Raw genomic sequence first — 57,671 nt, forward strand, 5'->3', positions numbered from 1 at the left:
GTGCGATACTCACCTATATTGGAGAGCCTCCTCATGGCGACTCCTATCATAGCCTAAGTATTAATGGTAAAAAGTTCCCAGGCTATGTTTGGGGTTGCCTGTTTGCATTTTCATCTGATTCTAGGTTTTTAGTTTGTAGCTGGATGGAAAAGCTCATTGAGCGAAAAACTGTAGTTATAGACTGCATAGAAGAAAAGTACTTTATTCTCCCTACTTACATCTACATGTTTTCAGTTGAGTGGCCCTGTAGTGGTCAACTAAAATTGGCCATGGTTTTAGAGTTTTCCCAATATAATCGTTCTGATTCATTGGGAGTTAGACCACCGTTATACTGATGTGGCCTGAGTTGGCAGTAATATCCGATAATGTAGCGGGTGATCTCTTGTTGAGCCTCAGCGAAGCTACGATAACCCACAGTTGGCACCCATTCCGTCTTCAGACTTCTAAAGAAGCGCTCTATCGGCGCATTATCCCAACAGTTTCCTCGGCGAGATAAACTCTGTTTTATTTGAAAGCGCCACAGTAATTGACGGTATTTACGGCTAGTATAATGACTGCCTTGATCGCTATGGAACATGACACCTTTTGGCTTTCCGCGAGATTCATAGGCCATAGACAGCGCTTTACCTGTCAACCGACTATCAGGCGACAAAGACATTGACCAACCGATCACTTTGCGGGCAAAAAGATCGATAACGACCGCTAAATACATCCACCGATTACCAGTCCAAATATACGTAACATCGCCAGCCCAGACTTCATTTGGAGCCGTAACAGCAAATTGACGACTTAAGTGATTTGGAACGTCAATATGTTCTTGTGAAGCCTTTCTGTAACGATGCTTTGGTTCTTGGCAGCTTACTAAACCAAGAGTTCTCATTAGCTTTGTTGCTCGGTATCGGCTCAGCTTTACACCCTGATTTGTGACTATATCTGCAATGGTTCTCGCTCCCGCAGAGCCATTGCTTGCGGCGTGAGCCTCGCTAATCAAGCTGCGCAGTTTTATTGTTTCCGCATTAATTAACGCTGGGCGTTTAAGCCAGTAGTGATAACTACTTCGATGAACATTGAAGACTTCGCATAATATTTTTACGCTGTGGCTCTGCTTGAGTTTCTTGATTATCAAGAATTGTTCAGTGAGTCCGACATCAAGAGAGCCGTGGCTTTTTTTAGTATTTCATTATGCTCTTCAAGGCGAGCCAGCTTCTTTTTCAATTCCCGAATTTCTATTTGCTCAGGGGTCATAGGTGAAGCTTTAGGTGTTTTCCCTTGGCGTTCTTCTCTAAGCTGGCGAACCCATTTATCCATCGTGGACTTGCCCACATTCATGGCTTGGGCTGCTTCCGTCACTGAGTAATTTTGGTCTAAGACTAGCTGCGCTGCTTCTAACTTAAACTCTGCGCTAAATAGCCGTCTTGTACGTTTTGTCATAATGTCACCTGTTAACTTATGAGGTGATGATATCACCTCTAACTAAGTGACCAAATTCACTATGCCACTACACCCCATGTGTCGGGAGTGGGAAGTCAATGGGATAGCTTAGGCTATACGTTCACAGGGGATGAGAGCTGGCTGAACTACTGAAACCTAACAAGGCCATCAAACATCGCCCCCTTCGGGGGCTGGACTCGCAAAACACGCTCGCCGTTTATGGCAAGCGTTAGGTTTAAGGTTGTTCATGGAAATCAAAGAGTTTAGTGCCTGTAATCTCGAATCGTTGAGAAAGCTCTATTTGGACTCTAGACGAGATAGTTTCCCATGGCTCAAGTCGGATAGTTTTCGGCTAGAAGACTTCGATCGCGATAGCCAAGGTGAACGAATTTGGTTGTCTGAGGTTTTAGGTAATATTGCCGGCTTCATTTCCATTTGGGAACCTGACAATTTTATCCATCGTCTCTACATTGCAACCGAATATCAGGGTCAAGGTATTGGAAGTACGCTACTTAACGGCGCAAAAACGCAATATGGCAACTTAAGCCTTAAGTGCATGGTTCAAAACCAGAAAGCACTCAGCTTTTATATGTCACAAGGTTTTGAAATTGTGTCGCAGGTGGATGATGAATTGGGTAGTTACTACTACATGAGCTTCGGCGCACAAACCTAACAAACGCTTCAAGAGGGACTGTCAACGCATGGCGTTTCTAGTCCCACTGCGCCGCGGTGGTTATGGCTGTCGTGTTTGAGTTTAGTGGTAGTGCGTTGCCAGCCCCTTAAGCGGGCGTTAGGCAATATTTCGTGAGCTTCAGAAGGAAATCAATGTCAGAACATTCAGCAATCGTGACTTGGAAACGTAAAGATTCCGAAGCTTTCACTGATAATCAGTACAGTCGTGCTCATATTTGGGAGTTCGATGGTGGTTCAAAGATATTAGCTTCAGCATCGCCTCATGTTGTACCACTTCCCTTGTCTGTTGAAGCTCATGTAGATCCGGAAGAGGCATTTGTTGCGGCATTATCAAGCTGTCATATGTTGGTCTTCCTATCTATTGCAGCAAAGCAAAGATATCTTGTTGAAAGTTATACAGACAATGCCATTGGTATTTTAGGGAAGAATAGCAAAGGTAAAACCTCAGTAACTAAGGTTGTACTGCGACCTCAAGTTATCTTTTCTGGCGCTCCCAAGCCCACGTTACAGCAACTTGAGAAGATGCATCATTTGGCGCATGAAAATTGTTTCATTGCTAATTCGGTGGAAACGGAAGTCGTAACGGAAATTATTGCCTAACAAACGCCTCAAGAGGGACTGTCAACGCGTGGCGTTTCCAGTCCCATTGAGCCGCGGTGGTTTCGGTTGTTGTGTTTGAGTTTGGTTGTTATGCGTTGTCAGCCCCTTAGGCGGGCATTAACTGGCAAAATGGAAATGCCAAAAGCATCTGAGCAAAAGGAGTTTGCAAATGTTTCGTTGTGGGCAATGCCGTCATTTCGAAAGAGCTAAAAATAATCTCAAGGATCTTTGTGGTGCTTGGGAACAACCTACGACTGCAACGCGTGAAGCTTGTGGATTTTTCATGCTCAGAAAACCAGCCCGAGATGTGAAAACACCAAACGAAGAGTAGAGTAATCTTCTTTGTTTTGGTTAAAAGTGCAGTGAAAATCATAAGCACTGGCCAGTTAACAAACGCCTCAAGCGGGACTGTCAACGCGCGGCGTTTCCAGTCCCATTGAGCCGCGGTGGTTTCGGTTGTTGTGTTTGAGTTTAGTGGTAATGCGTTGCCAGCCCCTTAGGCGGGCGTTAGCTCTCTTTCAAAGTTCATCGTGGAGTCCAAAAAACTAAGCTGGATTTGAAATTTTTTTAGCGATATTTCAGGAGATAGTATGAGCACAAGGTTTTGTGAAAAGTGTGGGAAGAACACTGAACATAAAGAAGTGATGAAGCAAAAGCCATCAAAGTACGGTAAGTCCAAAAGAGAGCAGTTCAAAGCATTTCTAGATGGATTTTTTAGTAGTTCGGCAGCCTCTTTACCTGGTGGCATTTCGTTAGAATTAACAGATAGATATGTTGTTTGTGCTATTTGTGGCAGCGCAACTTTAGAAAATCATGGTGAACAATTTCAGTAACTTATTCGCTAAGCAGAGAGCTAACAAACGCCTCAAGAGGGACTGTCAACGCGCGGCGTTTCCAGTCCCAATAGGCTGCGGTGGTTACGGCTGTTGTGTTTGAGTTTAGTGTTATGCGTTGCCAGCCCCTTAGGCGGGCGTTAGTTTCTATCTAGAAAAAATCATCAGAAGCTCAAGCTCAATGGTCTGAAAAATCAGCCTTTAGTGTTCAAGTTGCATAATTAGGCTTTTGAGTTTTTCTTGATGCTGCTTTGGTAGAACGCGTTAAAAGTTCAGCAATTTCAAGGTCGCTGAAAACCAATAAGCCTCGATGCTTCAACGTTGTTGGATGCCCAACACTGGAAGTTTGGTTTTACAAAAGCGGTATCATCGCTGTACCTGCGTTTTCTTTTTCGTGGATTTTTATCGCGACCAACTTAACCTTGATCGCTTTGAGTTTTGGCAGCTCACTTCACAGCTTTTGGCGTTGGACGTGTGTTTGCTCGATGCATTTGCATAAAATAACTTTCAAGAACATGTGTTTAAAAAATTATTGCTAAACAATAGGCTACGAAACTAACAAACGCCTCAAGAGGGACTGTCAACGCGTGGCGTTTCCAGTCCCATTGAGCCGCGGTGGTTACGGTTGTTGTGATTGAGTTTAGTGGTAATGCGTTGCCAGCCCCTTAGGCGGGCGTTAGGTTTTTAATTCAATTTCGCTGTATTATATTCTATAAATCGATTCGGAGGTTTATATGAAATTTATCGCTATATTGTTCACTATATTATCATTGGTGGGTTGTAACAGTTGCTATAAAACAAGAGAAGCAGCGTGGGCTGCTTGTAACTCTAAATACAATGATAAATGCTATTTTTTGGGTAAAGACTACCAAGTTTGTAGTGATGGCAGCGAGCAGCACTATGATAGCGACAGAAGACGCTCTTTGAACGATACCTATTGCGAATCGGGTGAATGCGATCCAGACTATGATATTTAAGGCTTATTAATGAGAGTTATTTACAAATTTATATCCACGCTCTAATTTATAATATTTATAAATCAAGTGGTTATTGGGTATGTTTTAATGGTTATTACTAATAGGCTACATTTCCCAAAGTGCTAATTTATCGATTGCAATGTTTTTATTGTGCTTTTAATAATTCTTCGTCTGCTAAAGCTAAACGAGCTGACGAATTTATGAATTAAAAATATAAAGGCAAGTTTACTATACATAGAAATAAATATTGCTTATTAACGACATACAAAAAACATTAAAACGCGTATAAAAAGTGGACGTATTAAGAAGAACAGGTATTAATATGAAACATATAAGCAAGATCTGAGTATTCAGGACCTGAGTTCAATGTTTGGACGTCAAACTGGTGGAATAGGGGCACGTCTGCGGAAATTAGGTCTAATGGCATAAACTTAGTATCAAGTTTGAAGTGCAACGATCAGCGATAATATCCAACAAAACATTCCTCCGGAGTTTGAAAGCCAAGACGAGCTCTGGGTCTGTTGTTAAGTTTGTGGGCAATCGCGTTGCACTTTGCTTGAGTAAGTGTCGCCATCGAGGTGCCTTTGTGGAGATATTGTCGGATAAGGCCGTTGGTATTTTCATTGGTTCCTCGTTCCCAAGAGTGGTGTGGGTTAGCAAAATAAAATCGAGTATCGGTGGCGGCTTCAATAAGCTCATATTGGTTAAACTCAGTGCCATTATCGGCGGTAATGGTGGTAAACAGGCCATCAAATCGACTCATAAGCTGAATGGTTCGCTGGTTAAGTGATGCGGTTATTCGGTCGTCCATTTGCCCAATCAGGGTGTAGCCGGTCATGCGCTCAACGAGTGTCACGATGCAGTGTTTAGAGCCTTTCCCCATAACCGTATCAATTTCCCAGTGTCCACGCGTTTTACGTGTTTCGACACTTTTGGGTCGTTCTGAGATATGTCGTTTATTGGCGAGCCTTCCGCGACTATCGTAGGCAGCGTAACGCTTGCGCCGCTGTTTGGTTGATTGTCGGAGGTGCTTCCAAAGCGTGCCTCCATTGGCTTTATCTCGCCAGATGTACTGGTAAATGGACTCATGGCTAATGGTCGGCTGTTTATATCGTTTCATTCTTCCGACCACTTGAGCAGGACTCCAGTCTTTTTTAATAAAGTGCACGACTTGGTTATATTGCTGCTGAGTAATACGCTGATTGCGCCTAGATTTACTGCGCCTTGTCCGAGTGCGTTGGTCGGCTTTGAAAGCGCGGTATGCTCCATCGTAAGCACAACGGTTGCGAGCAATTTCGCGAGAAATCGTACTCTTATGTCGCCCAGTGAGTTTGGCGATATGGGTATAGCTTAGACCTTGCTTTTTATAAGCAGCGATTGTATATCTCTCACCCTCGGTGAGCTGTTTATAAGTCATTCTTTTTCACTTCTTGGCGGGAGGAAAAATAGGGATTATGACGGCTCACCGTTTTATTTTTTAGTGTTGCACTTAGTATATGAATCCAAGACACCTAACAAACGCCTCAAGAGGGACTGCCAACGCGCGGCGTTTCCAGTCCCAATGAGCCGAAGTGGTTACGGTTGTTGTGTTTAAGTTTTGTGGTAATGCGTTGCCAGCCCCTTAGGCGGGCGTTAGGTGTGTAGTATTCACAGTTTTGCTTTATTTTTGTTGATGCATTTCCCTTGATTATGTATAAGTCGTTTTGAAAATAACCTTTAACACCATGATTACATTAGTTTTTGCCAACCTTTAATAACATGGAGAATAAAGGTGGAAAAAAGTAACGAGAAAGTACAGTTGCTAGTAAATGCTATTCGGTTTCGTAAACCCTACACGGCTAATGATTTTCAAGTAACAGCATCTGAGCTGAAAGTGAAAAAAGAGAGTTATCACTTAAGTAAAATCAAGAGTATTGAACTGAAGCGTCTTGGCTTCAAAGATAACGTGGTTAAAGTGACAACATACGCCATTTTACTGTCAGCAGCGACTTGGGCTTTTGTACCTGAGTTTGGTTTTTTTGCGCTCATAATTGCTCTGATTTTGGCTTTGGTTTCGATGAGAAAGTATGAGTTGAAAGTAGAGTTTAAAGGTACAGATGAAACGGGTGATTACTGGGTATCAATAGCTCGTTGTTGGACGGAAGATGAATTTCATATTCTAGAGAATATTTATACTGAACTGAAAAGCAGAATCTAGCACAGAGGCTCGTCAATTTTGGCGAGCTTTTGAGTTTATGGTCCCGCACCTAACAAACGCCTCAAGAGGGACTGTCAACGCGTGGCGTTTCCAGTCCCATTGAGTCGCGGTGGTTACGGTTGCTGTGTTTGAGTTTGGTTGTTATGCGTTGTCAGCCCCTTAGGCGGGCGTTATGTTCACAAGATGGATAGTAAAAATGGATGAGAAAGTACTAATAGCTTTTGGTGTTTTGGGCGGTGTTTCACTCCTCAGTTTTGTGTTGTTCTATATAAATAAAAACGCACAGTTTAAGAGGAAATACTATCCATTATTCTCTGTCGTAACGGGTGCTTTATTTTTGTTCATTGTATATTTGCAGGGCTTTGTTAATCATCAATTCTGGATGGTAATTGTTCCCATTGTTTCTCTAATAACTTTTATGAACATACGTGGTGCTAAGTTTTGCGATAACTGTGGGAAATCAAACTTTGGGCAATCATTAAAAGATAGAAAAATCGAATGCCCCAGATGTGGGCATACTATTTGAGTAATGTGAACATAACAAGGCGTTTAAGGCGGATTCACAACGCTTGGCGATTTCAGTTCCAGTCAGGTTAAGTGTTGGTTTAAGTTTGATGGTTAGCGTTGTTCACCACTTAACGCGGCGTTAACTTACCAGAACGCCATTTTCTTTACTAAATCAATGGTATATGTATTATTGGTGTCGAACAGATATCGTAGGAAACGCTAATGATTGAAATGTTGATTGAAAATAAAGAATGGCTTTTCTCGGGAGCAGGAATGGCATTGATTGCAGCTATAGGTTCAAGGGTATTTAAGTCACACCCTGCACCTACCGAAACCAAGATTATAGTTGCGACTCAAGCAAATCAAGATGCGAAGAGCGATACTGAAATTGATTCAGAAGTAAGTCGAATTGCTATGCGTTTTGTAAAAACGTTAGACTTAATGAATGAAGGCAGGGAGTATTCAAAATACACAATTGCTCAGTTAGCTCAAGTAATGAAACTACATAAGGTTAGTGAGTTAGAAGGCGTCTTTCGAGGAAAAGAAGAACCAACATTTGAGTTTGTAGATCATTTTGCGAATACATTCGGAGTAAATAGAGATTGGCTTTTAGAGGGTAAAAATAGCCCATTTAGCAACAATGACCAGACTATGAGTGAGCCTCATTGGTATTTAGATGAAATTAAACAAACCAAACCTCTGCGTGTATTCTTTGTCCGAGAAGATAGCAGTAAAGCTCGTGCGTTTTTACTACTCAAAATTGATGATTTTAAATACAAAATATTACATCGGACCTGGCATATAAGTGATGAAGTAGGGGCTGGTGGCAGACGCCAACTTGTTAGCTTTTATGAATTGATAAAATCATTGCGTGATAAGCAACGTTATAGCTCTAGATGCGGAGGTTTAACGTTAAGCTGTGATGACTTTAGCTGCTTACTATCCGGTGAAAAATATCCAGGTACTTTTGTAGGCATTGGCTACAGAGAAGATCCTTGGTGGGATGATTTTACCGACATTCATCACCGATACCCGATTGCGGAAAACTATGAGTCATGGCATGGGCGAAGCTTTATCAAAGCACAAAATATTGTTCGTGAAAAACTCGCTGAAGAGTAACTTAGTATCAAGTTTGAAGTGCAACGATCAGCGATAATATCCAACAAAACATTCCTCCGGAGTTTGAAAGCCCAGACGAGCTCTGGGTCTGTTGTTAAGTTTGTGCGCAATCGCATTGCACTTTGCTTGAGTAAGTGTCGCCATCGAGGTGCCTTTGGGCAGATATTGTCGGATAAGTCCGTTGGTATTTTCATTGGTTCCTCGCTCCCAAGAGTGGTGTGGGTTAGCAAAATAAAATCGAGTATCGGTGGCGGCTTCAATAAGCTCATATTGGTTAAACTCAGTGCGATTATCGGCGGTTATGCCGTGATTGTACGTCTCTCACTGTTTTATTTTTAATATTGCACTTAGTATATGAATCTAAGCGTTCTTGCTGACCACTATTTACCCAAATCGTTATGGTAGATGTCTGCCAATTTATCGCTATCTGGAGTCTGTATGCTGAGTAAAGAGAAGACAGGACTTATTCTGGTTGATATTCAAGGCAAGCTTGCTCGCACTGTAGTTGAGAGTAATGAACTGATCGAGCAGTGTCAGAAGCTAATTCAAGGTGTACAAGCGTTGGGGATGCCAATCCTCTGGTTAGAACAGAATCCGGATAAATTAGGGGATACGGTGGAGGAAATACGCAAACATCTTCCTAATCTCAACCGTATTATCAAATACACGTTTGATGCTAGCCAAGAACCCCAGTTTATTCATGCAATTCAGGCTACTGGGCGCACTTCTTGGCTGGTAGCGGGAATTGAAGCCCATATCTGTGTTTATCAAACCATTAGCCATTTGAAGCGGCTAGGCTACGACATGCATTTAGTGATTGACTGCATTTCATCTCGACTCAAAGCGAATAAATCGTTAGCGATAGATAAACTGGCGAAGCAAGGCGTGCCGATGACAGGGGTTGAGATGTGTCTTTATGAACTGGTGCAAGATTGTCGAGCTCCCGAATTCAAAACGATCTTGAACCTCATCAAATAATCAGCACCCCCTCCCCAAATTATAATCCTGCTAGGCAAGCAACGTTCTAGTGGAATATGTTAACTGATGACAAGCTCGCCATTTTCATCGATGTATAGATGAGCTTGGCTGTTTTCAATGAGCTCGACTGCGCTGATTGGGGTGACAGGAAACAGCTCTCCTTTAGCATGAAACACAGGCTCGTCCCAAAAACTGTCCTTATAGCTACCAGCTTGATCAAATTGAATGAGAACTTTCATGGCATCTTCCTAAATAAGACAAGGTGAGTACACTAACAATAGGAAAGTTTGGCATGTTGCGTAAGTGTTAAAATTAACAAGTTAAGGTTGCTGATTTGCAAGTGACGAATGACTAATGATGGGCTAGTCATTTCAATGTATTGATTTAAAAATTTTTTCATCTCCCATTTGGCGCTGGGCAATACAGTGGTTGCGTCAGTGGTGGTGGGGGCTGAGGGATGTTTTCAGAGCTACGAAGCCGTTTCATCAATAAAGAGATATCGAGTCAAAGTTAAAAAACATCTGTTGATTCATTGTGTTATCAAAGGAAAAATGTGTAGTTTTAAAGATATTGAACTTTGATATCCAGCATTCTCTGACGCAGGAAGAAATATGTCCGCCACACATCAACGCAAACTACTCTCCGTCATCACCGCTCTAGGCTGTTTATCTTTTGCGGTGAATGCCGCCGTTGAATCCCTTCCTGTTGTGGGAAGTGTCTATAACTCTGCCCACGTTTTTAAGCACCAAATTACGAACTCGGTGGGTTATTCGACGATTGTAACGCGTGATACTGCGCTCTTTACTATTGCGGGTGTCACGTTAGATAGCTACATCTTGGCTCTTCCACTAGATGTTAAAACCAAAACTCGGGTGATTGCACAAATCTCTGACCCATCTTATGCAATTCCGCTTGGCTATTTTCTCTATCAGTATTACGACCGTTATAGCGGAATGTCGGCAGAGGATGAATTTAAGCAATATGTATCGAAAGTGTATGACCATCAAACGTTGAAAGGTTTTGAACACAGTCTATTTGCACTTGATAAACCGCTTAGTACACAGCAAAACCAGCATAGTAAAGACCAAGCTCATCAAGAAGGGATTAAAGTGGATAGTCAATTCATTGCGACTATGGTGCGCTTATATGATGCATTGGTGCAGATTGGTGAGTGGCGCGATCTGAAACAACTGCCTGCACAATATCAATACTTATCGGATACACCAGCTGACCAAGCATTAGTTACGAAAATTCAGCCTCAGGTGATGGATATTTTGCGCCAAACGGCCAATGTGATGGACGAGGGTGAAATGAAAAACGCGCTGTTAAGCGTGTTAGAAGACGCTAAACCGGAAAATGCCGAGAAAGTGAATAATAAAGCACAGGCGATCACCGTTAGCTTGATTGATTTTGTGCGTCTGAACGTTTTAAAGGGTTATCGTCAGTTTCTCTATCAAAAAGAGCGTACAGAGCGTTTACAAGAGTGGCTTACCAAACAGTTGAGTGATGACCCTCAACAAGTGATCGCATTCTTGCAATCGCAACAGCAACGTCGTTTGGCTGTTCAAATTACGGTGGATGGCTTGCAACAGGGACTATTAGAAGGCTTGGTGGATCCGAAAAAGCCATTCATTCAAGTCGCTTACCAACAACATCTTGATGCGGTTAAACGTAATCATTCATCGCATTTTGCAAAACCAGAGCATGAACAGCAGGTCAGATTCATGCATTTACTCTCTGAGCAGCCTTACCATGATCCTCACTACTTGCCATTTTTCAAACAGCTCTATCAGAACTATCGATCGAGTATTGTGCAGGTTGGCATTTCTTCAACACCAACGATCAGTGTAAGGAATCTTCCGATTATAAAAACCGGTGCGAAAGTCTCTGGGTTGGGGGGAACTGGTATCCCCAATTTTCATTTTGTGGATCGTAAAGAAGATCGCGCTTACTACTTTTTTGGTAACGACGCTTTGCAGTTAGATCGCTTAGTGAATGAACGTGGTGTAAAGACGATGTTTGATCGCCTCGATTATTTAAAAACACTGAACTGTAATGCTCAATATGATTGGAATGCTCATGTTACCTACGATGGATTAGTGAACTTAGGGGCGGGAGAAACATTACGGGATTTTGGAGAAAAACGTTGTTTACGAGAGCTCAACGAACGAGCGGATGTCGAACAACGTTTGACCACATTAAGATTGTATCTCATTGAGCAAATCTCGGCGTACCAAAATACGCCCAAGTGGGCATTGATAACACGTTTCACCTTAAAGCAACGCATTGAACAGCAATTAGAAAAATATGCCAAGCTGGACATTGATGGGATGCCAGATTACACCTTGATTTATAACCCTTGGCCCGATCATTTTGCGCATTTTACGGGGCCATTCAGTGATGAAGTGATCATGCCAACCGGTGAATTAAACCGATTGGACTACTGGCTCAGAGCAACGGAGGACGCGTATCAGAAAGCGGGGGTTTACGATCGCACCTTGTGGGGTATGGCGGGTGATCACGGTTTGTCGCCAGTCTACGGCTCATTAAATCCAGAAAAACAGATTTTTGCGCCATTACAAGAGCAGCTTGGGATTTCGATTGTGGTCGAGAAGATCTCTTCCGATGAAGGCGAAGGCCCTAAGCTGACGAATGCATTAAATGCACCGAGTTATCAAGCCGTGGATGTGGTGGTGGCTTCCACTGCAGGGGGCAATTTCATGTTGGACTTTTTTAATGCTACGGCGGGGTGGGCAACACAACCTGTCTATAAAGAGTTGATTCAATGGCAACCTAAAGGCAGTGATAAAGTCATTGATATCGTCAATGAAAGCCTTATCCGTTTAGGCGAAACGTTGGATTACTTGGTGGTAAGAGAAGGCGCTTGCACCCTCGAAGATTGCACAGTACGCGTGATCGGTATGCGCGAGGGGAAACGCGTGGATGAACTCATCCGCCAATCAGGCAACAAACGTTTCTATTCTGCTGTGCAAGGTAAACCACAATTACTCCAATTGCAGCAACTTAACCCATATTTACCCACTCCGAATGCGATGGAACTGGATGAATTTGCCCGCTTGATGGATAAGTGCTTTTACCGCGCGAAAGAGAGTGATGTCGCTAGCTGGTGTGATGAGTCAGAGTGGCGCATGCTGACGAGTTTTACGCCTCGTCCTGATTCTGTAAATCAATTAGCGGCAATTTATGAAGAAGAACGCGCAGGTACTATTAATCTCTTTCCGCGTGAAGGCTTAGGTTATAACACCAAAGTACCTGGCCGACATGCAGGGGAAAGTTACCTAGAAAAAGATGCCTTTTTAGGTTTCTGGGGAAAACCGGTAGGGCGCAATGCTATCACCCTGCAATCAGAGCAAAACGGATCTTTAGCCCCGACGTTGTATGAATACCTTACCGGGGAGCGTGTTGTTGTGGGCAACAATGGTTGGGGTTATCCCTCGTTACTGAATAAACTCGACATTCAGTAACGTCAATAACTGAGGAAAACACATTATTGAGTCGGTTGATCCTCACGGCTCAATAATTCCTGCTTATTTCGGTGTTGTTGCTGTAACCAACACGTTGGAGTGCAGCCAAACTGACGTTCGAATACACGACACCACCGCTTTAGCCCACTTCTGTTGCCCTGCAAGAAATAATTGCTGTGCTACTAGTAAACGTGATGAAAACCTGCTGCACAGACATTCTCTTTTCCTACATGAGAAATGCTGCCGAGAATATACACAAGGTAGAGCTCTACACTGAAAGCTCGCCATTGAAAAATGAGAGTTTAATCCGTATCTAAGACGTTAAATATCGGTATGTTTGCTCGGTTTAAACCTACATATTTCACAGTAACTCAATAGTAGCAATCCCTCTGATAACGCTTTCCTAAGTTCAGTAACTCAAATCACAAAAATCGCTATTTTCAAGGTTTCTTTCGGGTTTGGGATCTTCACCAATAAGATCGCATTGATCTTGTTCATTGGTCAGTTTTTATTGATCTAAATCAATACTCCGGCTTGATGCATTTCGTTAAATACGCCACAACATATAGTGTCAGTCGCAGAATAATTAGCCCTATATAGTGTATTTGTGGATAACTCTGTGGGTATGCTGGGTAAGGAGAAAAGGTGAAACCTATCGTAATCAAACGTGATGGCTCAAAAGCGCCATTCAACAGGGATCGTATTCAAGCTGCTGTGGAAAGTGCTGCCGAGCACGCAGATCAAGACATCGCCATTTATGCATTGAATGTTGCGTTAGCGGTTGAGTTAAAGTTGCGAGATTACGAAGAGGTACACATTGCCGAAATCCAGACGCTAGTCGAAAACGAGCTCATGCAAGGTCCCTATAAAGCATTGGCCCGCTCATACATCGAATATCGCCATGACCGTGATGTTGCGCGTGAGAAACAGAGCAAACTGACTCGAGAAATTGAAGGTTTGATCCAAGAAAGTAATGCGGATTTGCTCAATGAAAACGCCAACAAAGATGGCAAAGTGATCCCAACTCAGCGTGATTTACTGGCGGGTATTGTGGCTAAGCATTACGCGAAAACCCGTATTCTTCCTCGTGATGTTGTTCAAGCACACGAAGAGGGCGATATACATTACCACGATCTGGATTACGCACCATTTTTCCCAATGTTTAACTGCATGCTGATTGATCTTAAAGGCATGCTGACTCATGGTTTTAAAATGGGTAATGCAGAAATTGACACTCCTAAATCAATTTCGACTGCAACTGCCGTAACCGCACAAATCATTGCACAAGTTGCAAGCCACATTTATGGCGGCACCACGATCAACCGAATTGATGAAGTGTTGGCTCCTTATGTGACGGCAAGCTATGAAAAGCACCTAGAGATTGCTCGCGAATGGGAAATCAGTAACCCAGAAGCATTTGCTAAAGCGCGTACCGAGAAAGAGTGCTATGACGCTTTCCAATCTCTTGAGTATGAAGTCAACACCTTGCATACCGCGAATGGGCAGACGCCGTTCGTCACGTTTGGTTTTGGTTTGGGAACTTGCTGGGAATCTCGTTTGATCCAGCAGTCAATCCTGAAAAATCGGATTGCGGGTCTGGGGAAAAATCGCAAAACGGCCGTATTCCCTAAACTGGTGTTTGCAATTAAGGATGGCCTAAACCATAAAGCCGAAGATCCCAATTACGACATTAAGCAACTGGCATTAGAGTGCGCGTCTAAGCGTATGTACCCTGATATTCTCAACTACGACAAAGTGGTAGAAATTACAGGTTCATTCAAAACCCCAATGGGATGTCGCTCTTTCCTCAATCCTTATGAGGAACACGGTGAGCTGATCCATGAGGGGCGTAATAACCTTGGTGTTGTAAGCCTAAACTTGCCACGCATCGCCCTAAAAGCCAAAGGGGATGTTAAGAAATTCTACGCACTGCTTGATGAAAAATTGAAGCTGGCTCGTCGTGCGCTGGATACTCGTATCAATCGTTTAGAAAACGTGAAAGCTCGCGTTGCACCTATTCTTTACATGGAAGGTGCCTGTGGTGTGCGTTTGAAAGCCAATGATTCAATTGCCGATATTTTCAAGCATGGTCGTGCCTCAATTTCACTGGGTTACATCGGTGTGCATGAAACCATTATTGCGCTGTTTGGCCAGAAAACGCATGTTTATGATGATATTCAGCTGCGTGAAGAAGCGGTTAATATTATTCAACATCTACGCAATACCGTGGAGCAATGGAAGAAAGAAACCGGTTATGCATTCAGCTTGTATGGTACGCCGAGTGAAAACTTGTGTAGCCGCTTCTGCCGTATCGATGCCAAACAATTTGGTGTGGTAGAAGGGGTAACCGATAAAGGTTACTACACCAACAGCTTCCACTTAGATGTTCAGAAAAAGGTCAACCCATACGACAAGATTGATTTCGAGATGCCGTATCCGGAAATTTCGAGTGGGGGTTTCATCTGTTATGGTGAATTCCCGAATATGCAACGTAACGTGGAAGCGCTGGAAAACGTGTGGGATTACAGCTATCACCGCGTGCCATATTACGGAACGAATACTCCAATTGATGAGTGTTATGAGTGTGGCTTTGCGGGCGAGTTTGACTGTACGAGTAAAGGGTTTGTTTGCCCACGTTGTGGTAACCATGAGCCGACTAAAGTTTCTGTAACCCGTCGTGTGTGTGGCTATTTAGGCAGCCCAGATGCGCGCCCGTTTAACGTCGGTAAACAAGAAGAAGTGAAACGTCGGGTAAAACACCTATAACCTTATGAATTATCATCAATATTACCCCATTGATGTTGTCAACGGACCGGGGACACGCTGTACGCTGTTTGTCTCCGGTTGCGAGCATCAATGCAAAGGGTGCTATAACCAAAGCACTTGGTCACTCACCTCTGGGCATCTTTACACTCAAGAGTTGGAAGATCAGATTATTGCGGATTTGAATGACACGCGGATCAAACGGCGCGGTTTATCTCTTTCAGGGGGTGATCCCCTTCATCCCGCGAATGTTGATACCGTGCTGCGTTTGGTTCGTCGAGTGAAAGAGGAATGTCCTGGTAAAGATATCTGGTTATGGACTGGTTATCGACTGGACGATTTTAATGACGCACAACAAGCGTTGCTGCCTTATCTTGATGTATTGGTGGATGGCAAATTTGAACAAGCCCTCGCGGATCCGATGCTGGAGTGGCGGGGCAGTGCTAATCAAGTGATCCATCGCTTCACGGTGTAATGTTGTTGTTCTCAGCGCTGTATGTAACGCCGTTGCGCTGAGAACAAAAAATCCCTTTCGGTTTTTATCTATCTGGTTTACTTTGTGGGTTGTTACCTGAATTTCAAAGGGTTGTGACTTTCATGTTTACTCATTTACCAGCACCAGTTTTAGATCCAATTCTTTCTCTCTCCGTTGCCTTTCGTAATGATCCTCGTCCACAAAAAGTGGATCTAGGAATAGGCGTTTATAAAAACAGTTTGGGCGAAACCCCGATCATGCGCGCGGTAGCATTGGCGCAAGAAAAGGTGGTTGCGACTCAGAAAACCAAATCGTACGTTGGTCTTGCCGGATGCGAAGAATTTAATCAGAGCATGTTGCAACTGGTACTTGGCTCAACGCTGGATACCGAGCGCACGATTGCGATCCAAACGCCAGGAGCCAGTGGTGCACTGCGTATGTTAGGCGATTTAATGCGTGTGGCGCAGCCGGAAACGACCGTTTGGATCACGGATCCTAGCTATGTAAACCACAAGCCCGTGATGGAAGCCGCTGGTCTGAAAGTGCGTTACTACCGCTATTTCAGCCGTGAAACCAAAATGGTGGATACCGAACAGATGTTAGCGGATCTGGCACAAGCCGGTCCAAAAGATGTGGTTTTACTGCATGGTTGTTGTCATAACCCTACGGGAGCGGACATTGACTTTTCTGCATGGCAAGCAATCACAGATTTAGCACAGAAAAATGGCTTTATTCCCTTTGTCGACATTGCTTATCAAGGTTTTGGTGATGGTTTAGAACAAGATGCGCAAGGCTTACGTTATATGGCTGAGCGCATGGAAGAAATGTTAATTACGACCTCTTGTTCTAAGAACTTTGGATTGTACCGAGAACGAACCGGTGCGGCCATTGTGCTTGGTAAAAGCTTGCAAGATGTCACCAACGCACGGGGTAAAATGCTTACTTTGGCGCGCTCTACGTATACGATGCCACCAGATCACGGTGCCGCATTAGTGAAGACAGTGCTAAGAGATGAGCAGTTGACCGCGATCTGGAAGCAAGAGCTGAACGAAATGCAGCAACGTTTGTTAACTCTGCGCAAAGATTTGTGTAATGAGTTGAGAAATCAACACAATACGCGACAATTAGACTTCATTGAAAGCCACAGGGGGATGTTTACGGTGTTAGGCTTCTCAGCTGAGCAGATGGGGCGTTTACGTGAAGAGTTTGCCATTTACGGTGTGGCAGATGGTCGTATTAATATCGCTGGATTGACCGAGAAAGACATCCCGTATGTGGCGAATGCAATTATCCAGGTGTCATAAAGAAGATGGCAAAATCATACCCAATCAGGAAGGGTGGTATTTGATTAGGTGAAAGTATGAATCATCCACTGAAATTGTTAGTGTCTTTAATGTTAAGTAGCGGGTTGGTGGCGTGTGCCACCACTCCTTTACCCGCAGAGCCCGAGAAAAATGCCACACCACCTGTAACTCCGGTGGTTGAAGCTCCAAAAGCCGTTGTTGATGAAAATGCACCCTTGGTAGAAACATTACCTCGCCTAGAACCGGCACATTCATTTGAGTCGGAAGTCAAAGATGACTTCTCTATGGTGAAACACACATCTGACGGCAAGATCGTGTTAGGGGATAAAGAGTGGGTTTACCTCCCTGGGTTGAAAGAGAGTTTCAAAGCACGTATCGATACTGGGGCAACCACGTCATCGATCAGTGCGGTAGACATCGTCGCTTTTGAACGCAGTGGTCAAGACTGGGTGAAGTTTCGTATCGAGCACGACAATGTGCGTAGTGAAGAAATCAGTTTACCGGTTGAACGTTGGGTGAGAATTCGTCAATCCAGTGCTGAGAAGCCGCAACGTCGAGCTGTGGTAATGGCATGGATCCAAATTGGTGATCTTAAAGAATATACTGAGTTTACTTTGACGGATCGTACCCATTTAACTTACCCACTTTTGCTGGGTCGTAGTTTCTTCAAAGATGTGGCGGTGGTAGATGTTTCTCGCCACTATATTCAAGAGAAGTTCCCACAAAACAAATGATTAAATGAAAAAAAGCCAGTGTTTAACCACTGGCTTTTTTATCTCATTGAGATTTTAAGCGGTCACTGGCTTAGCCTGTGCCGATTTTTTTACCATTGCATATCCGAAACCGGTGATCGCAGTACCGACCGCAATGGCCACTAAGTAGAGCAATACTGGGCTAATCGCATTTGGGATCAGCAGCACGAACAGACCACCGTGTGGAGCCATCAGTTTCGCGCCAAACAGCATAGAAAGCGCACCCGTCACCGCACCACCAGCCATACAAGCTGGAATCACACGCATTGGGTCTTTCGCTGCAAACGGAATTGCCCCTTCAGAAATAAAGCATAAACCTAATACAAAAGATGCTTTACCCGCTTCACGTTCACCTGCTTCAAACTTGTCTTTGGCGATGAATGTAGCAAGCCCCATCCCGAGCGCAGGAACCATACCCGCTGCCATGATTGCTGCCATTGGCGCATACGTTTGTGATGCCAGCAGACCTACACCGAAAGTGTACGCGGCTTTGTTGACGGGGCCACCTAAGTCGAAACACATCATCGCACCAAGCACAATACCAAGTAGAACTGCGTTGGCTGAACCCATGTTGTTTAAGAACGTGGTCATCGCTGCCATGATGCTCGACATCGGTCCACCCACCACATAAATCATCACTAAGCCTGTGAATAAGCTAGCAATAAATGGGATGATCAGGATCGGTTTGAGCGCAGCCATGGATTGCGGGAGCTGCACTTTGTCTGCAATAAATTTGGCGCTATAACCGGCAAGGAAACCGGCTACTATGCCGCCAAGAAAGCCTGCACCGGTTGAACTTGCTAGCATACCGCCAATCAAGCCTGGGGCTAATCCGGGACGGTCAGCGATCGAGAATGCAATGTAACCCGCTAAAACAGGGATCATTAAGGCAAAGGCGGAGCCGCCACCAATTTGCATTAATGCCGCTGCCAATGTGCCTTCTTGTTTAAATGCTTCAATACCGAACACGAAAGAGAGCGCAATGATCAAGCCCCCTGCAACCACTACCGGCAGCATATGTGATACGCCAGTCATCAGGTGTTTGTATACACCTTTTTTCTCTGCAGATTGTTCGTTCGCATTGGCGCCGGTTGTGCTTGAGAACGTTTTGGCTTGAGCAAACGCGTTAGTTAACTCTTGAGCGGTCTTCTTCAATGCCAAGCCAGTGCTCGTTTTATAAAGAGGTTTGCCGTGGAAACGTTCCAGAGGCACATCAATATCCGCAGCGATGATCACAAGATCTGCATCGGCAATGTCTTGCGTCGTCAATTGGTTTTTAGCACCCACCGAACCGCGTGTTTCTACTTTGATCTGGTGTCCTTGTCGTACAGCTTCCGCTTCTAGTGCTTCTGCTGCCATAAAGGTGTGAGCAACACCAGTAGGGCAAGCCGTAATAGCGACAATTTTTTTCGCGGCAACAGGCGCTGTGGTGGGGGTATCACAGCGTGTTGCTTGGGCGGAACTCAGTTTGGTAGCTTGTGCTGCAGCTTGAGTTAGATAAGCCACAGGATCAGAGGTACAGGCCGAAATGGTGCTTTGATACACTTTTTTGCCCACAAAGCGTTGTGTATCTATTGAACTGTTTGTGGCCAGAACCACCAAGTCTGCAGCGCGGATTTCGTCTGCGGTCAAGGAGTGACCCGTGATCACTGTAGAGTGGCATTCAATCATTGCCTCCCAACCAAGGGTTTTAGAGGCTTGTTGCAGTAAACCTGCCGCAATTATGCTGTTAGCAACGCCACTTGGGCATGCGGTTACGATGGCTATTTTCATATTCATGACCTTCTGTCCTTAGGCACTCATCGTAGGATGGAGTGCGGATACTTGAATTTGTTGTTGTAGAGTATTGAGTTGTTCTTTATCGCTGATGCCTACACCCACTTGCGTCACCGCAAGAGCCGATAGGGCCGTGGCGAAACGGAGTAAATCATCCTTCTCCATATGTTGCATATGACCCCAGCATAGACCAGCAACCAGCGTATCGCCTGCACCAACAGTGCTCACTACTTGCATCTTGGGTGGTTTAGCATGCAGCCATTCATTTTCATTGAGCCACATCACACCATTAGCTCCCATAGAGATGACGATGTTTTCAATCTCTTTTTGTGCGAGTTGAGATGCTGCTTGTTGGCATTCCTTTAACGTAGTCAGTTCTTTACCACACCATTGGGAAAGTTCTTCATCGTTAGGCTTGATAAGCCAAGGCTTCGCTTCAAGACCTGCCATGAGCGCCTCACGGCTACTATCAAAGAGCACTTTTTTATTCATACTGCGAAGTTGGCTAATCCAACCGGCACAGTGCTGCGGCGAAATGCCCTTAGGTAGGCTGCCTGCCAGTACGAAATAATCATGATCTTGTGCTAGGCGCAGTAATGTGGCTTCAAAAGCATCAATATCGGCTTGAGTGACAGTAATGCCCGGGAAATTGATATCGCTGACTGCACCATTGTGTTCAACCAATTTGACATTGATACGAGTCGCACCGTCGATGCGGATAAACTCATCATGAACACCGAGCTGATCAAACAACTGACAAAACAGCTCTTGGTTATCACGGCCAAGAAAACCGGTGACGGTGACGTCTGCACCTAACTCGCTGAGAACTTTGGCGACATTGACGCCTTTACCCGCGGCATGCAGTGAACTGTGCTCAACAAGGCTGACCGATCCGACATTGAGCTGATCCATGCTACCGGTTAAATCCAAAGCAGGGTTCAGTGTGATGGTGACAACTTTATTCGTCATGATGCCTCCTTAACCTTCACCTAAGCCTGCATTGATCGCCGCGCCAATCGCTTGCAGTGCAGCCTCTGCATCTGGCCCTTCCGCCGTAAATTGCAGTTGATGATTGTGTTTCACCCCAAGCGCAATCACTTTCATTAGGCTTTTCGCGTTGACGACTTGTCCATCACCATCGAGGTTAGAGACGCGAATGTTAGATTCAAATTTCTTCGCTTCCGCGACAAGCATCGCCCCGGGTCGAGCATGCAAACCATGGGTATTTTTAATCCGAAACGTTGCGTTGTGTCCGGTGGTGATGACCGGCTCGGCAACGGTTTCATTCTGTTCAGTAAACAGGCTAATCAACTGATTGACATCGGCTTGCAACAATGAAGCTTGTTTTTGTTGGAATACGAGTTCGGTAATTTTGGCCAGGAAAGGTTGATGTACATCGTTGCAAACGGAAAACGCAATTAAGGCTTTAACTGGTTGCTCATTATATTCACAATGGTTCGCAGTGGTCACAATCGACATACCTGTACGTTTGACAGCGCGATCACTGGCGAGTAACCAAAGACCATGACCCAAATGCGTTGGCGATTTCGTGACTAGATCAGCTACAAATTCACTTTCTGCACAGCCAGTATTTCTTAATAATCCACCCGCTACCGCACTCATCTGTACCATATCGCTGGCAGGGAACTGCAATTGAATCAATGAGGCATCAAAGTCTGGGTTGAGTTGGGCTTCACCTTTGATCACCGCGATGATTTGCTGGGCAGTTTTAGCTTGCTGTAGCGCTTGTTCAACACCATCGGCAGATAACACCTTAGTCAGTTGTTTGAGAATACCTAAGTGTTCGTCTGACTTGGCGGCAATACCAATGGCCACGTATACGCGGTTACCTTCTCCCCAATCTAATCCATCAGGGAAGTGCATCGCAGTGACGCCAGTTTGCTTTACTAACTCGCGGGTATCGGTGGTTCCATGTGGAATGGCAATTCCGTTACCGAGATACGTAGAGTGTTGCGCTTCGCGATTGAGCATACCTTGCGCATAGCCTTCAGCGACTAAACCTTTACTGGTTAGGGCATGAGCGAGTCCTTGAATCGCAGCTTGCTTATTCGCAAAGTGTTGCTGCAATTGAATATCTTGTGAAGTGAGTTCCAACATACTTAACCTCTTTTGGCCTTGTGGGCTGCCTACTAGGGCGGGATAACCTCGGTTGCATTTACCGGTTAGTCAGGCTTAATCGTCTGTATAGGTCATCCATTGTGTTTTGGTAAACCAAAAGCTGAATCGGTTCAGCTTTTGGGGCAAAAAAATTCAGCAAAGCCTCGAATTATCACGATCTTGCTGCTTTATCTTTCACTATCTACACCAACTAAAAATGTAGACTGTGAGTTAAGGGTACTTTTGCTGAATCCTTTCAGCTTTAATACTGAATCGATTCAGCGTATAATTCAACTCCAAGCAAGGATCAAAAATCGCGTTCTATGATCGGACGCACATAAAATGAGTAACCACTATGACACTGGATGAAATCGCAAAATTGGCGGGCGTTTCGAAAACTACGGCCAGTTATGTGATCAATGGCAAAGCGCAAAAGTATCGGATCAGTGAGAAAACCCAGCAAAAAGTGATGGCGGTGGTCGAGCAGTATAATTTTCGTCCCGATCATGCCGCCTCGGCGTTACGTGCCGGTAACAGCCGGTCTTTTGGTTTGATCATTCCTGATCTGGAAAACACCAGTTATGCACGCTTGGCAAAACTGCTGGAACAAAACTCGCGACAGGCGGGGTATCAAATTTTGATTGCCTGTTCAGACGATGATCCTGAGATTGAAATGGCGGCGGCTGAGGCATTAGTCTCAAGACGAATTGATGCTTTATTTGTAGCCAGCGGTATTCCTAACGCGAGTGAGTTTTATCTCAAATTACAACAATCGGGTACACCAGTGATCGCGATTGACCGTGCACTGGATGATGAGTTTTTCTCTTGTGTGATCAGCGAAGATTTTGGCGCTGCCTTTGAATTAACCCGTTCATTATTAAGCCATGACGTTAAGAGTGTTGGCTTGGTTGGAGCTTTACCTGAACTGAGCGTTTCCCGTGAGCGGGAGCAGGGTTTTACGATGGCGGCAAACGAGCGCAGCTTGTCCGTTATCCTCGGTTACGGCGAACACTTTAATCGTGAAGAAGGCCGTAAAGTCTTTGCACGCTGGGTGGAAAGCAACCAATTACCGGATGCGGTTGTGGCAACTTCATATACCTTGTTAGAAGGCATTTTGGATGTTCTGCTTGAACAACCAGAGCTGATGCAAAAAGTGCGTTTAGCCACTTTTGGTGATAATCGCCTACTCGATTTTTTACCGATGCGAGTCAATTCGCTGCCTCAACAGTTTGAATTGATCGCTGATAGTGCGCTGGCATTGGCGCTTAATGCTTCAGCCAAACGTTATCAAACGGGGATTGAACTGATCCCGCGTCAGCTAAAAGTGCGCTCTTAAATCCGCGCTATTGCGCCGTGGTGGAGTATGGTGCAAAGCCTTGCTCCAAACCCTGGTGAGATAGCATAAAAAAGACTGATTTATCGCAACTTATCGCGGTACAACATCGAAATTGCGCAAAATAAAGGTATGATATGCGCCAGTTTTCGTTTTCCCCTCAGGCAAGGCATGAAGTTTCTGCATACCTCAGATTGGCATCTCGGTCGCCAATTTCATCAAGTCTCACTATTGGATGATCAACGAGCGGTACTCGACCAATTGATCACCTATTTACGTAATAACCCCGTGGATGCCGTGATTGTGGCGGGGGATATTTATGATCGCTCCGTCCCTCCGACAGCGGCTATTGACTTGCTTGATGATGTCGTACGCGTGATTTGTGGGGAATTGAATACGCCATTATTGATGATCCCAGGTAACCACGATGGTGCAAAACGTTTAGGCTTTGCTGCCAGCCAGATGAAAAAATCGGGTTTGCACATTTTTGCTGATTTTGAGCAGCTGATGCAGCCTTTAGTGCTGCACTCAGAGCAAGCGGGTGAAGTGGCATTCTGGGGAATGCCTTACCATGATCCAGAATTAGTACGTCACCACTTTCACAATGACATCAATAGCCATGACACTGCACATCAGTTCTTGTGTGAAAACATTCTCGCGCAAACGCAACCTTCCCAAAGAAATGTATTAATCAGCCATTGCTTTGTTGATGGCGCAATGGAATCTGAGTCTGAACGCCCTTTATCGATTGGAGGCTCAGACCGTGTTGATCATCGCCATTTCTTGCCTTTTGATTATGTTGCGCTTGGGCATTTACATCAGCCACAAATGAAAGGGGCTGAGCACATTCGCTATTCAGGCTCTCTCATGAAATACAGTTTCGGTGAGCAGCACCAAAGCAAAGGCGCAACGTTGGTCGAATTAGATCAGCAAGGTTTTGTGCGTGCCACCTCCGTACCGCTGCAAGCGCCTCATCAAATGCGCATTATTGAAGGTGAACTCGAAGCGATTATAACCAGTGGCGCAACGGATCCTCAGCCAGAGGACTATTTGCTGGTTCGTCTGTTGGATAAGCACGCGATTTTAGATCCGATGGAGAAACTGCGTCAGGTCTATCCGAATGTGCTGCATATCGAAAAGCCGGGCATGTTGGTTGGCATTGACCAAGAAATGGGGAAAGCACGTTTGGCTCGGGGGGAATTGGATATGTTTCGTGATTTCTTTTTAGAAGCGCATCGTGAACCGTTAACTGAGCAGCAAGAAAAAGTGGTGCTTGAGGTGATCCAACGTCTAAAAACGGAGGGCGTGTAATATGCGTCCGTTAAAATTGACTCTACAAGCCTTTGGCCCTTTTGCTGGTAGAGAGGTAATTGATTTTACTGAACTTGGCGACGCGCCTCTGTTTTTAATTAATGGCGCAACCGGAGCGGGTAAAAGCTCGATTTTGGATGCTATTTGTTATGCCCTATATGGTGAAACAACGGGTAGTGAGCGTACTGGCGACCAGATGCGCTGTGATTTTGCTGATCCTGAGTGTTTAACGGAAGTTGTTTTTGAATTTGAACTTGCTGGTCGGGAGTACCAAATCACCCGTCAACCGGATCAAGAAATCCCGAAAAAACGTGGCGAAGGCATGACCAAAAAAGCCCATTCGGCGATGTTGGTGGCATTGAAAAAGGGTGAACAGGAACTGCTTGCGAATAAGCCTAGCCCCGTTGCGAAAGCGGTGGTTGAATTAATTGGCTTGGATGTAAAACAGTTTCGACAAGTGATGGTCTTGCCACAGGGCAAGTTTCGTGAACTGTTGACGGCAAACTCGAAAGAACGTGAGCAGATTTTTGGTCAACTGTTTCAAACTCAGCTCTACAGTCAAATTGAACGGGCATTATTTGAACGCGCTTCTGGGATCCGCAAAGAAAAGGAAGAATTTGATCAGCAAATCAAAGGGACTTTGAATGTTGTTGGGTTAGCCAATGAGGAGCAGTTGCAGACGGAGTTAGCTCACGTCACACCTCTACTTGGTCAAGCGCAACAAGAGCTAAAGAATAAACAGCTTGGATTGGATCAAGCTAAAGCCCAGTACCAAACGGCTTTGGAAATTGATCAGCAATTTGCTCGCCAGCAACAGCTGGTGGTTGAGCTTACTCTACATCAACAACAGGCGACACAGATTGATGCTCTGCGCCAGCAGCGGCAACAAGCCCAAAAAGCCGCGCATTTAGCCCCTGCACATCAGCAGTGGCAACAAACACAGCATGCTTTCCTTCAAGCAGAACAACGGGTTGAACAGCAAAAGTGGCAACTTGAACGCATCGAGATCCTGCAGCGCCAAGCTCAGGAAGCTAGCCAACAAGCGACGTTAGCCTGTGAAATCCTCCCCAAACTGAATGAACAATGTATTCAGTGGCAACAGGCTGAACAAAAGCTGCTCACGCAGGAAGCGGTACTGCAACGGGCCGTGAAATCGGAACGTGAACTGCAACTGACAACACAAAATGTACTGAACTTGCAGAATGCGACCGAACGGCTTAGCCAAGAGATAAAAGCCAAGCGTGGACAATGGGAGCAACAACAACGCCAGCTCACACATTTAGAGACCCAAAAGGCGCAACTTAACCACCTTATGTTGCACATTCAGGGACGAGAGCGTGAACAACGCTTGTTAGCAGAATTAAAAAGTGTTCAGCAAGAGCAGCAACATCTCGATCAAGCGCATCATCAAGCCCAAATTTATGTTGAGCAAGTTAAACATACCGCAGATGCATTGGAGTTAGCGTGGCATACCCAACGTGCGGCGGAATTGGCTCAAGCATTGCAGCCGGATCACCCTTGCCCAGTTTGTGGCAGTATTGAACATCCACATAAAGCACAGTTTTATGGTGACGTTGTCACCAAAGTCCAGGTTGAACAAGCTCGACAACAGCAGCAACAGGCTACCGAACGCTTACAAGTTGCACTGAATGTTTGTCAGCAACAGCGTTTCAAAGCACAGCAATTAGAGCAGACTATTGCAACTTTAGCGGATGAGTTGAAGGAGCAAAATGCGGCAGATTTTGTGACATTGCAGCAACAGCGGCAAGTACTACGCAGTGAAGTCGAGGTTTTGCAGCAGCTTAAACCCGAACAATTGCAACGCGAAATTGAAGAGGTAGAGCAGCGTTTAATCGAAGCAACCGCGGCGTTGGCAAAGCAAACTGAAACGAAGCAGCACGTTTGGCAGGCTTTAGCGCAAGCTCAAGCGGAACTGGCGAGTCTACGCCAAGATATTCCGGAAGCAATGTCGGATCTCAATACATTGCGTAACGCTATAGAACAAGTGCAGTTGCAAATGACTGGCTTACAAAAAAGTGAGCAGGAGGCTCGTGAGCAATGGGTGCAAACGCAAAAACAATTGGCAAGTGCTCAGGCCTCCTATCAAGCTGCGCAGGAGCAATATGCCCAATGTGATCAGCAAGCTCAGCAAGCGACACAGGATTGGCAGCAAGGTTTGCTCAAATATGGATTTTCCGATGAGCAACACTATTTATCCGCACGATTGAATGATGACACGCTCACTCATATTGAAAAACAAATTACTCAATATGAAGAACGCGGTGCAATGTTAAATGGTGAGCTGCAAGCGTTATCTCGTAAATTAAAAGCTAAAGAACCTCCGGTGCTTGAACCCTTGTTGCTTGGGGTGCGGGAGCATGAAGAATATGTAGCGCAAGCTTTGCAACAAATGACGCAACACCAATCGCGGTTAGATGGTTTACAACGAGTCGCGAAACAGCTTGCTGAGCTATACCAGAAAAACCGTCTGCTAGAAGATGAATATCAAGTAGTGGGGACGCTCAGTGATATTGCTAACGGTAAAACGGGCGCTAAAGTGAGCCTGCACCGTTTTGTGTTAGGGGTGTTATTGGATGATGTTTTACTGCAAGCCTCACAACGGTTACTCAAAATGAGCCGAGGCCGTTATTTGCTCAAGCGCAAAGAAGAAAGAGCCAAAGGCAATGTAGGGTCTGGCTTAGATCTGATGGTTGAAGACAGCTATAGCGGTAAATGGCGTGATGTGGCGACGTTGTCGGGCGGTGAATCATTCATGGCGGCACTCGCATTAGCGCTTGGGTTGTCCGATATTGTGCAGTCATACAGTGGAGGCATTCGTCTTGATACGTTATTCATTGATGAAGGTTTTGGGAGTTTGGATCCAGAGTCTTTGGATCTGGCAGTTCAAACATTAATCGATCTTCAGCAAGGTGGTCGTACGATCGGCATCATTTCCCATGTCAGTGAGTTAAAAGAGCAGATCGGGTTGCGGCTAGATGTATTGGCTACGCGTGTAGGCAGTACACTACAGATAGTGACATAAGATAAGAAAACCAAGGGCTATGATGATTATCACTGACCTAGCACGAGAGAATAGGTAAATTAGGTGCATATTAATGAATAGCGAGAGAACGCAACGGTAGTGACGGCGAGCATGGATGTGATAAAGAAAGTTTACCAGTACGCGGAACCCAATCTGTCTTTAGTCGGATGGATGGGGATGCTTGGCTTTCCAGCCTACTATTTCATTTGGGAATACTGGTTTCCACAAGTCTATGAAAACTTAGGTTTGCGTTGTGCTGCAGCGGTACTGTTTTCTGGGTTGGCGTTTCGTGGGTCATTCCCTAAAAAATGGCAGCGCTACATGCCGCACTATTTTTTGTTGACTATAGGCTTCTGCTTACCTTTTTTCTTTTGTTTCATGATGTTGATGAACGATTGGTCAACGATTTGGGCCATGTCATTCATGGCATCAATATTTCTGCATATCTTACTCGTGCATGATACAAAAGTGATGGCACTACAAGCCATCTTCTCTGTGTTGATGGCATACCTTGCTGTGTATGGTTTTACGGATTTTCGTCCCTCTACCTTGATTGAGTGGCCGTATATTCCGGTTTTCTTGTTTACTTATGTTTTTGGCAATCTGTGTTTCTTTCGTAACCAGATTTCTCACGAAACCAAAGTATCGATTGCTAAAACCTTTGGTGCAGGGATTGCTCATGAGATGCGTAATCCACTCAGTGCACTAAAAACGTCTATCGATGTTATTCGTACCATGATCCCAAAGCCACAAGCCGCGGCGCAATCTGCATACCCACTGGATGCGCAAGAGCTGGATCTATTACACCAGATTTTGAATGAAGCGGATGAGGTTATTTACTCTGGTAATAACACCATTGATTTATTGCTGACATCGATCGACGAAAACCGAGTCTCTACCGCGAGTTTTAAAAAATACCCTGCAGCAGACGTCATCGAAAAAGCCTTGAAAACGTTCCCGTATAAAAATGTGGCGGATCAGCATGCTGTTCAGCTTGAAGTTATCCAACCGTTTGATTTTTTTGGTAGTGATACGCTATTGAGCTATGCATTATTTAACTTATTGAAAAATGCCTTTTATTACCAGAAAGAACAATTTTCTGTGCGAATTCAGATTGAGCAAAGCGACGAATGTAACCTGATTAAAGTCCGCGATAACGGTGTCGGGATCGCGTCTGAGATGTTGGAAGATATTTTCCGTGATTTTTATACTTTCGGTAAAAACGGTAGTTATGGGCTTGGCTTGCCATTTTGTCGGAAAGTCATGACCGCTTTTGGCGGCAGTATTCGTTGTTTTTCACAGCAAGGTGAATGGACAGAGTTTGTACTGGCGTTCCCTCGTTATGATTCTGATGTGGTACAAGACATTAAATCGGATTTATTAAAGTCTAAGTCTTTGATTTATATTGGCTCAAATCAAGCAATTGTTCGAGAGCTCAATCAATTAGCACTAGAAGATGAGTTTAAATTCACGGCTATTTCTGCTGTACAGGCAGTGAAACGCCAAGATTACGAATTTGAGTTTGATCTGATTTTGCTGGATTTGGATGAGGCAACAGCGCAAGGAGAATTACTTCCTAAGTTGGAAGGCACACTAAGTTTTGCAGAAGGCTGCATTGGCTATGTATATGATCCGGCTAAAGAGTATGCAGTCAATATCAACCGATACTTACATATTCAACCGATCAGTATCCATGCTGTGCTTCGTAAACCCCGAAGCATCATCGATCGTTTATTGTTTGAACAAGATTCATTGTTGATGAATCGTAACGCGATTCCTGTGCAGAAAAGTCGCCATGAGCGGCGAATTCTGGTGGTGGATGATAATCAATCCATCCGCACTTTTACGTCGATCCTACTTGAGCAACAAGGATACGAAGTGATACAAGCGAATGATGGCAGCGAAGTCCTTACTCATATGGATGAACACGCGATTGATCTGGTGTTGATGGATATCGAAATGCCGAATGTCGGGGGGCTAGAGGCAACCCACTTAATTCGCAGTTCTGATCGCGCTTATAAAAACGTCCCTATCATAGGTTATACCGGTGATAACAGCCCTAAGACGCTAGCGTTGATACAGACGTCGGGGATGAATGATTTTATTGTTAAACCCGCAGATCGTGATGTATTACTCAATAAAGTTGCAGCTTGGGTCTAAAAAGTGGGAGTTAACCTCCCACTTTAAAACGAAATAGGATTTTTATTCCCTATCGAAAGTAGAAATCACCACATTTCACTGCATCAGAACAAACTTCAATTATTTTTGAAATCTCTTCTTCAGTCACATCACTATTGAGCGATAAGCGAATAATGTTCTTGTTTTTTGAGGTTGCAGGACGACAAAATACAGAACCAAAAACGCCATTATTTTCTAAAAAATCACGAACCTTTTCCGTATTTCTCTCATCACCGGTTTCCAAGCCAATAATCTGACTTTCACTACGAATCGTTATTCCTAATTGGGTTAATCCAATCCGTAATTTTCTTGCCATACGTTCTAAGTGCTCCCGTTTATTATCGGCACATTGAATAATCTCTAATGTAGTTTCTAATCCAGCAGCTTCATAGGGCAGTAACGTTGAGCTGAAGATGGCTGGATAACTAATAAAAGGAACGCATCGATTGACTTCATTATTACACCAGATGGCTCCAGCGCGATAAGCAAACGTTTTTGCTAGGCTGGCAGTCATAAAATGGACATGTGAGGTGAGATTCAATTCAGCTAATAATCCTGCACCTTTAGGTCCATGCGTGCCTAGTGAGTGGGACTCATCCACCACTAAAGCGCAACCAAACTCCTGACTAATTTTTACCAACTCAGTTAATGGAGCAATAGTCCCAATGGTGCTGTAAATCGAATCGACCACGATGATTCCAGGCCCATGACGTTGAATCAGCATGCGCAAGTGGTCACAGTTGTTGTGCATAAAAGGGTGCGCTTGCGCATTGGCGTAGCGTATTCCTTCCCATAATGACATGTGAGCAAAGAAATCGATGTAGACATTCGTATTGGGTTGGCAGATGGTCTGCAGTAAACCCACATTCGCGTTCCAACCTGACTGAGATAATAAACACTCATCAAACCCCGTGAACTTGGCTAAGCGTTTTTCAAGCAGTGGTTTGTCATAATCATTTTGTAAAAATGATGCTGACATAAATAAACTTTGTTGTTCTTCCAGTAATGATTTAGCTAAGCGAGCTTTAATCAATGGGTGATTCGCTAATGCTAAATAATCATTACTTTGCAAAATAATGTCATCATTGCTGGCATGTTTACCTAATACGAGGTGTTTACCATTTTTGTTTATATCAAAATAATTTTCAATATAGTGATTAATCTTATCCTGAATAAAATCAGGAAGTTGTGGTCTGTTCATCGCAATATGTCCTAATTCTTAATAATTTAACGCCAGCTGACGAGTGATATATTGCGTGATTAAAAAAGTCTGTCATCTAGGAAAAATCAAAATTATTAGCGACCTAGAATAATTGATAATTCTCGATGGTGAGTGGAGGAAAAATCATTAGGGGTAGGGACTCTACCCCGAAGAATATTCTGATATTAAAAATAATTTAAGTTTTAGCTGAGTTATTTTTAAATAGTTCAGGCCAATACATTTTGATGTATCCCCAAGAAACCCAAGCAACCAAAATAGTCGCAATGCTGATCTCTAAGAAGCCAAAATAATGTAACCAATACCACTGGGGATGATCGGTGGCGAAAAACTCCGTTAAACGTTGCATGGCAACTGCACTGATCACCGATGGAAAAGTGACTGCTGCGATGGAAGGCTGAAATTGCAGACGCAGTAAACGCAGATAACAGAGGTAGATAAGTAAGGTCATGGTAATGGCAATGCCCGCTAAAGCCCCTGTCAGAATCGGGTCAGGCTGTGCAAAATTGACTAGATAAGTGGCTAAGGTCAGGTTAATAGGCGCAGCCATAATCGCCAGTGTAGGGCGCGCTCTTTTCGGTAAGGTTCCGGCAAAGACCAAGCGGTATAAGACAACCGGCAGCATGACGAAATAGATAGCGATACAGACGTTAACCATGGTTTCCGAAAACAGGGTGTGACCAAATTGGGTGCCTGCAAGTGAGCTGCTGATGACACCGACCGGATACAAAAACCAGCTAGGTACAATGTTTGCAAGCTTGAATTGACGCAACTGAAAATAGAAGAACAGCGTCATCATAGTTAAATGCAGTAATAAGGCTGCTGCCCATATCGGATAAGCAATGAAAGGAGAGAGGATGGCCAGATAGTCACATAAAATCAGTAATGCCATGCTCATTGGGGCCATTAGGCTGCCTGAAACTGGGTGTTGGAGGTCTGCAATAAAAGTACGCCAATTAAGGTATTTTAGTAGAACGGGAAGGAGTAATAAGGTTCCGCTAAAGGCCAAGTAAGGACGGATAATGATTCCAATGGTGGGGTAATAAAGCACCCAAGCGTGGCCTAATCCAATCATGCCTAATGCCAGTGCCGCTTGTGAGGGAGGCACGTTGTGTACTTGAGTAAACCTATACCAGTTCAATGATGGCTCCTTGGTTGAACATCCTAATCGGTATTAATAAAAAGCCGCTCGATTTCGCGAGCGGCTATTATCTGGTTTCATTATCCGTTAGGCAAACTGACTTTTATGAAGTGGTATTTTGCTGAGGGAGATCTTGTTGCTGTAATTTTTGGTTTTTCAGAGTGCGATGTAATAGCTGGCTATAGATGGGTTGGCCACCCAGTAACTGGGCAAAAATCACCGCACCTAAGCTGGTAATGATCAGTGGAAGAATAAGGTGGTAATTATTGGTCATTTCAATAACCAATAAAATCCCCGTAATTGGTGCTCGCACCGTGGCGGCGAAAAGAGCCCCCATACCAGCGATAGCAAACATGCCAGGTTCGATGTTGAGTTCTGGAAACCATGCTTGGGCAATGAGTCCAAAGGCATAACCAAAGAGAGTGCCTAGGGCGAGCATGGGAGCAAAGATACCGCCAGGCGCTCCAGAACCAAAACAGAGCAGGGTGGTAAAAATTCGCCCGGCGAACAGCAGTAACAGAATGCCCGCGCCATAACCGCCATTAGTGATGGTTGGAATTAGGCTGATACCGCCTCCCGTCAGTTCAGGTAAATAGAGCAATAAGAGACCAAAACAGCCACCAATCATTGAGCCTGTTAGTAAATAGCGTTTACGATCATTGCGATGAAATTTGACGAACAAGTCCTGAGCTAAGGTGATCAGATAGTTAAACAATACCCCGAAGACGCCAAACAGAGCACCAAGTAACAAGAAAAGGCCAAGGGTGGATAATCCAGGGGCATCGTATTGTGGCATGCTGATCACGGCCGCTTGACCGTTAACGAGTCGAAATACGATATTAGCGGCCACGGCAGAGATGATCACCGCACGCACGGAGATCAAGGTATAGCGAAATTGTGGTCGCATCTCTTCGATCACAAACATAATGCCGGCAAGAGGGGCGTTAAATGCGGCAGCAAGACCTCCTGCCGCACCCGCAGCCAGCAATGAGTGGCGCGTATCTTCGTTTTTTACTCGGAAAATATCGGAGATCATCCGCCCAACGGCACCGCCCATTTGTACTGTAGGACCTTCGCGACCAAGCACCATCCCTGAGCCCAACGCACCCATCCCACCAAAAAACTTCACGGGCAATACTCGCCACCAACGAACAGGTCGCATACCATCCATCGCCCCTTCAATTTCTGGAATGCCGGAACCTGCGGCTTCAGGGGCGAATCGATGAACTAGGAAGTAACCAATAAAAGCCAGAAATGCACTAATCAAAAATGCAGCCAGCCAGAGTGGTAAAAAACTGCCGATTTCACTTTTTAACCAGTCAGTTCGAGTCTCTGACACTAAATGGACGGCATGTTCAAAGTAGGTACCGACTAAGCCAGCCAAAATGCCAACGAGTAAAGAGAGAAAGAGCACTGACAGGGGTGTTTTATCTTTAGAGAGAAATTGATTGATGGCATCTTTGGGCACTTTTGCCATCAAACTGATCTTAAACGTCTCTCTGGTCGACATGCTAATAACACCTACGAATATGTTTGAAGGGAAGGAACGCGGGAATTATACGCCGCATGAGGTTCAACTATAGCGATAAAGTTGAAATATTGATTTCCATATATGGTTGATTTAACGGATTATTCTAAAAAAATTGAGATCCATGCCAAATATTGAGTAAGTTGTCTTGTAAATCCAGCATTATGTACCATAGTTAAAGCGTAAGGTTAGTGAGAACATTTCTGATGGAGGATATGGAACCTTACAGACAATTTGGATGGAATCAAAACGTTCATATCAGTACCTCGGTAAAGAGACGCTTGCAAACATAGTCAAGCGAATTCGCAAAAACTCACGATTGAGTCTACGAGGAAAAAGGCGCGCTTTACAGTGCGCCTTTTGCATTTCTGCTATTCATCCAATTTGGAACTGTTTCTTTAAAAGCTTTTGGATATACTGCGGCCAAAAGGAGAATCAGCATGATCAATCGAGTTCCGACCAATATTATTACGGGTTTTCTGGGCGTTGGAAAAACCACCGCGATTTTGCACCTGCTAGCCACGAAACCTGCGCATGAAAAATGGGCTGTGCTCGTTAATGAGTTCGGTGAGATTGGCATTGATGGTGCCATCATGAGCGAGCAGGGTGCGATGATCAAAGAAGTACCGGGTGGATGTCTGTGCTGCACGGCTGGGGTTCCAATGTCCGTTGGTATTAACGCCTTGTTGCGTCAAAAGCCAGATCGTTTAATCATCGAACCAACAGGATTAGGGCATCCCAAGCAAGTGGTCGCCACGTTAATTTCTGAGCAGTATCTGCCTTATGTGGATTTAAAAGCCACGATTGCGTTGATGGATCCACGCCACTTGAGCATGGATAAATATCGCAGTCACCAAAATTTCAACGACCAACTGGCGAGCGCGGATATTGTTTTGGGGAACAAAGTCGATCAGTGCAGCAGTAGTGACATTGATGCCTTTAATGATTGGGTTACGGATCAAACGCCGGCCAAAACCTTTAGTCAGCTCATCAAGCAAGGGCAATTCCCTATAGAGTTACTGGATATGCCGCGTTTAGTTGGCCATGCATCCACTCATATTGATTCCCATCATCACCACCATGCTGCCGATGAGCCGCAATTTAAGCTTGCACCACAACAGCCATTTTTGCGCAAAGAAAATCGCGGACAAGGCTATTTTAGTTGCGGTTGGCTGTTTGGCGCCGAGTTTCAGTTCAACTTCGATCTGTTGTTTCAACTGCTGAATGATTTAACTGCCGAGCGAGTGAAAGGGGTGCTGAATACCGATCGCGGTTGTTACGCTTTCAACGTGGCGAATGGTGTGGTTTCTGTGACTGAAATGAGCTTAGAAGGTTTTGAATCACGCTTAGAAGTGATTGATTCACAACTGATGCCTTGGAGCGAGTTAGAAAGCATACTGCTCAAGATTGCAGGTATTCCACAGGCGTAAATCACAGGCCTTTCTTTGCGAAAAAGATTTACGAAAAAGATTTGTGAAAAAGGCGAGTCATACTCGCCTTTCTGTTATGCGCGGAATGATTAACGCTTGTTACGCAGATAACGCTTACGGCGCTCTTCTTTACGTTTGGCTTTCTCTTCGGCTTTCAGCGCTTCATCAATTTCAACTTGTTGTAACTCTTCGGTGATCATTTCTGGGCGCTCCAAGGTGATTTGTCCAAGTACACCTTGACGCAGCTCATGCAGTAGGATTTCAGAGGCTTTATGCAGATCCACTCGCGCACCCGCACGTAGCGCGCCACGCTTACGACCGATCTCTTCCATCAATTCAACATCGGTTTCTGGAAGTTCATCGATTTGGTAACGCTCTTTCAATCTTTCTGGGTAGTGCTTAGCCAGATACTCGACGGTGTAAAACGCCACTTCATCGTATTCCATCGCGGTATCTTTCACCGCGCCAGTGGCCGCCAAACGAAAACCGCTATGAGGGTTTTCCACTTTTGGCCACAAAATTCCCGGAGTATCAGAGAGCACAATTCCGTTTTGTAGATTGATCCGCTGTTGACGACGAGTCACAGCGGGTTGGTTTCCGGTTTGAGCAATTGCGCGACCCGCTAACGTATTGATAATGGTTGATTTCCCTACGTTTGGAATGCCCATGATCATGGTGCGAATGTTTTTGCCGATCTCTTCACGCTGTGGAGCGAGCTTGCGGCACAGTTCGAGGATCTTGTGCACTTCCTGCGGATTGGATGTGGTGATCGCCATCGCTTTCACCCCTTTTTCTTGCTCAAGATGAGCAATCCACAGCTCGGTTAACTCAGGATCCGCAAGATCACGCTTATTCAGTACCTTCACACAAGGTTTTTCACCACGGATATGCGAAATAAGCGGGTTTTCGCTACTGAAAGGAATACGCGCATCAAGCACTTCGATAATCACATCGACTTGCGGAATCGCTTCTTCGATTTCCTTGCGTGCTTTGTGCATGTGCCCCGGAAACCATTGGATTGAGTTGTTAACCATTTGAAAAATTAGCCTTTTAATACAGTCTTAAATGAGTTGAGAGATAAGAATGATGCTTAACATGGAGTCAGCAGGAGCCACCTCGCTCTCAACTCCGTGACGCTATGGTCATTGGAATGCACCAATGCTAACACTTTACGCCGGATGCGGGAATCGTCATCAGCCCGACGCATGGATTACACCAGTGGATGAGGGCGTGGGAACGGGTATTTCTATATATTTTCTTTATACCCGACTGGCGCTTTTATACACCTTCTTTAAATCGGGCTAGTTAGTATGCTGGAAGTTGTGATTTAGGAAGCACCGCGGTGCTTAAGAACCATGAAACCTGCAAAACAAACGACAGCCAGCTTGGCTTTTCTGGCAATGGGTATCGTCTATGGCGATATCGGAACCAGTCCTCTTTACGCTTTTAAAGAAGTGTTCTTCAGTCACCATCCACTCGCGATTAACCCTGACAATGTGTTGGGGATTTTATCTTTGGTGTTTTGGGCATTTGTCCTGATCGTTTCCATTAAATATCTTCTGCTGGTGACACGCGCCGATCAAAATGGTGAAGGCGGTATTCTGACTTTATCCGCCATTGCTCAACAAAATGCCCCCAAACGTTGGCAGAGGATTGCCATGTTACTCGGAATTTTGGCGACGGGCTTTTTCTTTGGTGAAGCGGTGATAACGCCTGCCATGTCAGTACTTTCTGCGGTAGAAGGGATTGCGGTGGCGCAACCGGACTTAGCTCCTTATGTACTGCCCATTGCCATGATGATTATTGTGGCGCTGTTTGCGGTTCAAGCGATGGGAACTGAGCGTATCGGGCGCTTTTTCGCGCCAGTGATGTTGCTGTGGTTTTTGGTGCTGGCTTTACTCGGTGCCCATGCAATTTGGCACGCGCCCCAAGTATTACGTGCACTTAACCCAGCGTATGCGGTGCATTTTGTCTTGCTTCATGGGCAACACACCCTGTTTATTTTGGGCTTAGTCGTGCTTTCAGTGACTGGGGTTGAAGCACTGTACGCCGATATGGGGCACTTTGGGATTAAGCCGATCCGCATTGCGTGGTTTGCACTGGTGATGCCCAGTTTGCTGCTCAACTATTTTGGGCAAGGGGCGTATCTGCTTACCCTGTCTGAGCCCACAGGTTCTACTTTCTTTAGCCTGGCGCCTAAAGCTTGGTTGTGGCCTTTGATCTTGCTGGCGACGTTTGCCACTGTTATTGCTTCGCAAGCGGTCATCTCTGGGATCTTTTCGTTAGCGAGACAGGCCATCAACTATGGCTATTTGCCGCCGATGAAAATTGCGCATACTTCAGAGCATTCACAAGGGCAGATTTATGTGCCCGCGGCGAACATGTTGTTGTTTGTGGCCGTGATTTTTGTGATGTTGCGTTTTCGCTCATCCGCCAACTTAGCGGCCGCCTACGGTATTGCGGTCACGGCGATCATGATGATCTCTTCGCTACTGTTGGTTTTGGTTGCGCGTTATCAATGGCAGTGGAGATGGTCGCGAGTCGTCACGATTGGGATCGTGTTTATTGGCATGGATAGTTTGTTGTTAGCGTCGACCTCAACCAAATTGATGGAGGGTGGTTGGCTGCCTCTGCTTTTAGGATGTGCGGTGTTTATCGTCATGTATATTTGGCAGCAGCAGCGCCAACGTTTGCTGGAAATTGCCGGTAACGAGCTCTCGGTTTCGGCGATGATTCAGTCATTGGAGGAAGAGTCTTTCCAACGCGCCGCAGGAACCGCCGTTTATCTGTCTCGCTCGTTGAATCATGTGCCGCGCTCGCTGCTGCACAATATCAAATACAACAAGACCTTACATGAAAGAAATGTATTGATGACCTTTCAATATGAGGCGGTGCCAAGGGTTCACCCATGTCGCAGAGCTGAGATAGAGCAGGTCTCGGCCAGTTTTTGGCAAGTAGTGATCCATACCGGTTATCAAGAGGAGCCAGATATGGCGCAAGTGATGCATTGCTGCGGTCTAAAAGGCTTGTATTTGCATCCCAATGAAACGCTCTTTTTGCTCTCTTCAGAGCGATTGAAAGTACAAAAACTGGGGATGTGGCATGACCTGAAAGTCTGGTTCTTTATTCAGATGAGCAAACATGCGCTGAGAACGTCGGAAAGATTGAATATTCCTCCCGATCGCCTAATTGAGATGGGTGTGTACCGAGAGATGTAAGGCTCGCACGAAAAAACCGTTCAAGATTGAACGGTTTTTTTAGCTCTGAGGTTTAGCCTTTACAAGGCTCCCCTAGTTTTTCGCTAGGGGAGCGAGGCTAATCTTGTTGCGCGACGCCCGCATACAGCGGCCATGCGCCAGATTTCACCACCTCTTTTGTAACTTGCGCACTGTGTGCCAAATCGTAATGGTGCTCGATGCAGGGCGAATAGGCGACAACCAATGACGGACCAGAATGTTCACCTGCAGCTTGCAGTGCTTTAATGGTCTGATTGATGTTGGCACCCAAGGCTATTCTCGCTACAAACGCACCGGGCAGATCTTGGTAAAGTTTAACCAGATCTTTGGCTGGACTTGGATTGGGTAAACTGCACAATTTCGCGGTTTGTCCTTGCGGGGTGGACTTGGATTTTTGTCCACCAGTGTTGGAGTAACACTGCGTATCCAGAACCAGAATATTGATGTTACGTCCGCTGCGCATCACATGATCGAGTCCGCCAAAGCCGATGTCATAAGCCCAGCCGTCACCTCCTATCATCCACACCATTTTTTCGCTTAAATAATCGGCCAGCAGTTGCTCTTCCGAGTGAGCAGGAAGTCGCTGCTTCAGCTCACCAATCTGCGATCTTAGATCGGGAAGCGGAGATTGCGGGGTATGTCCGCCTAGCAAACGCTGCGCACGCGATTGTAAGGCTTCCAGTGCCATATTCATGCCCAAGCCAAATTCGGCATTATCCTCAAATAGGCTGTTGGCCCAAGCTGGGCCTCGTCCATCACTATCCTGACTGTAAGGCGTCGTGGGTAGATTGCCGCCAAAAATTGAGGAGCAGCCTGTCGCGTTCGCAATCATCAATCGATCGCCGAATAACTGAGTCAAAATACGGATATAAGGCGTTTCTCCGCATCCTGCACAGGCATTCGGGTATTCAAAATAGGGCTCAACGTGCTGCAATGTTTTGACATCAATTCGCTGCTGCTGATAGGCCGACTGCTTCGGCAAGGCTTGGAAATGAGTGAATCTTTGTTGTTCTGACTGATAACTGAGGTTCTTCTCAACCATATTCAATGCCTTACGTTCTGGCTCTCGTCGATCTTTTGCTGGGCAAACCTGAGTGCATAACTGGCAGCCAGTACAGTCATCCGGCGACACTTGCAGTACATAATGCGCATCGGGTTGCTGCCTTGAGCGATAAGGCAGGCTTTTTAACTCACTCAAGGTGGGATGGGTTTCACTCACAATGCGGGCACGAATCGCCGAATGAGGGCAAATCGCGACGCAGTAACCGCATTGAGTGCAAAGATCGGTTTCCCAAACCGGCAGCTGTTCAGCAAGATTGCGCTTTTCTAACTGCGAAGTATTGGTAGGCCATACTCCATCGGCCGGATAAGCCGAGACAGGTAGCGCATCGCCTTTCCCCGCCAGCAACTGTTCAACCAAGCTCGCGCCCCAAATCTTCGGCTGGCTCTGGATGGCCTCCGTTGTTTCACTTGGGATCGCAAATGGCATCTCACACACCGACTGATATGCTTGGTTTAGGCATTGCAGGCTTTGTGTCAGTTGCTGGGCTGAACGGTGTTTGAGCTGTTCGGTTAGACTCGCTTCCAGTGGGGGCAATAACGCCTGTTCGGTATGCTGGCTTAATAATCGAGCCGCCGCGGCTTGCATTACAATACTGGTTTTATTGCCGAGTTGATGGCGCTCAACCAAGCCATCGGCATCTATGGTGGCCACTTGAACCGATAAGGCCTGCAGGCGACTTTGCAACGCGGGTGGTAAAGCGGCCCACAGCGCTTGCCCCGTCAGTGCGGTGTTGAGCAACAGATAGCCATTGGCGATCAGCTTGCTGGCAATATCACGCTCATGGAGAAGTTTCAGATTGCTGAGCGAAACCAACCAAGCGTGACGAACCGGATAGGGAGCAGTGATCGGTTGCTGACTGAAGCGGATATGTGTCGTGGTGACATTGGCAGATTTTTTGGAGTCGTATTCAAACTGACCCTGTACATGCCAGTTTTGGCCTAGGGTTTTAATCAGATTTTTTCCCGCACTGACACTCCCATCGCCGCCATAGCCATACATCAGAACACTTTGATAGGGCTTATCTCTCGTCGCTGAAATCGTTTTCGGTAGAGTAAGTTGGCTTACGTCATCTTCAATACCCACCACAAACTCGTGCATTTGCTCCTGCTCGGGAGCTTGCATCATAGTGAAAATCGCTTCGACATCTTCTGGGAAAAACGCTTTTCCTGATAACCCATAGCGACCGCGAGAGAGTCGGATCGAGTTTGCCATTTGGGTATACAAGGCACTTAAAACGTCAAGATAAAGCGGTTCGCCGTGACTGCCCGGCTCTTTGGTGCGATCCAATACGCTGATATGAGTCACCGTGGCTGGAAGCGCATCCCGTAAGGCTTGGCTTGGAAAAGGGCGATATAGTCGGATCTGAATAACGCCAATCCGCTCACCTTGTTGAACGCCGGCAAGGACGACTTGTTTGATGGTGTCGACGGAAGATCCCATTGCGACAATCACAGATTGTGCTTGCGGATGACCGATATACTCGACCAACTGGTAGCGGCGTCCGGTCTGTGTTTCAAAACAGTCCATGATGTTCTGCACCTGTTCAGGCGTACTTTGATGGTACGGCGTTTGAGCCTCGCGACACTGAAAGTAACTGTCGGGATCGGCAGTGGCTCCGCGTAGAGTTGGTCGATCGGGCGTTAAGGCTCGGGCACGAAAATCAACTAACGCTGGCATGGGTAGCAGTGCAGATAACGCCTCTTCGGAGAGCGGCTCAATCTGGGTAATGGCGTGTGAGGTGAGGAATCCATCAAAGAAATGCACAAACGGTAAGCGGCATTGTAAAGCACTGAAAGTGGCAATAGCGGCCAGATCTTGCGCCTCTTGCGCATTACTGGCGCAGAGCATTGCAACGCCCGTTTGGCGGATGGCCATCACGTCCGAATGATCGCAGTAAATGGATAACGCATGGGTTGCAACAGTGCGAGCCGCCACATGAATGACACAAGGCGTCAGCTCACCAGCAAGCTTGTATAAGCTTGGGATCATGAGCAATAAACCTTGCGATGAGGTAAAGGTAGTGGCAAGTGCACCGCTCATGGCAGCGCCATGAACAACCGCAATACTGCCTGCTTCCGATTGCATTTCCACAAGTTTGGGTACATCACCCAGCAGATTGCTCTTTTGCTGGCTTGCCCATTGTTCACAGCTTTCGGCCATGCTGGTGCTCGGTGTAATAGGGTAGACGGCTAGCACTTCACTCAGTTGATAAGCAACGCGGGCAACGGCCATATTTGCGTCAGTAATCCAAGTCATAATTCACCTCTGTCGGTATCGCAGCGTTTGCGATGGAGGATGGAAGATGTATGATCCGGCCACCTAGGTGACGAGATCACGAACCAACAGGATTAAGAAGCAGTGGTGACAAGACTTAATGAAGCACACAAAGCGCTGATTCTGGTTGCGCTTTACGCCATGGTCACTGTCGTGGGTGTGATGTACCGCAAAGATATGATTGAGACTGATGTAGCTATGCTGTTTTTGCTGCTCAATATCTTGAGCGCATCAGTACTCAAACCGCGCAACGCTTACTTGATGATGGGATTAAGCATCATCGATTATCACTACTTTCTGCTACCGGACTATCAATCGTTCCGATTTGAGAATGCGCAGTACGTGATTACCTATGCGGTGTTAGCTTTTAGTGGGATTTTCGCGGTGAATATAACACAGGCTCAGCGCAAGCAAATAGAGAAAAATAAGCGCCTGCAGCAGCAACACAAGAAGTACTATGAACTTGCTTGCCATCTTTCTGCACTCAGTACCAGTGAAGAGATTGCTCAAGCCACCGTAAAATTTTTAAGTAAAGAGAAGGGGATAGTCAGTGCGATCGCGCTATACCAACTGCAGTGGCAATGGGCGGCGCAGCACCCTGATTTCCCCGTTGCAGCAATTGAACTACCACAGCCTCCTTTCACTGATAACAGATTAGCCTTGGCGCAAGATGAACAGATCAATGCCTTCACCTTGGTGGATCGTGGGACAATCCTTGGGGTCATTTATTTCCTACGTTATCCCCATGATCGCTTTGCATCGCCAGAGGCTTTGCGGCGTGAATCTAAAATCGCACCTTGGGTACGCTCTCTTCTGACCCTCTCGTTAGCAAGGGCTCATGCGCATCGCACCTTGGCCCATGTGGAAGCGGAGAAACAGCTGGAAAGTACGCGCACAACGTTACTCGCGTCTGTCTCGCACGATCTAAAAACGCCGCTTGGCGCGATCATTGGCTCTGCTACCACTTTAACCGATCCGAGTCTTCACCTCTCGACGGAAACCCAGCAAGAGCTGCTGACGTCAATTGCTGAGCAAGGCGAGCGGTTAAATCGCAGTTTGACCAAACTGCTCGATATCACCCGCTATACGGCATCCGCGCTAGTACCTAAGTTAGATTGGGTTGAACCGGAGGAGTTGATTGGAACGGTGCTCAGTCGTTTAGCACCGCGATTAACCCATCACAAAGTACAGATTGAGAGTCAACCGATGTTGGTTGAGCTTGATAGCTTACTGATTGAACAGGTGTTGATTAACTTAGTGGAAAATGCCGCGAAATATACACCTAGAGGCAGCGAAATTGAGATCGCTTGTGCTTATCAAGATCAGCAGTTTACGCTGGCGGTGGTGGATAATGGCGCGGGCATTCCCGATGAGGCATTACCTAGAATTTTTGACCGGTTTTATCGTGTGGAAGGCAATCATGCTGATGGAACGGGGCTTGGCTTGGCGATTTGCCAAGTGATTGTTGCGGCTCACCAAGGTTCGATTCGGGTACATAATCGAGAGTCTGGGGGCGCATGTTTTACGGTGACGATTCCTTGCCGCCAATACAATTTAAAGGAACTGTATGAACAGTGAAATTAAGATCCTCATTATTGAAGACGAAGCGCCAATTCAACGGTTTTTGACTGTGCTTATTTCTGGTTATGAGTATCAAGTGAAAGTTGCCAGCACGGCAGAGCAAGGGCTGCATCTGGTGGCGAATTGGAACCCGCATTTGATCCTGTTGGATTTAGGTTTGCCAGATCAAGACGGCATCAGTTTGACGAGAGAACTGCGAGCATGGACGCAAACCCCAATCATGGTGATTTCTGCCCGAGAAAAAGAAGCGGATAAAGTGCAAGCTCTGGATGCCGGGGCGAACGACTATTTGACTAAACCCTTTGGCAGTGAAGAGCTGATGGCTCGTATTCGGGTGGCGCTGCGTTTAGCGCCGAGCACCGAAAGTGTAGAGCAAACTCGTTTTGAATTGGGGGATCTGGTGTTGGATCTTGTGTTAAAGCAAGTTACCAAGGCTGGAGAGCCAGTAAAACTGACCAAAACCGAATACAACATTTTGAAATTGCTAGCAAAAAATATGGGGAAGGTGCTCACACACAAGCAGATTTTAAAAGAAGTGTGGGGCGGCAATTATGTCGAGCATCATCACTATGTGCGTATCCATGTGGCTCAGTTACGCCATAAAGTGGAAGACAATCCCGCGCAACCACGCTTCATCCTGACTGAAAATGGGGTCGGTTACCGTTTAGTGGATAAATAGGCACGTAAAATAAAACTATCTTTATAAAATCTATACAGATGTATGCTTTATCCATACAACCGATTTATACAGGGTTCGCTACACTGCTTCACAGGTTAAGGACAGGTAAGGCGTGAACTTTTAGTGGGATTGTTTACGTGCACTTTGCATGGTCTGAAATCTACTTGGTAAACACACATTGTAAAAAGCAGAGGACAACATGGGTGGAATCAGTGTGGGTAAGCTCTTAATCTTGGGGTGTATTGTTGCGCTGGTTTTCGGCACTAAGAAACTGCGGACCATAGGTGAAGATGCGGGTTATGCGATTCGCTCTTTTCAAAAAGCGTTACGCGGTGACGAAGTGACGACTCAGTCATCAACGACCGAGGAATACGTGGACAGCTTCGCTATTGAGCAAGAGTCGTCCCATTCTTCTGATTCTCAGCGCCACTCATAATGTTCTCATTCTCAATACCATCGCATTTGCGGGGCTCTTATGAGCCCTTTTTTTATGTTTAATGTTCACTCAGAAATTTATCTTGCTTGTAAAGCCGCACAGTGATCCGTGCGGCTCTACACATTTTCAGTCTTCTATCCGGACTTTCACTTTTCGATCGCGCTTTTTAATGATGCTGCTGGTAAGGAGTGTCAGTATGGCCAGCACTAGAGTCAAGACGGGGGCAATCATGAGTATCTTGGTCGCCAGTTGTTCTAACTTAGTGGGTAACAACGCAATACCAAACCCTGCCCCTACCAAAAATACAATCCAAAACAGAGCACTGATGGCTGACGCTGTAATAAATTGAACCGGCTTAACCCCGTTACGTAACCCCATCACCATCGGCAATAAAGAGCGTACCACGGGGAAGAAACGCCCGAAGAACAAAGCAATCAAACCGTAACGGTGCATTAGTTTATCAGTGGTTTTTAATTGCTTATCAGGAACCTTGGCTAGCCAGCGGTTAATGATGTTCCAATGCTTGAGTTGGGCTCCTTGATAAAAGGCCATCAAACTACCGAACCATCCAGCCATGCATAAGGTTATGAGTACCCAATGCAACTGTAAAATACCAGCTGCGGCAAGTGAACCGCTCAGGATGATCACACTGTCACATGGCAATGGTGCAGCCGGTAAAAAGCCACTTTCCAAAAAAATCAGCAACCCTAAACAGAGGTATAACAGCAGTAAATTCACCTGTTGTAGGGCGAAAACATCATGGTGCCAGAGCGCACTAAAAATAGAGAGTAGGGAATCCAAACGGAGCTCCTCTTTAATGAAGGTGTAAACGTCCAACATGAGTAATAACAAAGAGATTGCTTGCTCAGCTTCGGCAGATAGATTCTGACGGCCGATGTTCAATGCATTGACGACTTGTTATAACAACTCATTGAGAATAAAAGAGAAAAGAGGAGAGTTAAGCGTGAGCGTAACGAGAGTACAGGTTTGTGAATAACCATGCTTTTCGAGCATAGGTCAGTGGTGTTAAGTTCAGTAAAGCAACGTTATCAGCACGAATGCTTTGGCTTAGAGCTAAACGAATGGAATCATTGGTTGCATTAGGCAGATAAGAAAACGGAGATTCTTCCTTTTCTTCCAGTTCACAACTTAGCAGTAAACGATGCCCTTGGAGGCGAGTGGGCAACATAGCCAGTTTAGTAACAGTATGATGCGTTTGATGCTGTATTTGGTTATCGAAGTAAGACGCAGAGGAAAAAGGCGTGTCAGCATGATGTAGCAAAGACGCTGCACAGAGCAGAATAAAACTCAACAGTGACGCCGCAGTTTGAAACATGGGTGATTAGCCTAAATAACACATAGGGCGAGTATGCTGCGTCTTCCCCTTGGTGTAAAGAATCAAGTTCTCTTCGGGGGTGATTGTCGAGAGTTCAATCGCCCGATCTTGGCATTAATGTGCATTAGCGACTTTCGCTGATTGTGCAATCCCTTCGGGCAATGCTAAGTAATAGCCTTGGTACATATGCACGTTGAGTTTTTGCATAGCGGCTAATTGTTCCGCTGTTTCAATTCCTTCAACTACGGTATGTGCTCCGGTACTGTTGGCCAATTGAAGGCCTGTAAGCAAACCGCAGCAATTTCCCGCCATAAAATCGAGTAGTAGCTGCCTATCTAATTTAATGATGTTCGGCCGCAGCATGGCAACTCTTGCTGGGGTTGAGGCTTTGCAGCCAAAATCGTCAATTGCAATTTGAAAACCGCTCGCGGCAAGTCTTTCCGTGGCTATCTGTAACATGTTTTCATCGCCAGACTCCACTTCAACCAACTCCATTACGACTCGTTGATGCGGAATCGCTAGCTCTGCCAGGCGTGTAGCCAATAGTGTGGTACTGATATTACAGTAAGCAAATTGTTCACCAGCAACGGGGAGTACGTTAAGGAATAAGCGAGTATCTCGATATGGAGAAAGACTAAAATTGCGGATATGAATGGCGCGGCTAAGCCGTTCCACATTCAACTTATCATCAGCAGCAAAGGTATCAGAATGGAAAAAGAGATCGGGTCTAATCTGAGTGTGTTGTTGAGTGAATATGCGAACAAGTGCTTCAGCTCCGACGACTTGATGTTGTTTATCAAAAATGGGTTGAAACACACTACGCAGTGTTAGCCCGTTATACTTCGCATAATATTCTCCGTCTTCATCGTAATGGATGCAGTCGAGAAATTGTTGTTTATCAGTCAGAACCATACAAATTGAGCATCCTTGGGTAAAAACAGCGTAACGCTTCCCTGAAGTAATACTTTTGACGTGCGCCATAGTATTGGCGAAGCGTCCAGCCTGTCAAATAGGAAGTCACACGATAGCATGAGGTGTGATGACGGTTTTTTGCGTTAAATTAAGCTTTGTTTAGTCTCAATCAAAAGTGCTTATTTTTAAGCAATACCTTAAATTACATTACCTTAGGGATGGATGAGGAAGATCACATAAATATTCATCAAGAATGCATTTTGCATTCGTATTGCGGTGCTCAATGAATGTGCTTGTATACTGTGCGCAAAAAGGTTTTATAAATATCGACACACTTCACTATTTCAAAAGACAACAAAGTGAGAATACCCAGCAATCTGCTTAGAGCAAACGATTAGCTCCACTGTAATACGGCATAAAATTGAACATATTTACGCACTAACTGCTGATTTTTAGAACGCTTAAGAGGGTGAGCAAACTTAATATAGCAGGGGCTTATACGATAATAGTGCTCCAGTGTATGTGTTAACTGTGAATCACTTTCTTGTAGCGCAATGCCTTGGGCATGATATTCATCTATCTCATCAGGTAAATGCCCAGTCCACCAATGGAGTAGCTCTCGGCTTTTTTGGCTGCGACCCATCCAATGATCACTCAGTAACAAAAGTAAATCGTTAGGTTGTATTACATAGGCATATTCTTGTTTCCACTGGCTAATGTCACGCATGAGCTTTGCTCGGCAGGCTTTACCCGCACTCATGAGGTGATGAGTGAGGATCCATACGGTACCAGCATCACTAGAGACTCGGAAATGATGGGGAAGATCGCGTTGAAAAGTCGACTCGATAGGCGCGTATTCACAGGGGTGACCAAACTCACTGAGCGTTCGGGCAAGGCGTCTGGCAAAGGCTAAGCCTAAGTGATGTTCACTCATTCCTTGATTATGAATGGTCGGATAGTGCTTCTCGCATAATCTGAGGCAATCGACCTGAAATTCATTCACACTTTGCGTAACGATGTCCAATAGCAAGATGTTGTTCTCCATAACAAAAGCTAAGCAAGATTAGCACAGTTGTATTTTGTCACTAGCAGTAAACGGCGACTTCTTGATCTCTAGCGCTTTTCTCACGTACAAACTTTTAGCGCGGTTATCTTGCCACTCATTTTTTCTAAGTCACATCCTGTTACAACTCTGTTAAGGCCATTGTGTGGTTGAAAACGCTAGGAAGGATGGATTCAAACCTTACTGGCACAAGGCTGGTTCTCGGTTTCAGAAAAGTTCGTTCTAAATTTTTGATGTACTTCTTCAGTCTGTTTGACTATTCGCCGCGTAAAATTTAGTAAATACTCTTTCGTGAATAGTTATTAACCAATAAGCTACATGCCTGTAACTAAATTATTATAAGAGCATTCATGTGATGAAAACTTCAAACAATCCACACTATAACGGGCTGGCACGTAGTATCCATTGGATTTCTGCATTGATCATTATTGGTCTGTTTGCGCTTGGTACTTGGATGGTGGACCTCTCTTATTACAGTGAGTGGTATCGCACGGCACCGCACTGGCATAAGTCGGTAGGCTTGCTACTGGGGGGATTAACGCTTTTTCGTCTGATTTGGAAAGCACTCTCTTCATCACCGAAAATTGAAGGTGCGCGCTGGGAAATAGTAACGGCTAAAAGTGCTCATCACTTGATGTACGTTGGACTGTTTGTCCTTTTTGTTTCTGGGTATCTCATCTCAACAGAAGATGGTCGAGGTATTGAAGTTTTTGATTGGTTTACCGTGCCGGGGGCGGGTGCGCTATTTGAAAACCAAGCGGATATTGCTGGAGAGATCCATTTCTACACCGCTTGGGGTTTAATTACGATTGCAGTCTTACATGCTTTGGCTGCTCTCAAACACCATTTCATTAATCGTGATAATACGTTACGCAAAATGCTGACAGGAGCATCAAAATGAAAAAAACACTAATGGCAGTGGGTCTTGCTGCAGTCATGTCCATTCCGTTTACAGCGAATGCTGCTGATTATGTGATTGATACGAAAGGTGCTCATGCATCCATCAACTTTAAAGTCAGTCATTTGGGTTTTAGTTTTACTAAAGGACGTTTCAATAAGTTTGATGGGGAATTTTCTTATGACCCAGCCAATATTACGAGTTCAAGTGTTACGGTAAATGTGGATACAAGAAGCTTGGATTCAAACCATGCAGAACGTGATAAGCACATTCGTAGTTCCGATTTTATTGATGCTTCTAAGTACACCACGGCAACCTTTAAAAGTACCGAAGTCGTTGACAAGGGAAATGGTCAGCTGGATGTCAAAGGTGACTTAACACTGCATGGCCAGACTAAGCCCATCGTGATTAATGCGGAGTTTATTGGTGCTGGGCAAGACCCTTGGGGTGGCCAACGTGCTGGTTTCATGGGTACTACGCGTTTGGAATTGAAAGATTTCGGTATTCAAGTTATGGGGACATCAAGCTACGTTGATATGGAATTGTACGTAGAAGGTGTTCAAAAATAGTTATTTTACTCTTAACTCACTGATGGCTCAGGTGAGATGAGTAAAAAGCCCCCTAGTAAACTAGGGGGCTTGCTTTTGGTTAAGCGACTTATTTCCTAACCAAAATGAGGAGAAGATTAAGCGCGAGCGAGCTCTTTCTCTTTGACCATCTGCATACGTTCACCGTAGATAGGACGAAGTGCTGCAAGTACATCGTTACGTTCCAATACACCGACAAATTGACCATCTTGCAGAACAGGCAATACATGAGGCTTGTTGACTTTCATGCTCTTTGCACGTTCTTCCAGTGAGAGTGAATTAAAGCGAGTGGCAATGCCCATATTTGTCGTTGGGAAGAGTTGCTCTTTATCGATACAGAAAAATTCAGCTACATCAACCAACTTGTCATTAATATCAATGGCGATCACATCACGTGACATTAGATCGACGACTTTTTGATCTTTGCTTGGCAGGTAGTCTTGGCACCACAGATCCACCATCACATCATGAGTAGATAGAACACCAACCAAACGGCCTTGAACATCAACAACAGGAGCCGCAGACAAATGATGGTCGAGTAGAGTGTCGATTGCGGCAGGCGTTGTCATATCAACACTGAGAGTAACAGGTTGAGTATTCATCATATCTTTTACTGTAATTGTGTTTTTCATAATAATTTCCTTGACTGACGTAAGTGCTTGAGTTTCTGTAATCGTTGTAACATTTGCGGCTTTTAACTGTGGACGACGATAAATGCTCCAGTTCGCTAGCCCCACGAGAACTGCACCACCGACAATGTTGCCTAGCGTGACAGGGATTAAATTGGCAGTAACAAATTGGGTGACATTTAAATCGCTGTATTGGCTTGCTGAAACCCCCACTTGCTGCCAAAAGCTATCTGGTGCGAAGTTTTGAATAACAATACCCAGAGGCACCATAAACATGTTGGCAACGCAGTGTTCAAAACCACTGGAGACAAACATAGCGACAGGCATGATGGTCATGGCTGCCTTAGTCATGGCATTGGCAGAACTAAAGGTCAGCCAAATGGCCAAACACACTAAAAGGTTACAAAGGACCCCCAACGCAAAGGCTTGTACCACGGTATGGTGCAGTTTGTGCTGTGCGATATTCAGTGCATTTAGCCCCCATTGGCCATTATCCAGTTGGTAAAGACCGGCCGCAGTAACCAACAGCAGGAGAAAAATGGCGCCGATAAAGTTACCGACATACACCTTGCCCCAGATCGACAACATTTTGCCGAAACTGATTTCGCGATTGGCCCATGAAATGCTGGACAACACAGAGCTCGTGAACAACTCGCCACCACAGATGACGATCAAAATCAGCCCCATACTGAATGCCACACCACCCGCTAGGCGGCTTAACCCCCAACCGGCAGAGGCACTGCCTGTTGTGACAGTGATATAAAACAGAAAAGCTAGCCCGATAAACGCCCCCGCCATAACAGAAAGACCTAAAATCATTCCGCTGGTTTTTTTGGCTTTGCTCAGCGCAAACTTCTCTGCTTCAGCCATCATTTCTGTGGGTGAAAAGCAGTTTTGATTTTTAGAGTAGGCTGCAGACATATTCGCTCCCCAAACTCAGTTTCATGTTTACCTCCGTTTAATAAACAACACCTGATGCGTTGCTACGGCCTTAGGTTAGGGGGAGGTACCGGTAAAGGTAAAATTGATAATTTTTAAAAACCTCATCAATTATGTTGATAAGGGGAAAGGGAGGCGTAAAATGAAACCGCTTGCTCATGTCGAGCAAAACGATCAATGAAAATAATAGGATAGGCAGTGCGATATTCATTAAAGCAATTAGCGGTATTTGATGCTGTTGCCGATTGTGGCAGTGTGAGTCAGGCAGCGGATAAACTGGCGCTCACCCAATCCGCTACTAGCATGTCTTTAGCTCAGTTGGAAAAAATGCTAGGGCGCCCTCTGTTTGAGAGACAAGGCAAACAGATGGCATTAACTCATTGGGGCATGTGGCTTCGCCCCAAAGCAAAACGCTTACTACAAGATGCACAGCAGATTGAGATGGGGTTTTATGATCAACATCTGCTCAGTGGGGAAATTCGTTTAGGAGCAAGCCAAACACCCGCGGAACACTTAGTGCCTGATCTTATCAGCATTATTGATAGTGACTTCCCAGAGATTCGCATTTCATTAGGTGTGAAGAGTACCAAAGGGGTGATTGAAGGCGTTCTCGACTATAAATATGACCTTGGCATTATTGAAGGACGTTGTGATGATAACCGCATCTACCAAGAAGTATGGTGCCGCGACCATTTAACGATAGTGGCTTCTGCTCATCATCCGTTTGCTAAACGTGAATCGGTCAGTTTGGCTCAACTTGAGCAGGCGAAATGGGTGCTGCGTGAACAAGGTGCAGGTACTCGCAATATTTTTGATAGTGTGATTCACCCATTAATTGCAGACCTAGATGTATGGCGTGAATATGAACATGTTCCTGTGCTGCGTACCTTGGTGGCGAATGGACCTTATTTGACTTGTTTACCTTATCTGGATGTGGAACGCTTTATCGAAAGTGGATTACTGGTTGCATTGAACGTTCCTGAGCTCAATATGGAGCGTACGCTTTCATTTATCTGGCGTGCAGACATGGAAGAGAACCCGCTAGCGGAGTGTATTAAACGTGAAGGGTTGCGCATGATGAAAGGAAAACCCAGTGTCTTATAGACACTATCATATTTCCTTAATCTGTTGATTTATCGGTTGCGTCACCAAATGAATGTATATTCAATGCATTCATACATTTTATTGTGATAGGTATCACTTGATACGATGCTGGATTCCGTTAGCATGACGCCTTAATCACCAACGCTGGACTTGTTCAGTATTTTTGAGGCGGATATGAGCACACTGTTTGCAATTGCATTGACTACTGGGATCCTTTCTGGGGTTTGGGGGTGGGTTGCCGTCTCCCTTGGCTTACTCTCTTGGGCTGGCTTCTTAGGATGCACGAGTTATTTTGCATCACCGAAAGAGGGACTAAAAGGGCTCGGGCAAAGCTTGCTGACGAACCTTAGTGGTGTTTTTTGGGCAATGCTCATTATTCACGCTAGCCAGTGGGTTGGTATTGAAATTATCGGTTACGTTGTGACGGCAATCGTGGCCTTCATCATGTGTATTCAAGCTCAAAAATCGTGGTTGGCTTATATCCCAGGAACTTTTATTGGCTGTTGTGCAACCTTTGCGGCGGAAGGCGACTGGCAATTAGTCGTTCCTTCTTTGATGCTCGGCGGTGTGTTTGGGTATTTAATGAAAGCGAGTGGGCTTTGGTTATACCAAAAGTCGAATCAATCTTGCTCTGCACCAGCAAAAACTGAGGTTGCGGCCGAAGTGGCGCCTCGTTAAAAGTAAAATCCCCCAGATGATATCGACAATTTGATACTTCAACAGGTTAGGGAAAACGGTTTGAGTCTTGATAAAGGTATTATCTTTCGTATCGATCAATGATTGGATACCGCCACACCCTAAAGGTGTGGCTTTTTTGTTATTGGACCACGATAAACCTAGGCTCTGACTGGGTCATGTTAAGTGTTGCCATTTGCCATGGTGATGACGCGTTTTAGCGTCCAGCGTAAAAGTACGGGAATACATTCCATCCCGTTCATCTCGCAATGAGAAACAATCGCCAAGGCGAGATCGGGTTTGGCATGTTTTTTCAGAACTTTGGAAACCACTTTTTTGGCCGGAATCGGGTGATCGTGAGGGATTTTGGCCAGTTCTTTAAAGAAATATTCAAAGCCATGCGTATATAAAAAGTGTTCAATATCGCGATCCGGTAATTCGGTTAATCGATGTCGTTCTTGGTCATGCCCCAATAAGCCGCGTACCGTCGCTGAGTATTTTTTACCGGCAGGATCCCCATCGGTGACCACATGCCAATCAATTCCAAATGCACGAGCGACTTTGATCAATGATTTCAGTCCTGATTGGGCGAATTCAACAATCTGGACACCTTCAGCTGCAAGGTTATAGCCACATTGACGAGCCAACTCATTAAACAACCAAACTTCGGTTTCACCTTCAACGAGTAGCCAGCAACGGGCGAAGAGTGCTCCAGAACGGTGAAAGCGGATATGGAACCCAATTTTACGTAATTCATCACGACTTAAACTGCGTTGTGATACTCGGGTTGCAATGGTGCGATCCGATTTTCTCACCAAGCGTCGGATCGAGTGTAAAGGCACTGCGCCTAATAAATCTCCGCTGTTGGTGGTTAAAATTTTCTGCATGGGTAATAAATCGAGGAAGCTCCAAGCGCGTGCAAGGTGGGTTGGGTGTAAGCGACCTTCAGGATCTTCAATGATCAAAATCGGTCGTGCACAGCGTCTCAGTTCTTTCGGGCCTTTACCCTGTAAGTAAGCATTTAATAGCCCCAGTAATAACAGCTTGGTTTGTTTGTTCTTTGTTTCATGAACAATTTGGCTGAGCGTTTTTTCATTGGGTGAGGCAGAATAAAGCAAGCTATCCCGTTCACGACGCGGATTCTTACGAGTTTGGCTTTTGAAAGAGAAGTAATGCTCTACCAACGAGTTCATCGCGCTAAGACTACTACGGATCTCCCCTTTATTGACATGCCCAGGCGTTGCCATGAGGCGTCGCCAAGTATTGCTGATCCGCTTTTCAACTCGTGCATTCTTACCGTTGCCATTTTGAATGTTTTTCTCAAAACGCCGTGAGTCTTTTAAACGGATCACGGGGTGTAAGCTCATCAATTCCTGCGCCAGTTTTTCAGAGTGATGGAGTGGTAATGGATTTCCAGCTAAATCTAAAAAGGCGAATTGGGTGTTGATATCGTATTTAACTCGTGAAGCACTGATGCGATAAATGATTTTTTGCGCGCCTTGTTCATCGGTTTGCCAAATGGGTTTGAGTTTTCTATAGCGGCCAGCTTTAGGCTCATAGTGATCGGCGGCTTGAAAAATCAAGATAATCTGCAAATCCTGAGTTTGAGGATCGGCAATCGAATAGTCGACGTGAAAATCTTGTAACGTAAACTGGTAAAGAGAACCATCAGCAGGCAAAACCACAGATAACGCATCTAACAACGAGGATTTACCCCAAGTGTTTTCGCCAATAAGGGTCGTTATTTCATCAAAGGTCAGTGATAGTCGGCGGATGCCACGAAAGCCAGCGATTTCAATTCGCTCTAAATGCATAGGCTGCTCCTTAGAATGCTCACCAGAGTGAAAGAATAGGCTCAAGTGAGTGTTCTTTAAGAATAAAGGAAAAAACCAATATAAGCAGGGTGTTAAGCTTAGGTTTTCCGATGAAAGGTCACACTTTTGTGATGAACTACCTAAAGAAAATGTGATGTGGGTAATTATGAGTCATTAAAATTTCAGAGAGGTTTCATAAAAGTCACGATTCTGTCATGATCGGCGAGCTAGGATAGGAGTGGATAAGAGAGAAGACGTATGCCTATGAGAAGAAAAAATCAGCCAGCGTCGATCACGTTGGCACACATTAATGACACCCATTCCTACTTTGAACCCACCTCGTTACAACTGACGCTTGAACATGAAGCGGATACGCTAAAACCGTTTGTCAGTGCGGGTGGCTTCGCTCGAATAGCAACCCGTGTCGCACAGTTACGTGATGATGCAGATCGTATTCAGCGAGAATTCCTGTTTTTGCATGCGGGTGATTGCTTTCAAGGTACCTTGTATTTCTCGCTGTTCAAAGGTAAAGCCAATGCCGACATGCTCAATGCCCTTAAATTGGATGCAATGGCGGTCGGCAATCATGAACTGGATATGGGAAACTATCCGGTTGCTCAGTTTGCCCAGCGTATCCAGTTTCCATTATTAGCCGGGAACTGGGATCTCTCACATGAGCGCGAGAGTAAATCACTGCGTCTGGCAACCAATCCGAAAGTTTACAGTTTTGACGCAGCTCAAGGGTATGCTCGCTGGATCGAAAAAGAGGCAAAAGGGGAGAAGATTGCAATCTTTGGCCTTTCGATTGATAAAATGGCCGATATTGCTAACCCTGACAGTGATACTCCTTTCGTTAACGCGGTGGCTACAGCCAAAGCCACCGTATCAGCCATTCATCGGCAAGGTATCAATAAAATTGTGTTACTGAGCCATCTTGGTTATGAAGGTGATATAGCGCTTGCAGAACAAGTCGCAGGGATCAGCGTGATCGTCGGTGGTCATAGCCATGTCTTGCAGGGAGATTTCTCCGCACTCGGCATTGGCAGCCAAGACGAATATGGCTTGAAGATCAATAACACCTATATTGTTCAGGCGGGTTTTTATGCGCTCACACTCGGTCATTGCCAAATTGATTTTGCTGCTGATGGAGAAGTGACACGATTTGAGGGGCGTAACGAGCTATTGCTAGGACGACGCATGTTTGTTGATGCAAGTATGAGCCAAGAACAAATCAGTGAGCACTACAGCCAAGCACGCGATGAAGTGGATAATCATCCTAATGTCGTGGTCTGTAAGAAAGATCCTGTATTGCACAAACTGCTACAGGAAAAATACATTCCGAGAGTTCGCCAGCTACAGCAACAGATCATTGCACAGGCGGATCGCACGCTGCGCCATATCCGAATTCCGGATACTGCAGGAGGCAGTGAAATAGCTCCGCTAGTGGCTAAGGCATTTGTACATGCACTCAATAAGCGAGGTTTGGACGTTCAGTTTGCGATTCATAATGCTGGCGGTGTACGAACGTCTATTTTGCCGGGATCGATTTCGGTTGCCGATGTGGCAGGAAAACTTTTGCCTTTTGCCGTGCCGATCGGTGTTTACCAAGTCACTGGGCGGGTCATTGCTCGTGCGCTCGAAGGGGCAATCAACAATGCATTAAGTAATGGGGTAGAAGGGACAGGATCGGGCAGTTATCCGTATTGTCATCAATTGCGCTATCAATATCTGGCGCATAAGCCGCTTGGTCAACGTATTACACAATTGCAGATTTGCTTAGAGGGAAAATGGCAACCTGTTGATTTTGATAGCTCATATTGCGGTACATCTTCGGCTTATACCATGAAAGGCAAAGAAGGTTATGATGCGTTGTTGGAAATGGAAGGTGAGGGCATGGTCACGCAGATCTCCATGGCAGATGCATTTATTGAACTGCTTTCTGATTGTCCTGACTTGCTCACAACACACTCCAATAATTTTTGTGAATGCCATCATTAATATTGATATTGGACATCAACATATTCGAGATTATTGAGAACCAATAATTGGCATATAGCTTGCTATGTTCTGTTTAGTTTCTGCTCAATTCTGCCGAGCAAAAGGGGAAGAACATGTTAAGTCAAGATTGGTTCGATACATTAGTAGTGGTGGCTTGGGTTGGCGTATGGTCAGCTCTCATTTATCTATTACCTTTCGCCGGTGTTTAGATATACCAGTATTTAGTTACCGCGTCTGCTGCAATTCGATACTGGGCAGCCATACCTAGAAGGAGCCTTTACTACGGCTCCTTTTTCTTCATCCGCTCATAGACATCGTTTTAGCACAGGCATAAAATGGCGCTGTTTTGGGGAGTAGTCGCCTTAGGTTTATTTGTCGTCATCACGTTGAGATTGACTCAACCGGCAAATATAAGCTCTGAATCCAACTTCAATGCTTCGACGAGACCAACGCATTCAATGCTGTATTTATTGCAGCGCTTATTGGTATGCGGAGGGTCTTGAGGTTTGGCGACTACCTAAGATCTTCCGTTTTCGGAGGAAATATGTCCCCAATGACTTATCTGGGCTTCGGCCTACTTACCTTAACTCTTGTGGCTGTTGATTTGTGGCAAACCCGTGGAGGAAAAGTCACGATCAAAAATGCGGCTATCTGGAGTCTTTTCTGGTTTCTTCTGGCATTTGTTTTTGCCGTAAGCCTTTACTACGGTTGGCAATGGTATGCACCGCACAGCAGTTACAGCGCAGAAAAAGCCACCCTCTCCTTTATTACTGGTTACTTGCTCGAAAAATCATTGAGTGTTGATAACTTATTTGTTTTTGCGATTATTTTTCATCAATACTCCGTGCCGGAGCACTTGCGCCCGCGTGCTCTCTTGTGGGGAGTGGTTGGTGCTTTGGTTTTACGTGCCATCATGATTGCTGTAGGGGCTCAGCTACTCAGCCAATACCATTGGATTTTATATGTGTTTGCTCTGTTCCTGATTTGGACAGGGATCCAATTAGCGCGAGATAAAGGTGAAGAGGCTATCAATCCATTGCCTGAGCGATTGATTCGTCGCTGGTTTAGAGTAACAGAGGAGTATCAAGACAATAGGCTTATCACCAAACAGCAAGGCCGCTGGTGGGTCACACCTATGTTTATCGTAATTGGTGTTATCGCATTTATGGATGTGATGTTTGCACTGGACTCAATTCCCGCTATTTTTGCGGTGACACAAGAGCCATTCTTGGTTCTGGCAGCAAACGTATTTGCTC

The 57,671-nt window shown here is 45.3% G+C and carries 46 protein-coding genes and 1 pseudogene (1 of these 47 only partly in view); 29 read left to right on the plus strand and 18 right to left on the minus strand.

Features of this window, described 5'->3' with window-relative positions; all coding sequences use genetic code 11:
- Positions 1–253: 253 nt before the first annotated feature.
- A protein-coding gene (locus tag EPB59_RS13825) for an IS3-like element ISVch4 family transposase (RefSeq protein WP_154172801.1) occupies positions 254–1,431 on the minus strand; the annotation gives its coding sequence in 2 pieces (ribosomal slippage) (positions 254–1,173 and positions 1,173–1,431; 1,179 coding nt in all).
- Between the two features lie 247 nt (positions 1,432–1,678).
- Between EPB59_RS13825 and EPB59_RS13830 the strand changes: the two genes are divergently transcribed.
- From EPB59_RS13830 to EPB59_RS13860, 5 genes are all read left to right on the plus strand, one after another.
- Positions 1,679–2,104, plus strand: a complete 426-nt coding sequence (locus EPB59_RS13830) for a GNAT family N-acetyltransferase (RefSeq protein ID WP_022578789.1) — start codon at positions 1,679–1,681, stop codon at positions 2,102–2,104.
- A gap of 152 nt (positions 2,105–2,256) precedes the next feature.
- A complete protein-coding gene (locus EPB59_RS13835) occupies positions 2,257–2,724 on the plus strand; it encodes an OsmC family protein (protein WP_001289286.1) in 468 nt (155 codons plus the stop codon).
- Between the two features lie 590 nt (positions 2,725–3,314).
- Positions 3,315–3,557 carry a hypothetical protein gene (locus EPB59_RS13845; RefSeq protein ID WP_154173321.1) on the plus strand — a complete coding sequence of 81 codons (243 nt, stop codon included), beginning with the start codon at positions 3,315–3,317 and terminating at the stop codon, positions 3,555–3,557.
- Positions 3,558–3,885: 328 nt separating this feature from the next.
- Complete coding sequence (locus EPB59_RS13850; RefSeq protein WP_407029447.1) at positions 3,886–4,056, plus strand: DUF645 family protein; 171 nt, start codon at positions 3,886–3,888, stop codon at positions 4,054–4,056.
- Between the two features lie 235 nt (positions 4,057–4,291).
- On the plus strand, positions 4,292–4,534 hold the full coding sequence (locus tag EPB59_RS13860) for a hypothetical protein (RefSeq protein ID WP_154173323.1): 243 nt from the start codon (positions 4,292–4,294) through the stop codon (positions 4,532–4,534).
- A gap of 457 nt (positions 4,535–4,991) precedes the next feature.
- On the opposite strand, the gene EPB59_RS13865 is transcribed toward EPB59_RS13860, so the two are convergent.
- Entirely contained in the window at positions 4,992–5,951 is a 960-nt protein-coding gene (locus tag EPB59_RS13865; protein WP_154173286.1) for an IS30 family transposase, read from the minus strand.
- Between the two features lie 354 nt (positions 5,952–6,305).
- Here EPB59_RS13865 and EPB59_RS13870 point away from each other — a divergent pair, with 354 nt between their 5' ends.
- From EPB59_RS13870 to EPB59_RS13880, 3 genes are all read left to right on the plus strand, one after another.
- Entirely contained in the window at positions 6,306–6,731 is a 426-nt protein-coding gene (locus tag EPB59_RS13870) for a hypothetical protein (protein WP_071178894.1), read from the plus strand.
- 196 nt (positions 6,732–6,927) lie between these two features.
- Positions 6,928–7,257, plus strand: a complete 330-nt coding sequence (locus EPB59_RS13875; protein ID WP_154173325.1) for a hypothetical protein — start codon at positions 6,928–6,930, stop codon at positions 7,255–7,257.
- 203 nt (positions 7,258–7,460) lie between these two features.
- Positions 7,461–8,357: a helix-turn-helix domain-containing protein gene (locus tag EPB59_RS13880; protein WP_097353652.1), complete on the plus strand. Its 897-nt coding sequence runs from the start codon at positions 7,461–7,463 to the stop codon at positions 8,355–8,357.
- Between the two features lie 27 nt (positions 8,358–8,384).
- Here EPB59_RS13880 and EPB59_RS13885 read toward each other — a convergent pair.
- Positions 8,385–8,660, minus strand: a pseudogene (locus tag EPB59_RS13885) (IS30 family transposase); the annotation flags it as partial.
- Between the two features lie 135 nt (positions 8,661–8,795).
- On the opposite strand from EPB59_RS13885, the gene EPB59_RS13890 reads away from it, so the two are divergent.
- Positions 8,796–9,335, plus strand: a complete 540-nt coding sequence (locus tag EPB59_RS13890; protein WP_055049815.1) for an isochorismatase family protein — start codon at positions 8,796–8,798, stop codon at positions 9,333–9,335.
- A 59-nt stretch (positions 9,336–9,394) separates the two neighbouring features.
- Here EPB59_RS13890 and EPB59_RS13895 read toward each other — a convergent pair whose 3' ends face one another.
- Positions 9,395–9,574 carry a hypothetical protein gene (locus EPB59_RS13895; protein ID WP_055030486.1) on the minus strand — a complete coding sequence of 60 codons (180 nt, stop codon included), beginning with the start codon at positions 9,572–9,574 and terminating at the stop codon, positions 9,395–9,397.
- Between the two features lie 468 nt (positions 9,575–10,042).
- Here EPB59_RS13895 and EPB59_RS13900 point away from each other — a divergent pair, with 468 nt between their 5' ends.
- From EPB59_RS13900 to EPB59_RS13920, 5 genes are all read left to right on the plus strand, one after another.
- Positions 10,043–12,820, plus strand: a complete 2,778-nt coding sequence (locus EPB59_RS13900) for an alkaline phosphatase family protein (protein ID WP_195707180.1) — start codon at positions 10,043–10,045, stop codon at positions 12,818–12,820.
- Between the two features lie 645 nt (positions 12,821–13,465).
- Positions 13,466–15,586 (plus strand): anaerobic ribonucleoside-triphosphate reductase, encoded by a 2,121-nt coding sequence (gene nrdD, locus EPB59_RS13905; protein ID WP_154173329.1) that lies wholly within the window; start codon positions 13,466–13,468, stop codon positions 15,584–15,586.
- 4 nt (positions 15,587–15,590) lie between these two features.
- A complete protein-coding gene (gene nrdG / locus EPB59_RS13910; protein ID WP_055049817.1) occupies positions 15,591–16,058 on the plus strand; it encodes an anaerobic ribonucleoside-triphosphate reductase-activating protein in 468 nt (155 codons plus the stop codon).
- Positions 16,059–16,180: 122 nt separating this feature from the next.
- A complete protein-coding gene (locus EPB59_RS13915; protein WP_154173330.1) occupies positions 16,181–17,362 on the plus strand; it encodes an aromatic amino acid transaminase in 1,182 nt (393 codons plus the stop codon).
- Positions 17,363–17,418: 56 nt separating this feature from the next.
- Positions 17,419–18,096 carry an ATP-dependent zinc protease family protein gene (locus EPB59_RS13920; protein ID WP_154173332.1) on the plus strand — a complete coding sequence of 226 codons (678 nt, stop codon included), beginning with the start codon at positions 17,419–17,421 and terminating at the stop codon, positions 18,094–18,096.
- Between the two features lie 54 nt (positions 18,097–18,150).
- On the opposite strand, the gene fruA is transcribed toward EPB59_RS13920, so the two are convergent.
- From fruA to fruB, 3 genes are read right to left on the minus strand one after another with little or no spacing between them, the layout of a single operon-like run.
- Complete coding sequence (gene fruA, locus EPB59_RS13925) at positions 18,151–19,887, minus strand: PTS fructose transporter subunit IIBC (protein WP_195707181.1); 1,737 nt, start codon at positions 19,885–19,887, stop codon at positions 18,151–18,153.
- 18 nt (positions 19,888–19,905) lie between these two features.
- The gene (pfkB, locus tag EPB59_RS13930) at positions 19,906–20,859 is read right to left on the minus strand and encodes a 1-phosphofructokinase (RefSeq protein WP_055030493.1); all 954 of its coding nucleotides are present in this window, start codon (positions 20,857–20,859) and stop codon (positions 19,906–19,908) included.
- Between the two features lie 9 nt (positions 20,860–20,868).
- Positions 20,869–22,008, minus strand: coding sequence for a fused PTS fructose transporter subunit IIA/HPr protein (gene fruB, locus EPB59_RS13935; protein ID WP_154173336.1), 1,140 nt, complete (start codon positions 22,006–22,008; stop codon positions 20,869–20,871).
- Between the two features lie 355 nt (positions 22,009–22,363).
- Between fruB and cra the strand changes: the two genes are divergently transcribed.
- The 4 genes from cra (at position 22,364) to cqsS (ending at position 29,855) form a co-directional block, all read left to right on the plus strand.
- Positions 22,364–23,344: a catabolite repressor/activator gene (gene cra, locus EPB59_RS13940; RefSeq protein WP_154173338.1), complete on the plus strand. Its 981-nt coding sequence runs from the start codon at positions 22,364–22,366 to the stop codon at positions 23,342–23,344.
- Between the two features lie 168 nt (positions 23,345–23,512).
- Positions 23,513–24,652, plus strand: coding sequence for an exonuclease SbcCD subunit D (locus EPB59_RS13945; protein ID WP_154173340.1), 1,140 nt, complete (start codon positions 23,513–23,515; stop codon positions 24,650–24,652).
- A 1-nt stretch (position 24,653) separates the two neighbouring features.
- Positions 24,654–27,695 carry an AAA family ATPase gene (locus EPB59_RS13950; protein ID WP_154173342.1) on the plus strand — a complete coding sequence of 1,014 codons (3,042 nt, stop codon included), beginning with the start codon at positions 24,654–24,656 and terminating at the stop codon, positions 27,693–27,695.
- Between the two features lie 99 nt (positions 27,696–27,794).
- Positions 27,795–29,855, plus strand: a complete 2,061-nt coding sequence (cqsS, locus tag EPB59_RS13955; RefSeq protein ID WP_154173344.1) for a quorum-sensing CAI-1 autoinducer sensor kinase/phosphatase CqsS — start codon at positions 27,795–27,797, stop codon at positions 29,853–29,855.
- Between the two features lie 49 nt (positions 29,856–29,904).
- Here the strand turns inward: cqsS and cqsA are convergent, their stop codons facing one another.
- From cqsA to clcA, 3 genes are all read right to left on the minus strand, one after another.
- Positions 29,905–31,074 (minus strand): alpha-hydroxyketone-type quorum-sensing autoinducer synthase, encoded by a 1,170-nt coding sequence (gene cqsA / locus EPB59_RS13960; RefSeq protein WP_154173346.1) that lies wholly within the window; start codon positions 31,072–31,074, stop codon positions 29,905–29,907.
- A 196-nt stretch (positions 31,075–31,270) separates the two neighbouring features.
- Positions 31,271–32,233, minus strand: a complete 963-nt coding sequence (locus EPB59_RS13965) for a TDT family transporter (protein ID WP_055049825.1) — start codon at positions 32,231–32,233, stop codon at positions 31,271–31,273.
- A gap of 103 nt (positions 32,234–32,336) precedes the next feature.
- Positions 32,337–33,743, minus strand: coding sequence for a H(+)/Cl(-) exchange transporter ClcA (clcA, locus tag EPB59_RS13970; protein WP_154173348.1), 1,407 nt, complete (start codon positions 33,741–33,743; stop codon positions 32,337–32,339).
- A gap of 458 nt (positions 33,744–34,201) precedes the next feature.
- Between clcA and EPB59_RS13975 the strand changes: the two genes are divergently transcribed.
- A complete protein-coding gene (locus EPB59_RS13975) occupies positions 34,202–35,191 on the plus strand; it encodes a CobW family GTP-binding protein (protein WP_154173350.1) in 990 nt (329 codons plus the stop codon).
- 89 nt (positions 35,192–35,280) lie between these two features.
- Here the strand turns inward: EPB59_RS13975 and ylqF are convergent, their stop codons facing one another.
- Complete coding sequence (ylqF, locus tag EPB59_RS13980) at positions 35,281–36,225, minus strand: ribosome biogenesis GTPase YlqF (RefSeq protein WP_000247909.1); 945 nt, start codon at positions 36,223–36,225, stop codon at positions 35,281–35,283.
- 321 nt (positions 36,226–36,546) lie between these two features.
- Here ylqF and EPB59_RS13985 point away from each other — a divergent pair, with 321 nt between their 5' ends.
- Positions 36,547–38,409 carry a potassium transporter Kup gene (locus tag EPB59_RS13985; RefSeq protein WP_154173352.1) on the plus strand — a complete coding sequence of 621 codons (1,863 nt, stop codon included), beginning with the start codon at positions 36,547–36,549 and terminating at the stop codon, positions 38,407–38,409.
- Between the two features lie 97 nt (positions 38,410–38,506).
- Here the strand turns inward: EPB59_RS13985 and nifJ are convergent, their stop codons facing one another.
- On the minus strand, positions 38,507–41,746 hold the full coding sequence (gene nifJ, locus EPB59_RS13990) for a pyruvate:ferredoxin (flavodoxin) oxidoreductase (RefSeq protein WP_154173354.1): 3,240 nt from the start codon (positions 41,744–41,746) through the stop codon (positions 38,507–38,509).
- 102 nt (positions 41,747–41,848) lie between these two features.
- On the opposite strand from nifJ, the gene EPB59_RS13995 reads away from it, so the two are divergent.
- The 3 genes from EPB59_RS13995 (at position 41,849) to tatA (ending at position 44,460) form a co-directional block, all read left to right on the plus strand.
- Entirely contained in the window at positions 41,849–43,342 is a 1,494-nt protein-coding gene (locus tag EPB59_RS13995; RefSeq protein WP_154173356.1) for an ATP-binding protein, read from the plus strand.
- A complete protein-coding gene (locus tag EPB59_RS14000; RefSeq protein WP_001083605.1) occupies positions 43,332–44,024 on the plus strand; it encodes a response regulator in 693 nt (230 codons plus the stop codon). Before EPB59_RS13995 ends, EPB59_RS14000 begins: the two co-directional genes overlap by 11 nt.
- A 199-nt stretch (positions 44,025–44,223) precedes the next feature.
- Positions 44,224–44,460: a twin-arginine translocase TatA/TatE family subunit gene (gene tatA / locus EPB59_RS14005; protein WP_114731843.1), complete on the plus strand. Its 237-nt coding sequence runs from the start codon at positions 44,224–44,226 to the stop codon at positions 44,458–44,460.
- Between the two features lie 126 nt (positions 44,461–44,586).
- On the opposite strand, the gene EPB59_RS14010 is transcribed toward tatA, so the two are convergent.
- The 4 genes from EPB59_RS14010 to EPB59_RS14025 all read right to left on the minus strand — a co-directional run bounded on the left by EPB59_RS14010 (position 44,587) and on the right by EPB59_RS14025 (position 47,738).
- The gene (locus tag EPB59_RS14010) at positions 44,587–45,261 is read right to left on the minus strand and encodes a DedA family protein (RefSeq protein WP_055050435.1); all 675 of its coding nucleotides are present in this window, start codon (positions 45,259–45,261) and stop codon (positions 44,587–44,589) included.
- A 157-nt stretch (positions 45,262–45,418) separates the two neighbouring features.
- Positions 45,419–45,796 carry a hypothetical protein gene (locus EPB59_RS18665; RefSeq protein ID WP_055049832.1) on the minus strand — a complete coding sequence of 126 codons (378 nt, stop codon included), beginning with the start codon at positions 45,794–45,796 and terminating at the stop codon, positions 45,419–45,421.
- 114 nt (positions 45,797–45,910) lie between these two features.
- Positions 45,911–46,708: an EAL domain-containing protein gene (locus EPB59_RS14020; RefSeq protein WP_055049833.1), complete on the minus strand. Its 798-nt coding sequence runs from the start codon at positions 46,706–46,708 to the stop codon at positions 45,911–45,913.
- Positions 46,709–47,102: 394 nt separating this feature from the next.
- Positions 47,103–47,738, minus strand: coding sequence for a hypothetical protein (locus EPB59_RS14025; protein WP_154174232.1), 636 nt, complete (start codon positions 47,736–47,738; stop codon positions 47,103–47,105).
- A gap of 388 nt (positions 47,739–48,126) precedes the next feature.
- Here EPB59_RS14025 and EPB59_RS14030 point away from each other — a divergent pair, with 388 nt between their 5' ends.
- Together EPB59_RS14030 and EPB59_RS14035 are read left to right on the plus strand one after the other, a co-directional pair.
- Positions 48,127–48,672 (plus strand): cytochrome b, encoded by a 546-nt coding sequence (locus tag EPB59_RS14030; RefSeq protein WP_154173358.1) that lies wholly within the window; start codon positions 48,127–48,129, stop codon positions 48,670–48,672.
- Positions 48,669–49,238: a YceI family protein gene (locus EPB59_RS14035; protein WP_055049835.1), complete on the plus strand. Its 570-nt coding sequence runs from the start codon at positions 48,669–48,671 to the stop codon at positions 49,236–49,238. The genes EPB59_RS14030 and EPB59_RS14035 overlap by 4 nt, the downstream gene beginning before the upstream one ends.
- A gap of 116 nt (positions 49,239–49,354) precedes the next feature.
- Here EPB59_RS14035 and focA read toward each other — a convergent pair whose 3' ends face one another.
- A complete protein-coding gene (gene focA, locus EPB59_RS14040; protein ID WP_154173360.1) occupies positions 49,355–50,806 on the minus strand; it encodes a formate transporter FocA in 1,452 nt (483 codons plus the stop codon).
- A 216-nt stretch (positions 50,807–51,022) separates the two neighbouring features.
- Between focA and EPB59_RS14045 the strand changes: the two genes are divergently transcribed.
- Together EPB59_RS14045 and EPB59_RS14050 are read left to right on the plus strand one after the other, a co-directional pair.
- Positions 51,023–51,928 carry a LysR substrate-binding domain-containing protein gene (locus EPB59_RS14045; RefSeq protein WP_001270754.1) on the plus strand — a complete coding sequence of 302 codons (906 nt, stop codon included), beginning with the start codon at positions 51,023–51,025 and terminating at the stop codon, positions 51,926–51,928.
- A gap of 174 nt (positions 51,929–52,102) precedes the next feature.
- Entirely contained in the window at positions 52,103–52,606 is a 504-nt protein-coding gene (locus EPB59_RS14050; RefSeq protein ID WP_154173362.1) for a DUF1097 domain-containing protein, read from the plus strand.
- A 179-nt stretch (positions 52,607–52,785) separates the two neighbouring features.
- On the opposite strand, the gene EPB59_RS14055 is transcribed toward EPB59_RS14050, so the two are convergent.
- Positions 52,786–54,417 carry an ATP-dependent endonuclease gene (locus tag EPB59_RS14055; protein ID WP_154173364.1) on the minus strand — a complete coding sequence of 544 codons (1,632 nt, stop codon included), beginning with the start codon at positions 54,415–54,417 and terminating at the stop codon, positions 52,786–52,788.
- A 258-nt stretch (positions 54,418–54,675) separates the two neighbouring features.
- On the opposite strand from EPB59_RS14055, the gene EPB59_RS14060 reads away from it, so the two are divergent.
- Complete coding sequence (locus tag EPB59_RS14060) at positions 54,676–56,415, plus strand: bifunctional metallophosphatase/5'-nucleotidase (protein WP_154173366.1); 1,740 nt, start codon at positions 54,676–54,678, stop codon at positions 56,413–56,415.
- A gap of 544 nt (positions 56,416–56,959) precedes the next feature.
- A protein-coding gene (locus EPB59_RS14065) for a TerC/Alx family metal homeostasis membrane protein (RefSeq protein WP_154173368.1) crosses the window boundary here: on the plus strand, positions 56,960–57,671 show its 5' portion. 245 nt of this gene lie beyond the right edge of the window; 712 of the gene's 957 nt are visible here — the first part of the coding sequence; the start codon lies at positions 56,960–56,962; its stop codon lies off the right edge, out of view.

It is taken from the genome of Vibrio metoecus (genome assembly GCF_009665255.1).
Lineage (GTDB): Bacteria > Pseudomonadota > Gammaproteobacteria > Enterobacterales > Vibrionaceae > Vibrio > Vibrio metoecus_B.

Coding starts and splice junctions, on each gene's coding strand:
- pfkB (WP_055030493.1), bottom strand. CDS start 20,859: ATGACGAATAAAGTTGTCACCATCACACTGAACCCTGCTTTGGATTTA.
- ylqF (WP_000247909.1), bottom strand. CDS start 36,225: ATGGTTAACAACTCAATCCAATGGTTTCCGGGGCACATGCACAAAGCA.
- EPB59_RS14035 (WP_055049835.1), top strand. CDS start 48,669: ATGAAAAAAACACTAATGGCAGTGGGTCTTGCTGCAGTCATGTCCATT.
- EPB59_RS13860 (WP_154173323.1), top strand. CDS start 4,292: ATGAAATTTATCGCTATATTGTTCACTATATTATCATTGGTGGGTTGT.
- EPB59_RS13845 (WP_154173321.1), top strand. CDS start 3,315: ATGAGCACAAGGTTTTGTGAAAAGTGTGGGAAGAACACTGAACATAAA.
- EPB59_RS13850 (WP_407029447.1), top strand. CDS start 3,886: ATGCCCAACACTGGAAGTTTGGTTTTACAAAAGCGGTATCATCGCTGT.
- EPB59_RS13875 (WP_154173325.1), top strand. CDS start 6,928: ATGGATGAGAAAGTACTAATAGCTTTTGGTGTTTTGGGCGGTGTTTCA.
- EPB59_RS14020 (WP_055049833.1), bottom strand. CDS start 46,708: ATGGTTCTGACTGATAAACAACAATTTCTCGACTGCATCCATTACGAT.
- EPB59_RS14060 (WP_154173366.1), top strand. CDS start 54,676: ATGCCTATGAGAAGAAAAAATCAGCCAGCGTCGATCACGTTGGCACAC.
- nrdG (WP_055049817.1), top strand. CDS start 15,591: ATGAATTATCATCAATATTACCCCATTGATGTTGTCAACGGACCGGGG.
- EPB59_RS13880 (WP_097353652.1), top strand. CDS start 7,461: ATGATTGAAATGTTGATTGAAAATAAAGAATGGCTTTTCTCGGGAGCA.
- EPB59_RS13985 (WP_154173352.1), top strand. CDS start 36,547: ATGAAACCTGCAAAACAAACGACAGCCAGCTTGGCTTTTCTGGCAATG.
- cra (WP_154173338.1), top strand. CDS start 22,364: ATGACACTGGATGAAATCGCAAAATTGGCGGGCGTTTCGAAAACTACG.
- EPB59_RS13950 (WP_154173342.1), top strand. CDS start 24,654: ATGCGTCCGTTAAAATTGACTCTACAAGCCTTTGGCCCTTTTGCTGGT.
- tatA (WP_114731843.1), top strand. CDS start 44,224: ATGGGTGGAATCAGTGTGGGTAAGCTCTTAATCTTGGGGTGTATTGTT.
- focA (WP_154173360.1), bottom strand. CDS start 50,806: ATGTCTGCAGCCTACTCTAAAAATCAAAACTGCTTTTCACCCACAGAA.
- EPB59_RS13920 (WP_154173332.1), top strand. CDS start 17,419: ATGAATCATCCACTGAAATTGTTAGTGTCTTTAATGTTAAGTAGCGGG.
- cqsA (WP_154173346.1), bottom strand. CDS start 31,074: ATGAACAGACCACAACTTCCTGATTTTATTCAGGATAAGATTAATCAC.
- nifJ (WP_154173354.1), bottom strand. CDS start 41,746: ATGACTTGGATTACTGACGCAAATATGGCCGTTGCCCGCGTTGCTTAT.
- EPB59_RS13975 (WP_154173350.1), top strand. CDS start 34,202: ATGATCAATCGAGTTCCGACCAATATTATTACGGGTTTTCTGGGCGTT.
- EPB59_RS13915 (WP_154173330.1), top strand. CDS start 16,181: ATGTTTACTCATTTACCAGCACCAGTTTTAGATCCAATTCTTTCTCTC.
- EPB59_RS13865 (WP_154173286.1), bottom strand. CDS start 5,951: ATGACTTATAAACAGCTCACCGAGGGTGAGAGATATACAATCGCTGCT.
- EPB59_RS13890 (WP_055049815.1), top strand. CDS start 8,796: ATGCTGAGTAAAGAGAAGACAGGACTTATTCTGGTTGATATTCAAGGC.
- EPB59_RS13835 (WP_001289286.1), top strand. CDS start 2,257: ATGTCAGAACATTCAGCAATCGTGACTTGGAAACGTAAAGATTCCGAA.
- EPB59_RS18665 (WP_055049832.1), bottom strand. CDS start 45,796: ATGTTTCAAACTGCGGCGTCACTGTTGAGTTTTATTCTGCTCTGTGCA.
- EPB59_RS13895 (WP_055030486.1), bottom strand. CDS start 9,574: ATGAAAGTTCTCATTCAATTTGATCAAGCTGGTAGCTATAAGGACAGT.
- EPB59_RS14000 (WP_001083605.1), top strand. CDS start 43,332: ATGAACAGTGAAATTAAGATCCTCATTATTGAAGACGAAGCGCCAATT.
- clcA (WP_154173348.1), bottom strand. CDS start 33,743: ATGTCGACCAGAGAGACGTTTAAGATCAGTTTGATGGCAAAAGTGCCC.
- EPB59_RS13945 (WP_154173340.1), top strand. CDS start 23,513: ATGAAGTTTCTGCATACCTCAGATTGGCATCTCGGTCGCCAATTTCAT.
- EPB59_RS14030 (WP_154173358.1), top strand. CDS start 48,127: ATGAAAACTTCAAACAATCCACACTATAACGGGCTGGCACGTAGTATC.
- fruB (WP_154173336.1), bottom strand. CDS start 22,008: ATGTTGGAACTCACTTCACAAGATATTCAATTGCAGCAACACTTTGCG.
- EPB59_RS14050 (WP_154173362.1), top strand. CDS start 52,103: ATGAGCACACTGTTTGCAATTGCATTGACTACTGGGATCCTTTCTGGG.
- EPB59_RS13830 (WP_022578789.1), top strand. CDS start 1,679: ATGGAAATCAAAGAGTTTAGTGCCTGTAATCTCGAATCGTTGAGAAAG.
- fruA (WP_195707181.1), bottom strand. CDS start 19,887: ATGAAAATAGCCATCGTAACCGCATGCCCAAGTGGCGTTGCTAACAGC.
- EPB59_RS14055 (WP_154173364.1), bottom strand. CDS start 54,417: ATGCATTTAGAGCGAATTGAAATCGCTGGCTTTCGTGGCATCCGCCGA.